At 69.8% G+C, this 56,906-nt stretch carries 50 protein-coding genes and 1 other RNA gene (1 of these 51 running past the window's edge); 27 read left to right on the top strand and 24 right to left on the bottom strand.

The features are described from left to right. The 3 genes from AX018_RS02410 to AX018_RS02400 form a co-directional block, all read left to right on the top strand. A protein-coding gene (locus AX018_RS02410; protein WP_111875724.1) for an rRNA pseudouridine synthase crosses the window boundary here: on the top strand, positions 1-313 show its end. The gene continues 491 nt to the left of window position 1, outside the view; 313 of the gene's 804 nt are visible here — the last part of the coding sequence; its start codon lies off the left edge, out of view; it ends in the stop codon at positions 311-313. A gap of 146 nt (positions 314-459) precedes the next feature. Next, positions 460-1,701 (top strand): YjgN family protein, encoded by a 1,242-nt coding sequence (locus AX018_RS02405; protein ID WP_111875723.1) that lies wholly within the window; start codon positions 460-462, stop codon positions 1,699-1,701. A 7-nt stretch (positions 1,702-1,708) separates the two neighbouring features. Continuing rightward, positions 1,709-2,938, top strand: a complete 1,230-nt coding sequence (locus AX018_RS02400) for a M48 family metallopeptidase (protein ID WP_111875722.1) — start codon at positions 1,709-1,711, stop codon at positions 2,936-2,938. Positions 2,939-2,976: 38 nt separating this feature from the next. Here AX018_RS02400 and rnpB read toward each other — a convergent pair. The 4 genes from rnpB to rtcR all read right to left on the bottom strand — a co-directional run bounded on the left by rnpB (position 2,977) and on the right by rtcR (position 8,040). Then, positions 2,977-3,314: RNase P RNA component class A (rnpB, locus tag AX018_RS02395), an RNA gene on the bottom strand. 156 nt (positions 3,315-3,470) lie between these two features. Then, positions 3,471-5,249, bottom strand: coding sequence for a methyl-accepting chemotaxis protein (locus tag AX018_RS25875; protein WP_111875721.1), 1,779 nt, complete (start codon positions 5,247-5,249; stop codon positions 3,471-3,473). A 388-nt stretch (positions 5,250-5,637) separates the two neighbouring features. After that, positions 5,638-6,291, bottom strand: coding sequence for a TetR/AcrR family transcriptional regulator (locus AX018_RS02385; RefSeq protein WP_111875720.1), 654 nt, complete (start codon positions 6,289-6,291; stop codon positions 5,638-5,640). 141 nt (positions 6,292-6,432) lie between these two features. Beyond that, positions 6,433-8,040 carry an RNA repair transcriptional activator RtcR gene (gene rtcR / locus AX018_RS02380; protein WP_111875719.1) on the bottom strand — a complete coding sequence of 536 codons (1,608 nt, stop codon included), beginning with the start codon at positions 8,038-8,040 and terminating at the stop codon, positions 6,433-6,435. Between the two features lie 731 nt (positions 8,041-8,771). Here rtcR and AX018_RS02370 point away from each other — a divergent pair. The 10 genes from AX018_RS02370 (at position 8,772) to AX018_RS02325 (ending at position 20,558) form a co-directional block, all read left to right on the top strand. Continuing rightward, positions 8,772-9,905 (top strand): slipin family protein, encoded by a 1,134-nt coding sequence (locus AX018_RS02370; protein ID WP_111875718.1) that lies wholly within the window; start codon positions 8,772-8,774, stop codon positions 9,903-9,905. A gap of 50 nt (positions 9,906-9,955) precedes the next feature. Then, positions 9,956-10,807 carry a hypothetical protein gene (locus AX018_RS02365; protein WP_111875717.1) on the top strand — a complete coding sequence of 284 codons (852 nt, stop codon included), beginning with the start codon at positions 9,956-9,958 and terminating at the stop codon, positions 10,805-10,807. Positions 10,808-10,863: 56 nt separating this feature from the next. Then, positions 10,864-12,111, top strand: coding sequence for an RtcB family protein (locus AX018_RS02360; RefSeq protein WP_111875716.1), 1,248 nt, complete (start codon positions 10,864-10,866; stop codon positions 12,109-12,111). An 80-nt stretch (positions 12,112-12,191) separates the two neighbouring features. Next, positions 12,192-13,028 (top strand): nucleotidyltransferase domain-containing protein, encoded by an 837-nt coding sequence (locus tag AX018_RS02355; RefSeq protein WP_111875715.1) that lies wholly within the window; start codon positions 12,192-12,194, stop codon positions 13,026-13,028. A gap of 85 nt (positions 13,029-13,113) precedes the next feature. After that, entirely contained in the window at positions 13,114-14,205 is a 1,092-nt protein-coding gene (gene rtcA / locus AX018_RS02350; protein WP_415842079.1) for an RNA 3'-terminal phosphate cyclase, read from the top strand. 127 nt (positions 14,206-14,332) lie between these two features. Continuing rightward, positions 14,333-15,250 (top strand): cysteine synthase A, encoded by a 918-nt coding sequence (gene cysK, locus AX018_RS02345; protein WP_111875713.1) that lies wholly within the window; start codon positions 14,333-14,335, stop codon positions 15,248-15,250. Positions 15,251-15,593: 343 nt separating this feature from the next. Beyond that, positions 15,594-16,373 (top strand): endonuclease/exonuclease/phosphatase family protein, encoded by a 780-nt coding sequence (locus AX018_RS02340; protein WP_111875712.1) that lies wholly within the window; start codon positions 15,594-15,596, stop codon positions 16,371-16,373. Beyond that, complete coding sequence (gene clsB, locus AX018_RS02335) at positions 16,370-17,647, top strand: cardiolipin synthase ClsB (protein WP_111875711.1); 1,278 nt, start codon at positions 16,370-16,372, stop codon at positions 17,645-17,647. Before AX018_RS02340 ends, clsB begins: the two co-directional genes overlap by 4 nt. A 6-nt stretch (positions 17,648-17,653) precedes the next feature. Further along, positions 17,654-18,694, top strand: coding sequence for a lysylphosphatidylglycerol synthase transmembrane domain-containing protein (locus tag AX018_RS02330; RefSeq protein WP_111875710.1), 1,041 nt, complete (start codon positions 17,654-17,656; stop codon positions 18,692-18,694). Between the two features lie 130 nt (positions 18,695-18,824). Then, the gene (locus AX018_RS02325; protein ID WP_111875709.1) at positions 18,825-20,558 is read left to right on the top strand and encodes an NAD(P)/FAD-dependent oxidoreductase; all 1,734 of its coding nucleotides are present in this window, start codon (positions 18,825-18,827) and stop codon (positions 20,556-20,558) included. A gap of 23 nt (positions 20,559-20,581) precedes the next feature. Here AX018_RS02325 and AX018_RS02320 read toward each other — a convergent pair whose 3' ends face one another. From AX018_RS02320 to AX018_RS02280, 9 genes are all read right to left on the bottom strand, one after another. After that, on the bottom strand, positions 20,582-20,944 hold the full coding sequence (locus AX018_RS02320; protein WP_111875708.1) for a YXWGXW repeat-containing protein: 363 nt from the start codon (positions 20,942-20,944) through the stop codon (positions 20,582-20,584). Positions 20,945-21,068: 124 nt separating this feature from the next. Next, the gene (locus tag AX018_RS02315; RefSeq protein ID WP_111875707.1) at positions 21,069-22,676 is read right to left on the bottom strand and encodes a methyl-accepting chemotaxis protein; all 1,608 of its coding nucleotides are present in this window, start codon (positions 22,674-22,676) and stop codon (positions 21,069-21,071) included. Between the two features lie 203 nt (positions 22,677-22,879). After that, a complete protein-coding gene (htpX, locus tag AX018_RS02310; protein ID WP_111875706.1) occupies positions 22,880-23,752 on the bottom strand; it encodes a protease HtpX in 873 nt (290 codons plus the stop codon). 126 nt (positions 23,753-23,878) lie between these two features. Continuing rightward, positions 23,879-24,667: a DUF3025 domain-containing protein gene (locus tag AX018_RS02305; RefSeq protein ID WP_111875705.1), complete on the bottom strand. Its 789-nt coding sequence runs from the start codon at positions 24,665-24,667 to the stop codon at positions 23,879-23,881. After that, on the bottom strand, positions 24,667-25,563 hold the full coding sequence (locus tag AX018_RS02300) for an NYN domain-containing protein (protein ID WP_111875704.1): 897 nt from the start codon (positions 25,561-25,563) through the stop codon (positions 24,667-24,669). Before AX018_RS02300 ends, AX018_RS02305 begins: the two co-directional genes overlap by 1 nt. A gap of 56 nt (positions 25,564-25,619) precedes the next feature. Beyond that, positions 25,620-26,699, bottom strand: coding sequence for a dihydroorotase (pyrC, locus tag AX018_RS02295; RefSeq protein ID WP_111875703.1), 1,080 nt, complete (start codon positions 26,697-26,699; stop codon positions 25,620-25,622). Positions 26,700-26,864: 165 nt separating this feature from the next. Further along, positions 26,865-27,365 carry a hypothetical protein gene (locus AX018_RS02290; protein WP_111875702.1) on the bottom strand — a complete coding sequence of 167 codons (501 nt, stop codon included), beginning with the start codon at positions 27,363-27,365 and terminating at the stop codon, positions 26,865-26,867. Between the two features lie 156 nt (positions 27,366-27,521). Then, a complete protein-coding gene (locus AX018_RS02285; protein ID WP_111875701.1) occupies positions 27,522-28,694 on the bottom strand; it encodes a sensor histidine kinase in 1,173 nt (390 codons plus the stop codon). A gap of 2 nt (positions 28,695-28,696) precedes the next feature. Then, positions 28,697-29,437 carry a response regulator gene (locus AX018_RS02280; RefSeq protein WP_111875700.1) on the bottom strand — a complete coding sequence of 247 codons (741 nt, stop codon included), beginning with the start codon at positions 29,435-29,437 and terminating at the stop codon, positions 28,697-28,699. A 154-nt stretch (positions 29,438-29,591) separates the two neighbouring features. Between AX018_RS02280 and AX018_RS02275 the strand changes: the two genes are divergently transcribed. From AX018_RS02275 to AX018_RS02240, 8 genes are all read left to right on the top strand, one after another. Beyond that, positions 29,592-31,046: an efflux transporter outer membrane subunit gene (locus AX018_RS02275; protein ID WP_245951397.1), complete on the top strand. Its 1,455-nt coding sequence runs from the start codon at positions 29,592-29,594 to the stop codon at positions 31,044-31,046. Then, positions 31,043-32,179, top strand: coding sequence for an FtsX-like permease family protein (locus AX018_RS02270; RefSeq protein ID WP_111875699.1), 1,137 nt, complete (start codon positions 31,043-31,045; stop codon positions 32,177-32,179). The genes AX018_RS02275 and AX018_RS02270 overlap by 4 nt, the downstream gene beginning before the upstream one ends. Further along, positions 32,176-32,946: an ABC transporter ATP-binding protein gene (locus tag AX018_RS02265; protein ID WP_111875698.1), complete on the top strand. Its 771-nt coding sequence runs from the start codon at positions 32,176-32,178 to the stop codon at positions 32,944-32,946. The genes AX018_RS02270 and AX018_RS02265 overlap by 4 nt, the downstream gene beginning before the upstream one ends. Further along, a complete protein-coding gene (locus AX018_RS02260) occupies positions 32,943-33,887 on the top strand; it encodes an efflux RND transporter periplasmic adaptor subunit (protein ID WP_111875697.1) in 945 nt (314 codons plus the stop codon). Before AX018_RS02265 ends, AX018_RS02260 begins: the two co-directional genes overlap by 4 nt. Positions 33,888-34,006: 119 nt before the next feature. After that, positions 34,007-34,675, top strand: a complete 669-nt coding sequence (locus AX018_RS02255; RefSeq protein WP_245951406.1) for an MtnX-like HAD-IB family phosphatase — start codon at positions 34,007-34,009, stop codon at positions 34,673-34,675. After that, positions 34,672-35,601: an alpha/beta hydrolase gene (locus AX018_RS02250; RefSeq protein ID WP_111875695.1), complete on the top strand. Its 930-nt coding sequence runs from the start codon at positions 34,672-34,674 to the stop codon at positions 35,599-35,601. Before AX018_RS02255 ends, AX018_RS02250 begins: the two co-directional genes overlap by 4 nt. Further along, the gene (locus AX018_RS02245; RefSeq protein ID WP_111875694.1) at positions 35,598-35,984 is read left to right on the top strand and encodes a DMT family transporter; all 387 of its coding nucleotides are present in this window, start codon (positions 35,598-35,600) and stop codon (positions 35,982-35,984) included. The genes AX018_RS02250 and AX018_RS02245 overlap by 4 nt, the downstream gene beginning before the upstream one ends. Positions 35,985-35,989: 5 nt before the next feature. Next, the gene (locus AX018_RS02240) at positions 35,990-36,400 is read left to right on the top strand and encodes a DMT family transporter (protein WP_111875693.1); all 411 of its coding nucleotides are present in this window, start codon (positions 35,990-35,992) and stop codon (positions 36,398-36,400) included. On the opposite strand, the gene AX018_RS02235 is transcribed toward AX018_RS02240, so the two are convergent. Genes AX018_RS02235 through AX018_RS02225 form a run of 3 tightly spaced genes read right to left on the bottom strand, consistent with a single transcriptional unit; the run spans position 36,383 to position 39,749 of the window. Then, complete coding sequence (locus AX018_RS02235; protein WP_111875864.1) at positions 36,383-37,291, bottom strand: arginase family protein; 909 nt, start codon at positions 37,289-37,291, stop codon at positions 36,383-36,385. The two genes, AX018_RS02240 and AX018_RS02235, sit on opposite strands and share 18 nt — an antisense overlap. Next, complete coding sequence (locus AX018_RS02230) at positions 37,288-38,376, bottom strand: GNAT family N-acetyltransferase (RefSeq protein WP_415842307.1); 1,089 nt, start codon at positions 38,374-38,376, stop codon at positions 37,288-37,290. The genes AX018_RS02235 and AX018_RS02230 overlap by 4 nt, the downstream gene beginning before the upstream one ends. Continuing rightward, positions 38,373-39,749 (bottom strand): aspartate aminotransferase family protein, encoded by a 1,377-nt coding sequence (locus AX018_RS02225; protein WP_111875692.1) that lies wholly within the window; start codon positions 39,747-39,749, stop codon positions 38,373-38,375. The genes AX018_RS02230 and AX018_RS02225 overlap by 4 nt, the downstream gene beginning before the upstream one ends. A gap of 223 nt (positions 39,750-39,972) precedes the next feature. On the opposite strand from AX018_RS02225, the gene AX018_RS02220 reads away from it, so the two are divergent. From AX018_RS02220 to AX018_RS02200, 5 genes are all read left to right on the top strand, one after another. Beyond that, positions 39,973-40,953 carry an FmdB family transcriptional regulator gene (locus AX018_RS02220; RefSeq protein ID WP_111875691.1) on the top strand — a complete coding sequence of 327 codons (981 nt, stop codon included), beginning with the start codon at positions 39,973-39,975 and terminating at the stop codon, positions 40,951-40,953. A gap of 291 nt (positions 40,954-41,244) precedes the next feature. Continuing rightward, complete coding sequence (locus tag AX018_RS02215; protein ID WP_111875690.1) at positions 41,245-41,895, top strand: peptidoglycan recognition protein family protein; 651 nt, start codon at positions 41,245-41,247, stop codon at positions 41,893-41,895. Between the two features lie 29 nt (positions 41,896-41,924). Then, positions 41,925-42,341, top strand: a complete 417-nt coding sequence (locus tag AX018_RS02210; RefSeq protein ID WP_245951396.1) for a hypothetical protein — start codon at positions 41,925-41,927, stop codon at positions 42,339-42,341. Continuing rightward, positions 42,338-42,841 carry a hypothetical protein gene (locus tag AX018_RS25585; protein ID WP_245951395.1) on the top strand — a complete coding sequence of 168 codons (504 nt, stop codon included), beginning with the start codon at positions 42,338-42,340 and terminating at the stop codon, positions 42,839-42,841. Before AX018_RS02210 ends, AX018_RS25585 begins: the two co-directional genes overlap by 4 nt. An 84-nt stretch (positions 42,842-42,925) precedes the next feature. Then, entirely contained in the window at positions 42,926-43,831 is a 906-nt protein-coding gene (locus AX018_RS02200; protein WP_111875688.1) for a hypothetical protein, read from the top strand. 45 nt (positions 43,832-43,876) lie between these two features. On the opposite strand, the gene AX018_RS02195 is transcribed toward AX018_RS02200, so the two are convergent. Further along, complete coding sequence (locus AX018_RS02195; protein ID WP_111875687.1) at positions 43,877-49,765, bottom strand: excinuclease ABC subunit UvrA; 5,889 nt, start codon at positions 49,763-49,765, stop codon at positions 43,877-43,879. Between the two features lie 350 nt (positions 49,766-50,115). On the opposite strand from AX018_RS02195, the gene AX018_RS02190 reads away from it, so the two are divergent. Continuing rightward, a complete protein-coding gene (locus tag AX018_RS02190; protein WP_111875686.1) occupies positions 50,116-51,240 on the top strand; it encodes an ABC transporter substrate-binding protein in 1,125 nt (374 codons plus the stop codon). Between the two features lie 129 nt (positions 51,241-51,369). Here the strand turns inward: AX018_RS02190 and AX018_RS02185 are convergent, their stop codons facing one another. From AX018_RS02185 to AX018_RS02155, 7 genes are all read right to left on the bottom strand, one after another. After that, on the bottom strand, positions 51,370-51,561 hold the full coding sequence (locus AX018_RS02185) for a hypothetical protein (protein WP_111875685.1): 192 nt from the start codon (positions 51,559-51,561) through the stop codon (positions 51,370-51,372). A gap of 284 nt (positions 51,562-51,845) precedes the next feature. Next, complete coding sequence (locus tag AX018_RS02180; RefSeq protein ID WP_111875684.1) at positions 51,846-52,856, bottom strand: porin; 1,011 nt, start codon at positions 52,854-52,856, stop codon at positions 51,846-51,848. 275 nt (positions 52,857-53,131) lie between these two features. Beyond that, positions 53,132-54,790: an MFS transporter gene (locus AX018_RS02175; protein WP_111875861.1), complete on the bottom strand. Its 1,659-nt coding sequence runs from the start codon at positions 54,788-54,790 to the stop codon at positions 53,132-53,134. 322 nt (positions 54,791-55,112) lie between these two features. Continuing rightward, positions 55,113-55,772 carry a 2-hydroxychromene-2-carboxylate isomerase gene (locus AX018_RS02170; protein ID WP_111875683.1) on the bottom strand — a complete coding sequence of 220 codons (660 nt, stop codon included), beginning with the start codon at positions 55,770-55,772 and terminating at the stop codon, positions 55,113-55,115. After that, positions 55,769-56,044: a DUF1289 domain-containing protein gene (locus AX018_RS02165; protein WP_111875682.1), complete on the bottom strand. Its 276-nt coding sequence runs from the start codon at positions 56,042-56,044 to the stop codon at positions 55,769-55,771. The genes AX018_RS02170 and AX018_RS02165 overlap by 4 nt, the downstream gene beginning before the upstream one ends. Next, the gene (locus AX018_RS02160) at positions 56,041-56,544 is read right to left on the bottom strand and encodes a YbaK/EbsC family protein (RefSeq protein ID WP_111875681.1); all 504 of its coding nucleotides are present in this window, start codon (positions 56,542-56,544) and stop codon (positions 56,041-56,043) included. The genes AX018_RS02165 and AX018_RS02160 overlap by 4 nt, the downstream gene beginning before the upstream one ends. A gap of 58 nt (positions 56,545-56,602) precedes the next feature. After that, positions 56,603-56,906 (bottom strand): transposase (locus tag AX018_RS02155; RefSeq protein WP_146749203.1); only part of this gene is annotated, 304 nt, incomplete at its 5' end.

Genomic DNA, 56,906 nt, shown 5'->3' with positions numbered 1-56,906 from the left:
CGAGGACATCGAGACCCTGGAGCAGGAATGCCTCGCCACCGTGGAAGGCACGATCGCCGAGGGCGGCCTCGCGCGCCTGTGCCACGGGCTGGAATTCAACGGCCGGCCGCTGCCGCCCGCCAAGGTCAGCTGGCAAAGCGAGACACGGCTGCGCTTCGCGCTCAAGGGCATCCGTCCGGGGCAGATCCCCGCCATGTGCGAGGCCGTGGGCCTGCGGGTCACGGCCCTCAGGCGCCTGCGCATCGGCCGCGTGGCGCTCGCGAAACTGCCCGAGGGCCAGTGGCGCTACCTGCTGCCCTGGGAGCGGTTCTGACGCCCGAGGCCTGACCGCCCCTCGTCCACTATTAAAACAATAGCGCCATCCGCCCGTTGGATGGGCGCTACACGCCTGCGCACCCCCGTGCCGTGCCACCCTGCTGCGCTACACTGCCGGCCTCTTCGAGAGGTAGAGGTAGATCCATGGACCAGCACGTTGAGCCCCCCACGGGCCGCATGTCGTCATCGTTCGCATCGCACGGCATCGAGCCGCATCCGCTCCGGTTCACGGGCAGCGGGGGCGAATACTTCCGGGTGTGGATCGTCAACGTGCTGCTGGGCATCGTCACCCTGGGCCTCTACACCCCCTGGGCGCGCCGGCGCACCGCGCAATACTTCTACGGCCACACCTTCGTGGCCGGCAGCCCGCTCGAATTCACCGGGCAGCAGCGCCGCATGGTCTTCGGCTTCGTCGTGCTGCTGGGCCTCACGGCTGCCTACCAGATCGCCGCGCGCTCGGGCCAGGACGCGGCCGTGGGCCTGTTCATCCTTGCGGGCGCGGCCCTCTCGCCGCTCATCTGGGGCAGCGCCATGCGCTTCCGGCTCGCCAACACCCGCTGGCGCGGGCTGCGCCTGCAGTTCACCGCCAACTGGCGCCAGGTCTACGCGGCCAGCTGGCCCGTGTTCGCCATCGCGGCCGTGTGGCTGGTGACCGTGTTCGGCCTGCAGGCCATCGCGCCGGAGCCCCAGCTCGGCGCCTCGGGCCGCAAACTCCCGCAGTTCACGGGCGCCATGGGGGGCCTGCTCGCGCTGGCCCTGCTGCTCACGGTGCTGTGCTTCATCCGCCTCGAATACAACTACCGCAGCATGCTGGTGCTGCACTCGCGCCTGGGCACCGAGCCGGGCCGCTGGAAACCCGTCTACATGGACTTCGTGAAGGTGTGGCTCGCCACGGTGGCGGTGTTCATCCTCTCCGTGGTGCTGATCGGCGCGCTCCTGGGCGTGGCCTTCGGCGGCTCGTGGATGCTCATCGCCGGCAAGGCGCAGCGCCTGGGCCTGTGGCTGTTCGTCTTCATCGTCGCGGGCGTCTTCCTTTTCGGCTTCCTGATGCTGCTGGCCTCGGCGCCGGCCCGGGCCTACCGCGAGGCCCGCATGTTCCAGCTCACCTGGAACCAGATCGGCGTGAGCCACGTGGCCCGCTTCAAGTGCAACCTGCGCGCGGGCCGCTTCGTAGGGCTGAGGATCAAGAACTTGGCCCTCACGCTGCTCACGCTCGGCTTCTACCGCCCCTTCGCCCGCGTGAGCGAATACCGCATGAAGCTCGAATCCGTCACGCTGCACGTCAAGGGCGGCGTGGACCAGGTGGCGGGCCAGCTCGTGCGGCAGCAGCAGGGCGGCGTGGGCGACGCCCTCGCCGACGCGGCGGGGCTGGACCTGATCGGCTGACCCTCCCTTGGCACCGGCCCGCACGCCCTCCCCGCACGCCGGCCCGGCGGACCCGGGCCTGCCCGTGCCGGCGCGCTGGTTCGACGGCCTCGGCAGCCAGGGCCGGGCCGTGCTGGCCACCATCGCGGCCGGCGCGCGCGGCCCCGTGCTGACGCTGCACCCCCTCGACCCAACCGGCGCCGCGCCCGTAACCTTCGCCCACGGCGAGGTGGACTGGCCCGAGGCCTGGAACCCGCGCAACCCGCCACCCCGGCTGGTGGTGGACCTGGGCGAGCGCGGCAGCCTGGAAGTGGCGGGCGACGCCATCGCGCGCTGGCATGGCGCGCTGCAGGCCGCGGGCCACCGCCCCGGCATCGCGCAGCGCATGCAGACCCGCTGGACCGCCTTCGCGGTGGTCCTCTTCGCCTCGGTGCTCACGCTGGCCCTCTTCTACCGCTACGGCACGCCCTGGCTGGCGACGCAGCTCACGCGGTACGTTCCACTCTCCTGGGAAACCACCCTCTCGCAGCAGACGCTGGAGAGGATGGACGACGGCACCCTGAAGCGCTCAGGCCTGACGGCGGAGCGCCAGGCCCAGCTGCGCGCGCGCTTCGACGCGCTCGTGCGGGAAATGCCGCCGGCCACGCAGCGCTATCCGGACTACCGGCCGGTGCTGCGGCTCGAATTCCGCAAGGGCCTGGGCGCCAACGCCTTCGCGCTGCCCGGCGGCACCGTGGTGATGACCGACGGCCTCGCGGAGACGGCGGCCCGCCGGGGGCTGGGCGACGACGCGCTGATCGGCGTACTCGCCCACGAGATCGGCCACGTCGTGTACCGGCACACCACACGCACGGTGGTCGAGCAGGGCGTGCTCAACATCGGCCTGGGGCTGGCGCTCGGCGACGTCTCCAGCCTGCTGTCCACGGGCGGCGCGCTGCTCACCGGCATGGCCTACAGCCGGGCGCACGAACGCGAGGCCGACTGCCACGCCATCGCCCTCATGGGCCATGCCCGCCTGCCCACCGCCCCGATGGCCGACCTGCTGCTGGCGATCGCGCGCGAGCAGCACGAGAAAGAAGCGCGGGAAGAGGCTGGAAAGCCCCGCGGGCCCGCCAGCGACGCGTCGTCTCCGGCCGCCCGGCCGCCGCAGGATTCGGGCAGCGGGCGCCTGCTGTCGCTGCTCGCGACGCACCCCGATACCGAGCAGCGGGCCGCCGAGCTGCGCGCCGGCCACGCGCCGCACTGCGAGCGCCCTTGACGCCCGAGCGGAGCCGCCCGCAGGATGTTCATTCAAAAGTGTGAAGCGCGCCGATAAGCCGGATTCTGTGCATGCGGTTGCCCGCATGTGACCGCCATTACTCTGGGCCAGGGGTCGCCCACCCGGCTCGATGCTACCTACCCGCCAGCTCCGCGGAACCACGTCAACGCTGGCCTACTTGGTATTGCTGCGCGTAGAGATTGCCCGTTTCACCCCGGCTGGTCTGCCTTGCGGCACTCCCGCCGGACTCGTCTCTGTTGCTCTGATCCTCACCTCGCGGTGGGCAGCCGTTAGCTGCTACGCCGTCCTGTGCAGTCCGGACGTTCCTCCAGTGCCTGGTTTCCCAGATCGCACCAGCGGCGGTCTGGCGCGCTTCACGGGCAGGATTATCCCTCACGTCCAGGGCCGGATGCCCCTGGCTTTGCGTCCACGCGGGTTCGGCCCGGCCGGGGCACTCGCCCCGCACGCGGCCCACCAGCGCATGAACACCGTCTTCGCGCGACCCGATCCCGCCCTGGCTGCTGCGGGGACCTCAGAAACTCTCCCACTCGCCGTTGCCGTTGCCGTTGCCGTTCGCCACGCTCTGGGCATTGGCGGAGACGAGGGCCTTCACGGGCTGCGGTGCGCGCGAGGAAGGCACGGCGGGCACGGCGCGTCTGCCGTTGTGCGCAGAGAGGTCGCGCGCGCTCGGGCGGGGGGCGCCTGCCACCGACACGGCGGACGGCGGCGGCGATACCCGCGGCGCCACCTCGTCAAGCTTGAACACGCCCACCGCCGCGACCAGCTGCTTGACCTGCAGGTTGAGGCTGTCGGCAGCGGCTGCGGACTCTTCCACCAGCGCGGCATTCTGCTGGGTGACCTGATCGATCTGCATCACCGCTTCATTGATCTGGCTGAGGCCGGAGGTCTGCTCGTGCGTGGCCGAGGTGATCTCCTGGATCAGGTTGCTGACTCTGCGGACCTGTCCGACGATGTCCTCCATGGACGTGCCTGCGGCGTTGACGAGCTGACCTCCGTTGGCCACTTTCTCCACGCTGTCGTGGATCAGTGTCTTGATCTCCTTGGCGGCTTCGGCGCTTTTCTGTGCGAGGCTGCGGACCTCGCTGGCGACCACCGCGAAGCCACGGCCCTGCTCTCCGGCCCGGGCGGCTTCGACCGCGGCATTCAGGGCCAGGATATTGGTCTGGAACGCAATACCGTCGATGACGCCGATGATGTCGGCGATCTTCCGCGACGACGTATTGATCTCCCCCATCATCGATACGACCTGTCCGACGACTTCTCCGCCTTTCTGTGCGGCATCGCTTGCCGACCGGGCCAGCTCTGCCGCCTGCTTCGCGGTGTCCGCACTGCTCATCACCGTGCTGGTCAGCTCTTCCATCGAGGCGGCCGTCTCCTCCAGGTTGCTGGCCTGTTCTTCGGTTCTTTGCGACAGGTCTGCATTTCCCGTGGCGATCTGGGTCGCGCCCACGGCGATGTTGCCGCTGCTGGCACGCACCGTCCCGACGACATCGCGCAGGGACGACTGCATCCTCTGCATGGCCAGCACGACACTGCCCGGCTTTGCGCGGGAGACATCGATGGGAACGGTGAGGTCTCCCCGGGCGATGGCGCCGGCCACCGAGGCGACATCCGCCGGCTCGCCACCCAGTTGACGCGTCAGCCCGCGCGTCAAAAGCACGCCGATGGCGATGCCGAGAGCAACACCACCGACCGTGAGGCTGATCAGGATCCAGCGCACCTGCTCGTAGATCTCGGTGGTCTGGTCGTTCAGCTCCCTGGCATTGGCCCTTTTGCGCTCGACCAGTTGCCCCAGCAGTTCGTCGGCCTTGTCCGCGATCTGCCGGACTTCATTCATTTTCGACACGGACACCCGCGTATTCGACAGCGCTTCGGTCTGCAGGAGCGCCAGGACCGCCTGAAGGCCCGCATCGTAGGCTTGCACGACCTGCTGGGTTTCCCGGACCCGGGCCTTGCCCTCTTCCGTCACGAAGAAACTCCCGGTCTTGTCCAGCTCCTCATGCATGGATTTCAGACTCGCCTGCACCGACGCCACATGCGCGCGCCGCTCATCCTCGGTGGTGGCGAGCACAGCGCTGCGAATGGCCCGGCTGGCACCGATCAATTGGATGTTTGCCTCGGATGCGTGGGACAACCCCACGATCTCGCGGAAATACATGAGGTCGGCCAGATCGTTGATCTCGCTGGAGCGAAGTATCCCGGCCGTTCCGATCAAGGCGCCGATCGCCGCCACCGCCAGAAACCCGGCGATGAGCTTGGTGCCTACCTTCAGTCGCTTGAACCATTCCATTTTTTTGGGCCTGTCTTGTTGGACAAAAGTTGTTGCATGCCGACGGCATGCGGGCCCACGCAATAGCTCATCCGTTGCACCACCTGCCCATCGAATCCAAAGGTGCGACAGAAAGAAATCGCCCCAGACCGCGATGGCCTTCGGCGCCCTGCCCCTCTTCTCCTACCAGAGATTTCAAATCTTAGCATTTAATGAAACTTATAGGTTTCATTAAAAATAGGAATGAGAAATCTGTGCAAAGAGACAACACTCCGGGGCAAATCCATGCCGCTCCGGGGTTCCGGGAATCCCGGTCCCCCCTCTCAATTCCGGATCGTGGCCGGAAGGAATGCCGCCTTCCCCGCATGGGCAGATAGGTGGTGCGAGGTCGCCGCCAGAAGAGGCACGATCATGCCCGGGTGCAGCCAGCGAGGAACAAGGCCACGGCTTTCCGTATGAAATGCGCCTGCTCTTCCAGAGACCCCGGAGGCAGGGAAAACGTCGCGAGGTTGTGCGCCCGCGACGAAATCAAGGTCGCGAAAACCTTCACCGCGGTAGCCAGGTCGTCGGCACGCAGCGCTCCGCTGGCGAGGACCGGCGCCAGAAGCCGCTCCAGCAGAGCCAGGTACTGCTCGATCAATGCGTGCACGAACGGGGCCAGTTCGGGGCGCTGCGCAATGCCGCCGATGGCGAACCGGAGCCAGCGCTGCATATCGGGATGCAGGAGGGCGGCATTCATTTCCATCCCGATCAGCACGAGTTTCTCCTCGATGCTGGCGCTGGATGGAAACTCGGGTTCGAGCCGCAATGCGGGCAGCGCTGCGGTCGTCAGCACTTCACGGAGCAGGTTTTCCTTCGATTCGAACCGTGTGTAGATGGTCCGCTTGGTGACACCGGCAGCGGCCGCGATCGCGTCGATGCTGGTGCCGTCGTAGCCGTCCTGCAGCATGAGCGCCGACGCGGCCCCGATGATGGTTTGCCTCAACTCTTGCGCCCGTTGCGCGGTAGGGCGACCCAGAGGAGAGCGCGCCCCGGATTTCGCACGACCTTCGGTGATGGGCATGGCTTCTGGTCAGCTGGCACTGTGGTGCAACGATGCTACCGCCCGCAGGATTCTCCGGCTGGGGAAAGGCCTCTTCTACGGTCCGGGCAAACGCCCCCTGAAGGTCGCTTGCGGGCCAGGCCTGCGGTGCCGCGGCGGCGATCACGTCAGCCGCTCCCACACCAGGCCGAACCGGCCCAGGTACTTGCGCAGCCGGTCCGCGTCGTTGACGGCGGTGCGCTGCATGCGCGAGGCCTGGAACAGCTGCCGCCCGGCATCCGAGAGGCTGCGCGACTGCCGGCACACACGCACCACGGCCGCGAGTTGCAGCCGGTCGAAGAGGTCCAGCGCCTCGAACTGCGCCGTCCCCAGCAGGGCCTCCAGCTCCGGCAGGCCGTCCGCCTCCTGCCGCCGCGGCGCCTGCGCGGGCTCCCACAGCCACCGCAGCCGGGCCATCTCGGCCTCCACCAGCGGCAGGCCGATGCGCCCGCCCTCGGCCAGGGTGGCCAGCCGCACCACGCTGGCCGACAGGTCGCGGAAGTTGCCGCTCCAGAGCGCCTGCGGCGACTGCGCATAGCCCAGGTACGCCGCCCGGGCCTCGGCCGACAATCGCACCGCGCGGCCCAGCTCCTGCCCGGCGCGCGCGAGCAGGTGGTCCACGTTGGGCTCGATGTCCTCGGGGCGCTGCGCCAGCCCGGGCAGCTGGTAGCTCCAGAGGTTGATGCGCGCGAACAGGTCCTCGCGGAAACGCCCGCCCGCCACCTCCACGCGCAGGTCGCGGTTGGTGCCCGCGATGAGCTGGAAATCGCTCTCCACCTCGCGGTCGCTGCCCAGGGGGTAGAAACGCTTTTCCTCCACGGCTTTCAGCAGCATGGCCTGCTCGTCCAGGCCCAGCTCGCCGATCTCGTCGAGGAACAGCACGCCGCCGTGCGCCGTGCGCAGCAGGCCGGCGCGCTCGGCCGCCGCGCCGGTGAATGCGCCCTTGCGGTGCCCGAACAGCGTGGAGGCGGCGCCGTCGCCGTGCAGCGTGGCGCAGTTGACCTCGACGAACGCGCCCTCCACCTGGTGGCGCGCCTTCTTCAGCTCGTACATGCGCCGCGCCAGATGCGACTTGCCCGCGCCCGTCGGGCCGGTGAAGAGGATGGGCGCGCGCGAGCGCACCGCCACGTGCTCCACCTCCTCGATGAGCGCGTTGAAGCGCGCGTTGCGCGTGGCGATGCCGCTCTTGAGGAAGTCCACCGCATCGCGCCGCTCCGCCTGGAAGCGTTGGGCCAGCGCGTCGTAGCGCGAGAGGTCCAGGTCGATGAGCGCATGGCTGCCGGGGTCGCCCGCGTGCTGGCGCTTCGGGGGCGCGGTCTGCACCAGCACGCCGGGAATGCGGCGCGACTCCACCAGCAGGAACAGGCAGATCTGCGCCACGTGCGTGCCCGTGGTGATGTGCACCCAGTACTCCTCGCGCTCCATGCGGAAGCGGTAGGACTGGATCCAGTCGAACAGCGCGCCGTACACCTCGCCGAAATCCCAGGGGTCTTGGATGCCGAGGCCCACGAGGCGCACCTCGGTTTCCGGGGAGACGGCCGCGATGTCGGCCTTCACCTGGTTCGCCAGCGCCAGATGGGCGGGGGTGTAGAGCAGCTCCATGCGGTGCACGGCGAAATCCTCGTGCTGCGCGAGCGAGACCGTGGGGCGCCACTTCTCCCAGCGCCCCGCACCCCTGCCGGCATCCAGCTGGGTGCCGATGAAACCGATGACCACCTTGTTTTTTGCCATATCCCATTTTCTATATTTTTAGATAGCTATCTAATTCCAGCAGCCAAAGCGAGTTGACAGATTCGTGCACCTAACGGGGAATTCTTTTCCAAATCAATGGTTTATGAAAATCCGGCAGCCTCCGCGACACGCTGGCACGCATCTCGCGAAGCTTTATCCGTCAGAGACCAGCGGCGACGCTCACAGGCTCGGGGTTGTGGCGGAACGCCAGCCCCTCCGGTGCCGGGTGTCCGGCCGGCCCCTCCCGGGGCCTGGCCGTCGATGCCCCGCATGCCGCCCGCCGCGGTGTCTCGGGCATGGCGATGCAAGGAGCCGCCCTCCGGGGCGTCCGGTTCGAGTCCGGAATCGCCACTTCTGTAGCTCAGAGGAAGAGCAGCCTTCTCATCCAAGGCCTGGCGCAGGTTCGATTCCTGCCGGAAACCCTCCCGGCCTCACCGCCGGGATTCGTCAACGGTCGAAAGACCACCCGCCGAACGCGGGAGAAGCAGCCGCAGCGGTACCCACCGCCCAGGCGCTTCGCCCGTCAGCCGGTGGCGGTTCGTGCCAGACCCGGGCACGGCCCGCGCGCGCAGCCAGCCACGCCGCCGCCCCGCCCGGGCGGACGGCACGGCGCACTGCGACGCCCGCGCCGTGCCCCCTGGCAGCCCGCCACCGCTGTAACGGCACCCTTTGGAATCCGGGGCCCGAAGGCCCCGTGGCGACACGCAAGAAAGAAGAAAAGGAAGAAAACCATGCTGACGATCCAACGCATCAAGAAGAACGAACGCGCCCTGCTGCTGCGCAACGGCGATTTCGAGCGCGTGCTGCACAGCGGCGCGCACTGGCTCTTCGCGGGCACCGACCAGCTGCGCGTGGAGACCTTCGCCCTGGAGCAGCCGGCGTTCACGCACGGCCTGGCCGACTACCTGATGGCCTGCGAGCCCGAGGTGGTGGCACGGGAGTTCGTGCGCGTGGAGCTGTCCGAGACCCAGGCCGGCCTGCGCAGCGAGAACGGCGTGCTGGTGGAGATCCTGCCCCCGGGCACCCGGCGCCTTTATTGGAAAAGACTGGTGGACGTGGACGTGCAGGTCGTGGACCTCGCGCAGGGCGTGGACGTGCTGGCCGCCCTCGCGGCGCGGCTGGTGCAGACGCAGCTGCGCAGCAAGCCCGTGGCGGGCCTGAACGGCGTGCTGCAGGTGCAGGTGCCGGACGCGATGTGCGCCCTGCTCACCATCGACGGCAAGGTCGAGCGGCTGCTGGGCGCGGGCACGCATGCGTTCTGGAAGTACGGCCGCCACGTCGCCGCGGAACTGGTGGACCTGCGCCTGCAGACGCTGGAAGTGTCGGGCCAGGACATCATGACGCGCGACAAGGTCGGCCTGCGCATCAACCTGAGCGCCACCTGGCGCTACGTGGACGTGCTGCTGGCCCACCGCCAGCTGCCCAAGCCCGCCGAGCACCTGTACCGCGAACTGCAGTTCGCCCTGCGCGCCGCCGTGGGCACCCGCACGCTCGACGAGTTGCTGGAAGACAAGACGGCGATCGACGAGGTGGTGAACACGCACCTGGCCACCAGGCTGCAGCCCTACGGCCTGCGGCTGGAGAGCGCGGGCGTGAAGGACATCGTGCTGCCGGGCGACATGAAGGCCATCCTGACCCAGGTGGTGCAGGCGGAAAAGCAGGCCCAGGCCAACGTGATCCGCCGCCGCGAGGAAACGGCGGCGACCCGCTCGCTGCTCAACACCGCGAAGGTCATGGAGGACAACTCCGTGGCCCTGCGCATGAAAGAGCTGGAAACCCTGGAGCGCGTGGCCGAACGCATCGACAAGATCTCGGTCTTCGGCGGCCTGGACCAGGTGCTGAACGGGCTCGTGAAAATGCGCTGACGGACCGCGCCAGGCCGCCCCGCGGCCTGGCGCCCAGGAGGAATACGACCATGAAGACAACAACGATAACGACCACGCCCGAAGCCGCGCGCGCACCATCGCTGCCGGTCCTCCAGGCCGCGCTGGACGCGTCCATCGAGGCCGCCTACCACGTGTTCGGTGCCTGCCGCGCGCCCGCGGGGCTGCTGGACGTGTGCACCGCCTGCTGCATGGATGCGGCCCTGGAGCGAGAGATGCGCCGGCTGCCCCTGCGCACGCTCACCGCGCGGCACTTCTACCAGTACAACGACAGCGTGAAGAGCACCGTGCAGCCCGCGGACGAGATCAAGTACCTGCTGCCCCGGCTGCTGGAACTGCTGGCGCAGGGCGCGCAGCTGCACCATTCGACCGAGCTATCCCTCGACCGCGTGGGCCGCTGTGAGCCCGGCGCCTTCAACGGCCGCGAGCGCCAGGCGCTACAGGACGTCGCGCTCGCGCATTTCGCGCTGGGGCTGGAGCAGTGGGCCGAGCCGGACCAGGGCGTCTTCCGGAAAGAAGACGCCTTCACGGTCCTGCTGATGTGGGACCACGCCGGCGTGGACCTCGCGCCGCTGCTGGAGCACTGGCTCGCGTGCGAGAGCAACTCGTCGGCCCTGCACTACGTGGACGCCTCGTACTGGGGCTTCGTGCTGAACGGCCACCAGGTGGGCGGCCCGTTCTCGAAGGACCGTCCCCGCTACCGCGAGGCGGTGGAACACTGGCTGACCGCGCCCACGCACCGGGACCGGTTCACCGCCAGGCTGCTGCAGATGATGGACCGCTGCCCCACCGGCGGCTGGCTGCCGCCCGGCACGCAGGAATGCGACTGCCGCTCCACGCTGAACGAGCGCATCGGCGCCGTATTCGACACGATGGCGCGATGAGCCGGTCCCGCACCGGCATGGCGCCCACCCCGCAACCCCTCAAGAATTCCTGAACCATGAACGACCACAAGACCCCCCCTTCCACCGCCTCCTACCAGCTCCACCCCGTCGAGGACGGCGTGCCCGTGAAGATGTGGACGCAAGGCGTGCCCGTCGAGGACGAGGCGCGCCAGCAACTGGAGAACGCCGCGCGCCTGCCCATCGTCTTCCGGCACGTCGCGGCCATGCCCGACGTGCACTACGGCATCGGCGCCACCGTGGGCTCGGTGATCCCGACCTTCAAGGCCATCATCCCGGCCGCGGTGGGCGTGGACATCGGCTGCGGCATGATGGCCTGCAAGACCACGCTGCACGCGAACGATCTGCCCGACAACCTGGGGCCGCTGCGCTCGGCCATCGAGAAGGCCGTGCCGCACGGCAGCAACCCGCGGCGCATGGGCCGCGACAAGGGCGCGTGGGAGACCCCGCCCGACGAAACCGACCGCGCCTGGGCCGGGCTGAAGGACGAGTTCGACCGGATCTGCGAGGACTACCCGCACCTGGCCCGGACCAACCACCACAAGCACCTGGGCACGCTGGGCACCGGCAACCACTTCATCGAGGTGTGCCTGGACGAGGCGGGCGCCGTGTGGTTCATGCTGCACTCCGGCTCGCGCGGCGTGGGCAACGCGATCGGCACGCACTTCATCGAGCTGGCCCGGAAGGACGCCGAGCTGCACCAGCGCAACCTGCCCGACAAGGACCTGGCCTACTTCGAGGAGGGCGCCCGCTATTTCGGCGACTACGTGCGCGCCGTGGGCTGGGCGCAGAAGTTCGCGCGCGCCAACCGCGAGGTGATGATGCAGCGCGTGGTGGCGGCCGCGCGCCAGGTGATCGGCAAGCCCTTCGAGGCGCACGTGGAGGCGGTGAACTGCCACCACAACTACGTGCAGCGCGAGACGCACTTCGGCGAGGACGTGCTCGTGACCCGCAAGGGCGCGGTGAGCGCCCGGGCCGGCGAGCTGGGCATCATCCCCGGCAGCATGGGCGCCAAGAGCTACATCGTGCGCGGCAAGGGCAACCCCGAGAGCTTCATGAGCTGCAGCCACGGCGCGGGCCGCAGGATGAGTCGCACCAAGGCCCGGAAGCTCTACACCGTGGCCGACCAGATCGCCGCCACCGAAGGCGTGGAATGCCGCAAGGACGCCGACGTGATCGACGAGATCCCGATGGCCTACAAGGACATCGATGCCGTGATGGAGGCGCAGACGGACCTGGTGGAAGTGGTGCACACGCTCAAGCAGGTGGTGTGCGTGAAGGGCTGATCCCCTCCGCATTCCACCGAATTGCTTCGATTTTCATAGCAAACACGATAGAAGGAACGCCGACATAAGGCGGTTTTCATATGCAACAACCCGAAGAACTCCTGCGGTCGGCCCATCCGGTCGAGCCGCACATGCGCGCGCAGGTGATGCAGCACCTGCGCGCCATCGAGGCCACGCACGGCGTGACCGTGCTCTTCGCCTGCGAATCGGGCAGCCGCGGCTGGGGCTTCGCCTCGCCCGACAGCGACTACGACGTGCGCTTCATCTACGTACACCGGCTGCCGTGGTATCTCACCGTGGTGCCCGGCCGGGACGTGATCGAGCTGCCCATCAGCGGCGACCTGGACATCAACGGCTGGGACCTGCGCAAGGCGCTGGGGCTGATGCGCGAGTCCAACCCCACGCTGCTGGAATGGCTGTGCTCGCCCATCGTGTACCGCGAGGAGGCCGGCACCATGGCGCGCTTTCGCGCGCTGGCCGCGCAGGTGTTCTCCAACGCCAAGGTCTGGCACCACTACGCCTCCATGGCGAAGAAGAACTTCCGCGAGCACCTGCAGGCCGAGGAGGTGCGCTACAAGAAGTACCTCTACGTGCTGCGCCCGCTGCTGGCGGCGCGCTGGGTCCGCAGCCTGCCGGGCGTGCCGCCCATGCGCTTCGCCGCGCTGGCGCAGCAGACGCTGGACGCCACGCGCGATGCGGCGCTGATCGCCGAGATCAACGCCCTGCTGGAGGTGAAGATGCGCGCCGGAGAAGCCGCCACCAGCCCGCGCTGGCCCGGCATCCATGCCTTCATCGAGGCCGAGCTGGCCCGCAACGCGGCCGAGCCCGTGCAGGCGCTGCCCGCACCCGGGCACGGCGCGCTGGATGCGCTGCTGCACGACACGGTGCTGCGGTTCGCGGACGGCGCGGGGGGCTGACGATGCCCATCCGCTGCCGCGCGGCCGGCGCCTGCCGTTCACGCCGCGCGGCGAACCGTTTTTCATGGATCGACCTTTACTGACCGTGCTTTCTCCGACCCCTCTCTCACCTCCCCTCGTCCTCGACGGCTCGCACGGCGAGGGCGGCGGCCAGATCCTGCGCACCGGCCTCGCGCTGGCCATGGTGACGGGCCGCCCCCTGCGGATCGACCGCATCCGCGCCGGGCGGCCCAAGCCCGGGCTCATGCGCCAGCACCTCGCGTGCGTGCACGCGGCCGTGGACGTCTGCGGCGGGCAGGCCGAGGGCGCCGAGCCGGGATCGCAGGCGCTGCGCTTCACGCCCGGCGCCGTGCGGCCGGGCGAATACCGCTTCCCGATCTCGGGCGCGGGCAGTTGCATGCTGGTGCTGCAGACCGTGCTGCCCGCGCTGATGCTGGCGCAGGCGCCCAGCCGCGTGCAGCTCACGGGCGGCACGCACAACCCGATGGCGCCGCCCTTCGACTTCCTCGCACTGGCCTTCGCGCCGCTGGTGCGGCGCCTGGGCGCGGGGCTGGAGCTGGCGCTGCGGCGGCGGGGCTTCCACCCCGCGGGCGGCGGCGAGGTGCAGGCCACCATCGGGCCCGCCGCCGCCGGGCTCGCGCCCTTCGACCTGCTGGAGCGCGGCCCCTGCCGGCAGGCCTGGGCCGAGGCCGTGGTCCCCGGGCTGGCGCGCAGCGTCGCACAGCGCGAGCTGGAGGCCCTGCGGCGCCACCTGGGCTGGGACGCCGGCCGGCAGGACGTGCTGCGCACCGCGCCCGCGCGGCAGAACGAGGGGCCGGGCAACGCCCTGCTGGCCATGCTGGACCACGGCGAGGTGACCGAGGTGTTCTGCGCGCTGGGCGCGCGCGGCATCCCCGCCGAGCAGGTGGCGCGCACCCTGGCCGAAGAGGTCCGGGCCTTCCAGCGCGGCAGCGGCGCGGTGGGGCCGCACCTGGCCGACCAGTGGATGCTGCCGCTCGCGCTGGCCGTGTGGCGCAGCGGGCGCCGCGCCGCCTACACCGCCACGGAGATCACGCCGCACACGCGCACGCACGCCGAGCTGATTCCGCGGGGCCTGCCGGTGCGCATCGCGATCACGCAGCAGGCGGGCGCGGCGCGCATCGACATCGATCCGGTGGATGCCGCCAGCGGCGCCTGAAGCCGGCGCCGGGCCACCGGGGGTTGCCCCGCCGATCGACATAACCATATGCCGACGGTGTCGTTGGAGTGGTCCAAAATGCCCCGCTTCCGTTCCTGAAGGAACCTTTTTCCACTGTGGAGACGCCATGAAGTTCGACAACATCCTGCAATCCATCGGCAACACGCCGCACGTGCGCATCAACCGCCTCTTCGGCGCGGGGGCGAATGTCTGGGTCAAGTCCGAGCGCAGCAACCCGGGCGGCTCCATCAAGGACCGCATCGCGCTCTCCATGGTCGAGGACGCCGAGCGCTCCGGCGCGCTGCAGCCCGGCGGCACCATCATCGAGCCCACCTCGGGCAACACCGGCATCGGCCTCGCCCTGGTGGCCGCCGTGAAGGGCTACAAGCTCATCCTCGTGATGCCCGACAGCATGAGCATCGAGCGCCGCCGCCTCATGCTGGCCTACGGCGCGCAGTTCGACCTCACCCCGCGCGAGAAGGGCATGAAGGGCGCCATCGCCCGCGCGCAGGAGCTGGCGGCGCAGACGCCCGGCGCCTGGATTCCGCAGCAGTTCGAGAACCCCGCCAACATCGAAGTGCACGTGCACACCACGGCGCAGGAGATCCTGGCCGATTTCCCCGAGGGCTTCGACGCGCTGATCACGGGCGTGGGCACGGGCGGCCACCTCACGGGCGTGTCGCGCGTGCTGAAGGCAAAGTTCCCGCAGCTCAAGGTGTTCGCCGTGGAGCCCGTGGCCTCGCCCGTGATCTCCGGCGGCCAGCCGGCGCCCCACCCCATCCAGGGCATCGGCGCGGGCTTCGTGCCCAAGAACCTCGACACCAGCCTGCTGGACGGCGTGATCCAGGTCGATGCCGAGCCGGCGCGCGAATACGCCCGCCGCGCTGCGCGCGAGGAAGGCCTGCTCGTGGGCATCTCCTCGGGCGCCACGCTCGCGGCCATCGCGCAGAAGCTGCCCGAGCTGCCGCAGGGCGCGAAGGTGCTGGGTTTCAACTACGACACGGGCGAGCGCTATCTGTCGGTGGAAGGCTTCCTGCCGGGGTGATGTGAAACAACCCCCTGTGGCGCTTCGCGCCTTCCCCCTTCTCTCGCGCTGCGCGCGGGAAGGGGGACAACGCCGGTGGCCGGGCGAAGCCCGCTCCACGGCGTTTGCTGGCATGGCCTGCTCCGCGGCCACCGGACGGATGATGCAGCGCCAGTAGCGTGCGCCGCGCAGCGCGCGTGGCACCGTGAATCACGGATACCGCCTCCCCGGGGCCGCCGCATGCGCTGCACACGCGGTCGGCCCGACGTCCTACAGCCCGGCCCCGCGCCCGCCGGAACAATCGGTCGGAACCCAGCGCCGCGGCCGCCGGCCCCCCGCCATGGCAGCGGTGCCTCTCACACCGATGGCATCCATGGATTCCCACGCAGCAACCCCCTCCCCCATCGCGTTCAAGGTGCTCACCGTGAACGTGCACAAGGGCTTCACGTCCTTCAACCGCCGTTTCATGCTGCACGAGTTGCGCGAGGCCGTGCGCGGTGTCTCGGCGGACCTGGTGTTCCTGCAGGAGGTGCTGGGCACGCACCAGCGCCACGCCAACCGTGTGGCCAATTTCCCGCAGGAGCCGCACTACGAGTTCCTCGCCGACACGATCTGGGGCCAGTACGCCTATGGCCGCAACGCCGTCTACGACAGCGGCCACCACGGCAACGCCCTGCTCTCCAAGTTCCCCATCGTCCACTACGAGAACCACGACATCTCGGTGAGCGGCCCCGAGCGGCGCGGCATGCTGCACTGCGTGCTGCAGCCCCCGGGGCACGAGCAGCAGGTGCATGCCGTCTGCGTGCACCTGGGCCTGCAGGAGAACCACCGGCAAAGCCAGTTGCGGCGCGTGTGCGACCTCGTCAACACCTTCCCGCAGGACGAGCCCGTGATCGTGGCGGGCGACTTCAACGACTGGCGCGGCCGCGCCCACGAGGTGCTGCGCCGGGGCGCCGGCCTGCACGAGGTGTTCGTGCACGCCGACGGGCGCGCCGTGCGCACCTTTCCCGCGTCGATGCCGCTGCTGGCGCTGGACCGCATCTATGTGCGCAACGCGGCGGTGCACGCGCCCATGGTGCTGCCGCGCAAGCCCTGGCACAAGCTGTCGGACCACGCGCCGCTGGCCGCGGAGATCGCGCTGTGAGGCCGCTGCGCCGCTCCTCCCGGTGGGTGCCGGGCAACCGCTTCGAGCTGCTGGAGAACGGCGAGGACTTCTTCCCGCGCGTGTTCGGCGCGATCGCGGCGGCCCGGCGCGAGGTGCTGCTGGAGACCTTCATCCTCTTCGACGACAAGATCGGCCGGGGCCTGCACGCCGCGCTGCTGCAGGCCGCGCGCAACGGCGCGCAGGTGCACGTGCTGGTGGACGGCTTCGGCTCGCCGGACCTGCCCCCGTCCTTCGTCGATCCGCTCGTGGAGGCGGGCGTGCATTTCCGCATCTTCGACCCGGGCCGGCGCATCCTCGGCCAGCGCCTGAACGTGCTGCGCCGCATGCACCGCAAGATCGTGGTGGTGGACGGCACGGTGGGCTTCATCGGCGGCATCAACTACTCGGCAGACCACGTGGCCGATTTCGGCCCCGAGGCCAAGCAGGACTACGCGGTGGAAGTGCGCGGCCCCATCGTGGCCCACCTGCACCGCTTTGCGCTCGGCGTGGTGGCCCAGTGCGAGCGGCGCCGCGCACAGCGGCCGCCGCGCTGGGGCGCGCGGGCGCGCGAGGCCGCCGGGGCGATCGCTCCCACCGGGTCGGCCGACGCGATCTTCGTGACGCGCGACAACCATGCCCACACCAACGACATCGAGCGCCACTACCGCGTGGCGCTGCGCGCCGCGCGCGAGCGCGTGGTGATCGCCAACGCCTACTTCTTCCCCGGCTACCGCTTCATCCGCGAGATGCGCCGCGCGGCGCGGCGCGGCGTGGACGTGCGCCTGATCCTGCAGGGCCAGCCCGACATGCCCATCGTGCGCACCGCCGCGAGCATGCTCTACGACCACCTGCTGCGCGCCGGCGTGCGCATCTACGAATACTGCGAACGCCCCCTGCACGGCAAGGTGGCGCTGGTGGACGGCGAATGGTCCACCGTGGGATCGAGCAACCTCGATCCGCTGAGCCTGTCGCTGAACCTGGAGGCCAACGTGGTCATCCGCGACCGCGATTTCAACGCCACGCTGCACGGGCGGCTCGCGCACCTGATGGAGCACTGCTGCCGCCAGGTGGAGCCCACGCCGCCGGGGCGCTGGGACGGGCTGCGGCTGCTGCGCAGCTACTGCGTCTTCCACCTCATGCGCTGGTTCCCGGCCTGGGCAGGCTGGCTGCCGCGCCATGAACCCGAGATCTCGCTGGTCGGCGCCGGTGCGGACCGGGACCGGGCGCGCGAGACGTCCGACGACCGGCAGGGCCGCTGGCCCTCGGCCACCTGACCCCCGATGCCCTGCGCCTCCCGCGCCCCCCCGATGCCGGCCGGCGGCGAGGCCGTGGCGCGCGGCCGCTGGCAGAGGCTGCGCGCCCGGCGCGGGTGGCGCTGGGCGATGGCGCTCGCCACCGGGGCCTTCGTGCTCTTCGTGGCGGCGCTGCTCGTGCGGCAGGCGCGCACCGTGGACTGGGCGGCCGTGTGGGCCGCCTTCCTCGCCCTGCCGCCGGCCACGCTGCTCGCGGGCGGCGCGCTGGCGCTCGCCAGCCACGGGCTCTACGGCACCTTCGATCTCTTCGGGCGGCACTTCACGCGGCACGGCCTCCCGGCAGGCCGCACGATGGGCATCACGCTCATCGCCTATCCGTTCACGCTGAACCTGGGCTCCATCATCGGCGGCGTCACCGTGCGCTACCGGCTCTACTCGCGGCAGGGGCTGTCCGTGGGCACCATCGGGCAGGTGGTGGGGCAGAGCATCGTGACCAACTGGCTGGGCTACCTCGCGCTGGCGGGCGCCATGTTCTGGGTCGGCCCGCCACGCCTGCCCGAGGGCTGGCACCTGGGGCCCGGCGCGCTGCGCTGGATCGGCGCCGCGCTGATGCTGGCGGCGGCGGGCTACGTCGTCGCCTGCGCGGCGCGGCGCGGCCGGCCGATCGCCTGGCGGGGCCATGCCTTCCCGCTGCCGGGCTGGCGAGTGGCCCTGCTGCAGGTGGCCGTCTCGGCCGCCAACTGGATGGTGATGGGCGCGTCCGTGTGGGTGCTCACGGGCGGCCAGCCGCCCTATGCGGCGGCGCTCGCCACGGTGCTGCTGGGCGCAGTGGCGGGGCTGGTGTCGCGCATCCCGGCGGGCCTGGGCGTGCTGGAGGCCGTGGGCACGGCCGTGCTGTCGGCCTACATGCCCGCCCCGCAGGCGCTGGCGGCGGTGCTGGCCTACCGGGCGCTCTACTTCTTCGCGCCGCTGGTGCTCGCGGCGCTGGCCTTCGGCGCGGTGGAACTGGCGGGGCGGGGCCGCGAGGCCTCCCGGGGGCCTTCCCGCGCCAGTCAAAGGCCGGATTAGCGCCACGTCGCCGTGTTTTCTACATTGTTTGCTATAAATTAAATAGCAAACCGATCTCCGGGGCGGCCCCTGGCTTATGATCTCGCCCGTTTTTCCCGCACCGCCCGATCGACACGGGCCGCACACCCCCATGATCCGCCTCTCCGAAATCAAGCTGCCGCTGGCCGCCTTGCCGCCCGATGGCGAGCAGCACCCCGACACCGCGCTGCGCGACGCCGCCGCACGCATCCTGGGCATCGCGCCCGGGGACATCACCCACCTCACGGTGTTCAAGCGCAGCTTCGACGCGCGCAAGCCCGAGCTGCTGGCCGTCTACATCGTCGATGTCGCCCTGGCCGAGCCCGCCCACGAGGCCGCGCTGCTCGCGCCCCACGAGGCGCACCCGCACATCCAGCCCACGCCCGACATGGCCTGGAAGCCCGTGGGCCGCGCACCCGCCGGCCTGCGCGAGCGCCCCGTGGTGGTGGGCTTCGGCCCCTGCGGCATCTTCGCCGCGCTGGTGCTGGCGCAGATGGGCTTTCGGCCCATCGTGCTGGAGCGCGGCCGGGCCGTGCGCGAGCGCACGCAGGACACCTGGGGCCTGTGGCGCCGGCGCGAGCTGCACCCCGAATCCAACGTGCAGTTCGGCGAGGGCGGCGCGGGCACGTTCAGCGACGGCAAGCTCTACAGCCAGATCAAGGACCCGCGCCACCTGGGCCGCAAGGTGATGGAGGAGTTCGTGCAGGCCGGCGCCCCGCCCGAGATCCTCTACGCCGCGCACCCGCACATCGGCACCTTCAAGCTCGTGAAAGTGGTGGAGACGCTGCGCGAGCAGATCATCGCCCTGGGCGGCGAGGTGCGCTTCCAGCAGCGCGTGACCGACGTGGCGGTGGAAGAAGACGCGGGCGGCCGCCGGCACCTGCGCGGCCTGCGCGTGCTGGACCAGGCCACCGGGCTCACCCACGACCTCGCGGCCTCGCACGTGGTGATGGCCCTGGGCCACAGCTCGCGCGACACCTTCGCGATGCTGTACGCGCGCGGCGTGCACATGGAATCCAAGCCCTTCTCGGTGGGCTTTCGCATCGAGCACCCGCAGGGGGTGATCGACCGCGCGCGCTGGGGCCGGCACACCGGCCACCCGCTGCTCGGCGCGGCCGACTACAAGCTCGTGCACCACGCCGCCAACGGCCGCGCGGTGTACAGCTTCTGCATGTGCCCCGGCGGCACGGTGGTGGCCGCCACCAGCGAGCCCGGCCGCGTGGTGACCAACGGCATGAGCCAGTACTCGCGCAACGAGCGCAACGCCAACGCAGGCATGGTGGTGGGCATCGACCCGCGCGACTATCCCTCCGACCCGGCCGCGTTCGAGGCGGCGCTGGGTGCCACGCACGGCGTGGAGGCACTGCCCGCCGGCGCGGCCCACCCGCTCGCGGGCATCGTGCTGCAGCGCCAGCTCGAATCCGGCGCCTACGTGCTGGGCGGCGGCAACTACAACGCCCCCGGCCAGCTCGTGGGCGACTTCATCGCGGGCCGCGCCTCGCGGGAGCTGGGCGACGTGCTGCCCTCGTACCGGCCCGGCGTCACCCTCACCGACCTGCGCGCCGCCCTGCCCGACTACGCCATCGCCGCGCTGCGCGAGGCGCTGCCGGCCTTCGGCCGCAAGATCAAGGGCTTCGACATGCACGACGCCGTGCTGACGGGCGTGGAGACGCGCACCTCCTCGCCGCTCAAGATCGGCCGGGGCGAAAACCTGCAGAGCCTCAACACCGCCGGCCTGTATCCGGCGGGCGAGGGCGCGAGCTATGCCGGCGGCATCCTGTCGGCCGGCGTGGACGGCATCAAGGTGGGCGAAGCCGTCGCGCGCGCTCTACTTCTACTGGCCTGAGCGGCATTCACCCGCCACGGGCATCAGCGCGGCCCCCAGTGGCCCGGCCGCATGCGCCACCCGCCCGGCCCCGGCTCCCAGTGGTGGGGCACCCAGACCGCACCCGGGCGCGGCGGCGCGGCCCAGTAGCCGGGGCGCCACGCGTAGCGGCTGCCCCCCCATTCCCAGAAGCCGCCCACCCACACGTGCACCGGCGAGGGGGCGACGGTCACCGTCTCCACGTACGGCGCCGGAGGCGCGACGGGCGCGACCACCATGGGGCCCTGCTCCACGACCACCTGCCGCGCGGGCGGCGCCACCACGCAGCCCGACAGGGTCACGGCCGCGGCCAGGGCCGCCAGGGCGCCGGCGGCGCGGGAACGCTCATGGGAAAGGAAGAAAGACATCGAACGGCTCCATCCAGACAAGGGATAGTGGTTGAACGCGCCCGCCCCCACCGCCTGCCGACGCCTGCCGTGTAAAGAAAAGGAAAGACAAACCGCCCCGCCGGGGGACGGGCACAGGCCGGCGTCAGCGCGGCAGCGCGGCCATCGGCGAGCCCGGCAGCGCCGGCGCCGAGGTGCCGTCCGGCAGGCGGAAAGCCGCCACCAGGTCGGCCAGTTGCTGCGCCTGCATGCGCAGGCCCTGCGCGGCGGCGGAGGACTCCTCCACCAGGGCGGCGTTCTGCTGCGTCATCTGGTCGAGCTGGCCCACGGCCTCGCCCACCTGGCCCAGGCCGGTGCTCTGCTCGCGGGCGGCGGTGCTGATCTCGCCGATGATGGTCGCCACCTGCTCCACCGAGCCCACGATCTCGCCCATCGTGCCGCCGGCGGCATGCACCTGCTGGGTGCCCTCGTCCACCTTGCGCACGCTGTCGCCGATGAGGGTGCCGATCTCCTTGGCCGCCGTGGCCGAGCGCTGCGCGAGGCTGCGCACCTCGGCCGCCACCACCGCGAAGCCCCGGCCCTGCTCGCCCGCACGGGCTGCTTCCACGGCAGCGTTGAGCGCCAGGATGTTGGTCTGGAACGCGATGCCGTCGATCACGCTCGTGATGTCGGCGATCTTGCGGGAGGCCTGGGCGATGCCGTCCATGGTGCCCACCACGCGCTCCACCGCATCGCGGCCCCGGCGGGCCACGTCGCTCGCGGTGCCCGCCAGGGTGCTGGCCTGCTGCGCCGCGTCGGCGCTGTGGCGCACGGTGGCGATCAGCTCCTCCATGCTGGCGGCGATCTCCTCCAGGTTGGAGGCCGTCTGCTCGGTGCGCGCCGACAGGTCGGAGTTGCCCGCCGCGATCTCGGCGCTGGCGCCGGCCACCGAGGCACTGGCCTGGCGCATGCCCACCACCAGCCCCGCGAGCCGCTGCTGCATGCCCCCCAGGCGCTCCAGCAGGGCGCGCACCTCGTCGCGGTTGCCTTCGCCGGCGGGCGGCACCACGGAGGTCAGGTCCCCCTCGGCGATCCGGTCGGACACCGACGACGCGCGCGACAGCGGCCTCAGGATGGAGCGCGACAGCACCAGCGCGCAGCCCAGCCCCAGCAGCAGGCCCAGCAGCGAGCCCCCCACGAGCAGGGCGATCCCCTGGCGCTCGCTGGCCTCCGCCGCGGCGCGCGCCTCGGCCACGCGCTTGCGCTGGTATTCGGCCATCTCGTCCACGGCGGCGGCATAGCGGTCGGCCGTGGGCCGCAGCAGCTTGCCCACGGCATCGGGCGGCAAGGTTTCGCCCGCCTTGCGGCGCTTGACGAGGTCGTCGCGCGCCGCCCGGAAGGCATTGCCCGCCGTGTCGATGGCCTCGAAGATGCGCCTGGACTCGGCGTCCTCTGCCAGCGCCTCCAGCCGCTTGCGGACTTCGGACGAGCGCGCCGAGGTGAGCTTGCGGTCGGCATCGATGCGGGCCGCGTACACGGGGTTGTCGATCTCCAGCAGCGTCTCGGCGCGCGCGGAGCTGAGCACCACGATGGCATGCAGCTCGCGCGCCAGCAAGGCCCGCTCGGAGGACGGCCCCCCCAGGTCGTCCGTGATGTCCTGCAGCTCCGTCAGGCGCCAGATCCCCACGGCGGCAGAGAGCGACATCACCACGCAGATGGCCCCGAAGGCGAGCGCGAGGCGGGCGGAGAGGCGGGCGTTGCGAAGGAAGTTCATGGCGTGAGGCGGCAGCCGTGGCAACCGAAGCAATTCGTTTCAACCCAGTGTATCGGCGGCCTCCGCAGAAAGCTTGAAGGCGAACCCGTATCCCGTGCGGCTTTGGCGCAACGCCGGGCATGAAAAAAGCCGCCCGGCGCAAGCCGGGCGGCCTTATTCCAGATGTTGGAATGTCGGAACGGGTGCCGCGGGGGCGGGCGGAATCAGCCCCGGGCCTGCAGCGCGGCGATGCGCTCCTCGATCGGCGGGTGGGTGCTGAACAGCTTGCCGATGCCGCCGGCGATGCCCATGGCCTGCATGCTCTTGGGCAGTTCGCCCGGATGCATGCCGCCCAGGCGGGCCAGCGCGTTGATCATGGGCTGCTTGCGGCCCATGAGCTGGGCGGCGCCCGCGTCGGCGCGGAACTCGCGCTGGCGGCTGAACCAGGCCACGATCATCGAGGCAAGGAAGCCCAGCACGATGTCGAGCACGATGGTGGTGACCATGTAGCCGATGCCGGGGCCGGAGCTGTTCTCGTCGTTCCTGCGCAGGAAGCTGTCCACCGCATAGCCGATCACGCGCGAGAGGAACACCACGAAGGTGTTCATCACGCCCTGGATCAGGGTCATGGTGACCATGTCGCCGTTGGCGATGTGGGCCACCTCGTGGCCGATCACGGCCTCGACCTCCTCGCGGGTCATGCCCTGCAGCAGGCCGGTGGACACCGCCACCAGGGCGTTGTTCTTGAACGCGCCGGTGGCGAAGGCGTTGGGATCGCCCTCGAAGATGCCGACCTCGGGCATGCCGATGCCGGCCTGGTCGGCGAACTTGCGCACCGTCTGCACGATCCAGGCCTCGTCGGGCGAGCCGGTGCCGTCGATGACCCGCACGCCGGAACTCCACTTGGCGATGGGCTTGCTCATGAGCAGCGAGATGATGGCGCCGCCGAAGCCCATGATGAAGGCGAAGCCGAGCAGCGCCCCCAGGTTCAGCCCGTTGGCCGTCAGGAAGCGGTTGACGCCCAGCAGGCTGGCGACGGCGCCCAGCACCACCATGACGGCGAGGTTGGTCAACAAAAATAGCGCGATTCGTTTCATCGAAGGTTTCTCCACGAAGGGGAAGCGTTGGGTGTGGGGCGGTGGCGGATGCCTTGCCCGCCGCACGCCCGGAAAATGGGGATGGTGCGCGGGCCTTCAAGCCACCGTGGCAGCGCGGAGGGACCCCTATTGTGTGCTTTGTGCGGGGCGGGCGCTGCGGAATACGGAGGAGTCATCATAGAAGCAAAAGTTCTCGTTCTCCGCCCACCAGCCCGGCACCCCCAGCACGGGCAGGGGCGCGAAGGGCTTGGCCCGCAGCAGCGCCGGGTCCAGCGCGCCGGCCAGCCAGGCATCCACGTTCGCTACGTTCTCAGGAGCATTGGAGCCCATGAGGACGTGGGCCGTGAGCGGTTTTCGTGGTGCGACAAGCTGTTCGAGCAAGGCGTGGCCGAACACCACCAGCCGCGCCTCGGCCCAGAGCGGGCGCAGGTCCACGAACAACCGGCGCCAGGCCCGGCCCGCGAGCGCCTCCCGCAGCGCGGCGGGCGCGAGCAGGACTGCCCCGTTCTCGTCGAACACCGTGATCGCATCCCGCAGCGGGCCGCGCACGGCCCCGATGCCCTGCACGGCGATGGCCTCGGCCTGCCAGCGGTTCAGCAGGCGCTTGGTGCGTGGGTAATGCAGCCAGATCAGGCCGTTGAAGAAGTCGTGCAGGTTGCCGCGGGTCGGCACGGTGCCGGTGGCGTGGATGAAGCGCTCATACGGCACGCCCGGCTCCAGGACCGACTGCGGAACGAAACGCACGCCGCACCGCCCTTGCGCACCGCCCTCACCGCCCACGCCGCCGGCGATCCGATTCAGCGCCTCCGGCAGCGGCAGGCCGCCACGCCACGCCGTCTCCACCGCCACCCCCAGGCCAGACAACGGCCGCAGCCAGGGGGACTCCGCGCCGAAGACGCTTGCCGCCGCCAGCATCAGTGCGGGGGCAGGAGATACCGCACCTTGTTCGGCTGGCGGGTGGGCAGCAGCTCGAAATGGTGCGGAAACTTCTTGAACAGCTTGGTGGAGGCCGCGTTCTTCCCCAGCAGCTTGGCGTCATGCAGCAACCTGGCGATCTCGCCCAGGGGCTGCGGCTGGCCGCTTTCCAGCGCGGGCGCATGGTCCAGGATGTGCCGCACCGTGACCTGCTCTGGCGCGGCAGATGCGCTCTTGGCCGTAGAGGACGAAGCCGGCGCCTTCTTGGCGGCAGGCGACGCCTTCTTTGCCGGCGCTTTCTTGGCGGGCACGGGCGCCGCGCCCGTCTTGGCGGTGGCAGCGCGCTGCTTGGCCGCGGCCTTCTTGGCTGGCGGCTTCCTGGCCGCAGGGCTCACCGGTGCCGGCGCCTTGGCCGCCGCCGGGTTCACGGCGAGGGCAGCGGCATCGTCCTGGGGCACTGCCGCCGGCTCCTGGGCCGCACTGTCGCTGCCCACGAAATGCACTTTGTCGTAGGCATAGACGACCTCGGCGGCCATCTTGCCTCTCTCGGTGACGCAGACCACGCGAAAGCCGCGCTCGCGCAGCCGCAGCACCAGGGGCACGAAGTCGGCGTCTCCGGAGCCGATGGCGATGGACGCGGGACGCGGCGTCGCATACGACAGCTCCATCACATCGACGGCCATGGCCACGTCCGTGGTGTTCTTCGGCAGCGACAGGTTCATGTAGGGCCGTATCAGCCGCGTGCGAAGAACCTCCCCCAGCCCCTTGAGCTTCTCGGCGCTGCCGTAGGCGCGCCGCACGGACATGCCGCCCTCGTGCGCCTCAAGGACGCGGCACGCCTCCTCCACCCAGGACGGTGCGCACAGGTTGTCTGCATCGATAAAGAACGCGGTCATCCACGGCCCTCCCTCTTTTTTCAACAGCCCATCGCTGGACGAACGCGGTTGCGCGGCTATGCCGCCACCATCCGCCACGGCAGCGCATCGCCCGAGCGCAGCGGCTTCAACTGCGCCTCGCCGAACGGGAAGCTCTCGGGCGGCGTCCACGACTCGCGGCGCAGCGTGATCGTGCCCGGGTTGCGCGGCAGGCCGTAGAAGGCCGGCCCGTGGAAGCTCGCGAAGCCTTCGAGCTTGTCGAGCGCGCCCGCGTTGTCGAACGCCTCGGCATACATCTCCATGGCCGCGTGCGCGCTGTAGCAGCCGGCGCAGCCCGTGGCATGCTCCTTGAGGTGGGCCGCGTGCGGCGCGCTGTCCGTTCCCAGGAAGAACTTCGGGCTGCCGCTGGTGGCGGCCTCCACCAGCGCGAGGCGGTGGGTCTCGCGCTTGAGCACGGGCAGGCAGTAGTAGTGCGGGCGGATGCCGCCCGTGAAGATCGCGTTGCGGTTGAACAGCAGGTGCTGCGGCGTGATCGTGGCGGCCGTGAAGGCATCGCTGGAAGCCACGTACTGCGCGGCCTCGCGCGTGGTGATGTGCTCGAAAACGATCTTCAGCCCGGGGAAATCGCGGCGCAGCGGAATGAACTGGCGCTCGATGAAGACGGCCTCGCGGTCGAAGAGGTCGATGTCGTTGCCGGTCACCTCGCCGTGCACCAGCAGCAGCAGGCCCGCCTTCTGCATGGCCTCCAGCACGGGGTAGATCCTGCGCAGGTCGGTCACGCCGGCATCGCTGTTCGTCGTGGCGCCGGCCGGGTAGAGCTTGCAGGCCACCACGCCGGCCTCCTTGGCGCGCGCGATCTCCTCGGGCGGGAGGTTGTCGGTGAGATAGAGGGTCATCAGCGGCTCGAAGGCCACGCCCTCGGGCACGGCGGCGAGGATGCGCTGCTTGTACGCGAGCGCCTGCGCGGCCGTGGTCACGGGCGGGCGCAGGTTGGGCATGATGACCGCGCGCCCGAACTGCGCGGCCGTGTGCGGCACCACGGTGCGCAAGGGCTCGCCGTCCCGCACGTGCAGGTGCCAGTCGTCGGGCCGGGTGATGGTGAGGTCGCCCGCGCGGGCGGATGCGGAAGAGGAGGAAGTGGGGGCGGCTGCGGTCATGGGGCGCCATTGTCCCATCGCCCGCGCCGGGGAGGCCACGCAGGCGGGCGCTGGAGCGGGTTATGCACTTTGGCATGCCTCCATGGAAAAAGCCCTGTCCACCCGCGGGGGAGGACAGGGCAAACCCCAAAGTTGGGGTGAGGGGGGAATCGCGAAAGCGTGGACTCAGCAGCCGGAGGGGCGGTTGGGCCGCATGGGCACGATGCCGGAAACCGTGACGCGCTCGCCCGAACCGTCGGTGGCGGTGAGCGTCTTGTTGGCGATGCGCACCTGGTTGGCATCGCGCACCACGGAGGTGTCGCTCCAGTCGGTGGCGCTGAATTCGCGCCCGCCGAAGGTCAGGAAGGCCACGTACAGGATGTTGGCGTCGGGCTGGTAGCGCACGTCGCCGAAGGCCTGGTCGCTCGCGCCGACCTTCTTCGCGCCGTCGAAGCGGAATGTGCACACTTCGGGCGCCGAGCCGATCGGATTGCGCTTCTCCACGTCGGTCAGATTCAGGTTGCCGTCGCCGTACACGCCGTTCAGGCCCGAGGTGGTGGCGCTGGTGACCGTGAACACGCTGGTCTGGTCGCTGGGGGTGGGGTCTTCATCGTTGCCGCCGCCGCAGGCCGTGAGCAGGGCGGCGGTGGCGAGGGCTGCGCAGATCTTCAGGAAATGAGGGGGCATGTCTCTTGGAAGGTGGCGAAAGGGATGGAAAAAGGGGACGCCTGCAACGGCATCGCCATGGGGTCCCATCGTAGGAATCGCACCCCGCCCCCCCTGTGGTCCATGGGCGGCAGCCCCTGTAGGACTGTGTGCCGCAGCGCAGAATGCGGCACCGCGTCAGGCGGCGAGCGGAAACTCCACCGTGAAGCAGGTCCCGCCCTCGGCGCGGTTTTCCACGCGCACGCCGCCGCCCTGGCGCTGCGCCAGCGCCTGCACGATGGACAGGCCGAGCCCCGAGCCATCGCCGCGCCGCCCCGGCGCGTGCGGGAAGCGCTCGAACGGGCGCTCCAGCACATGGGGCGGCAAGCCGACACCGGCATCGCTCACGCGCAGCGCGACGGCCACGCCGGTCAGGGCCACCTCCACGCCCAGCCAGCCCCCCCCGGCGGCATGGCGAAGGGCGTTCTCGACGAGGTTGAACAGGATCTGCCGCATGCGGTCCGGGTCCACCTCCACGAGGGCCGTCCCCGCAGGCACGTCCAGCCGCAGGTCCAGCACCACGCCATGGTCCGCGATGTGCTGGGCATGGCCCGCCAGCGCATCGCGCACCAGATCGGTCAGGTCCACCGTGCAGGTCTCCAGCGACAGCTGCCCCGCCTCCGCCATGGACAGCGTATGCAGATCGCCCACGAGGCGGCCCAGGTACTCGACCTGGTCCAGCAGCGCGCGCGACTCGGCCGCATCGGCCTCGATGACGCCGTCGCAGATCGCATGCAGCCGCACGCGCAGCACGGCGAGCGGCGTGCGCAACTCGTGCGAGATGGACGCCGCCGTGGCGCGGCGCTCCTTGGCCATGCGCTCCAGCGAATCGATCATCTGGTTGAAGTGGCGCACCATATCGGCCATCTCATCGTGGTATCGGCCGGGCTGGGCACGCAGCGTGAAGTCGCCCACGGCCACGTGCGAAGCCACCTCGGCCATGGACGCCAGGGGCAGCGTGACGATGCGCGACACCCAGAAGCCCACCACCAGCCCGACGGGCAGGCACACGACCAGGCCCACCACCAGCGACCATTTCTCCCCGAACAGCAGATCGCCATGCCAGTAGTGGCCGTAGATCTCCATGGCCCGGGGGCTGTCCTCCATGTCGCGGTCGCGCAGGTCGCTGAGTTCGCGCTGCACCTCCACGGGCAGGCTGCGGTAGAAGTCGCGGTACTGGATCTCGGAGAACAGCATGACGCTGGCCGTCAGCAAGGCCATCGTGGCCACCACCGTGGCCGCGATGCACAGGCCGAACCGGACCCAGACGCGGTTGAGCAGGGGGCCCTGCATCGCGGCGGCGCGCTCCATGGTCAGGGGGCGTCCCCGGGCCAGAGCCGGTAGCCGATGCCGCGCACGGTTTCGATCAGGTCGCCCTGCCCGGCCTGCTGCAGCTTGCGGCGCAGCTTGGAGAGGTGGGAATCGATCACCCGGTCGAGCGCATCGCTCTCGGGCAGGCAGTGCTCGATGAGGTGGCCGCGCGAGAAGCAGCGGCGGGGCTGGGCCGCGAGGCAGGCGAGCAGGCGGAACTCGGTGAGCGTGAGCGGCAGCGCCACGGCCTTGCCATCGTCGCCATGGGCGAACGCCGCATGCGCCTCCTGGTCGATCTCGATGCGGCCGACCCGGATGGGCGCCGCGCCGCGCGCCGGGGCCGCCGGCGGCGAGTACACGCGCCGCAGCACGGCGCGCACGCGCGCCACCACCTCGGGCGGGCTGAAGGGCTTGACCACGTAGTCGTCGGCGCCCAGGCGCAGGCCGAGCAGCTTGTCCACGTCGTCGGCCAGGGCCGTGACCATGATGACGGGCGTCTGCCCGTCCTCGCGGATCGCGCGCAGCAGGTCCAGCCCGTCCATGCCCGGCAGGTGGATGTCCAGCAGGACCATGTCGGGCTTGAGTTGGCGGAAGAGGCGCAGGGCATCCAGGCCGTCGGATGCCTGCCGCGCCCGCATGCCGCCGCGCTCCAGGTAGGCGGTGAGGACACTGGCGATCCCCGGCTCGTCCTCCACCACGAGGACGAGGGGGCCCGGGGCCTGGAAAGGTGCGGGGAGATTCATGGAGTGAAGGCGGTGCTGGCTGGATTATCTATAGCGCCGGCCTGCCGCGGGCAATGCCCCTGCGTCTCCACGAACCCTCCATATCCCATGCATGGCCGCGAAAGCTTCGGGCGATCCAATGCACCCCACTCCCGAAGACGATCCCAGCCTGCGCGTGCCTTCTCTTCTCCACCCCTTGCGCCCCCACCGCTTCGGCCCGCTGGCCGTGGCGCTCTCCCTGCTGGCCGGCTGCGCCGCAACGGACGGCGGCGCCGGGCGCCCGCAGGCCCCGGCCATGCCCCCGGCATGGACCGCCCCCGTGCCCCAGGGCGCGACCGCGCCGGAGCTGCGCGCATGGTGGAAAGCCTTCCGCGACCCCACCCTCGATGCGATGGTGGAGGAAGCGCTGGAAAAGAACCTCGACCTCGCGGCCGCCGCCCGCCGGCTGCGCGAGGCGCGCCTGCAGGCTGGCCGCGCGGCGGTGCAGTTCCGCCCGTCGTTCAGCGCGGGGGCCCGCACGCTGCAGGACATCTCGGCCACCGACACCTACTTCCACGCCAGCATCGACATGGCCTGGGAGCTGGGCCTGTTCGGCGCGGGCGAGAGCATCCGCGCGGCGGCCGATGCCGATGCCGACTCCGCTCAGGCCGACAGCCAGGGCGTGCGCGTGGCGGTGGTGGCCGATGTCGTGCGCAATTACCTCGACCTGCAGGCCGCCCGCCGGCAACTGCACCTGCTGGACCGCATGGGCGCGCTCGACGGCCGCGCCGCCACGCTCGCCGACGTGCGCCAGCGCACCCGGATCGGCTCGGCCGACGACAGCACCCAGGCCCGCGTGCGCACCGCCCAGACCCGCGCGGCACGCGCCGCACCCGAAGAAGCCCTCGCCCGGGCCGCGCAAGCCCTGTCGGTGCTGCTGGGCCGCGTCGCGCCGGACCCGGCCTGGACCGCGCCGGAGGCTGCCGAGGCTGCGGCGACCCTGCCGCCGTTCGCCTTCGCATCGCTGCCCGCGGACCTGCTGCGCACGCGGCCCGACGTGCACGCGGCGGAGGCCGGGGTACGCAAGGCCGCGGCCGGCTTGGGCCTGGCTCGCTCCGAGCTCTATCCCCGGATCGCGATCATGGGATCGCTGCTCTATTCATACAACATCACGCGCAACCGCCGCACGACCAGCGACAACGCCCCCGCCATCGGGCCGGTGATCGACATCCCGCTCTTCGACTGGGGCCGCCGGCGGATGCAGGTGGATGCGCAGACCCAGGCGCTCGAAGGCGCGGCCCTGGGCTACGAGCGCGCCGTGCGCACCGCCGTGGCGGAAGCCGAAGGCGCCCTGGCCGCGCTCTCCGCGCAGCAAGCGCGGGCCGACGCCCTGGGAACGGCCGTGGCGGCCTGGGGCGAGCGCACCGAGGTCGCCCGCACCCGCGTGCGGCTGGGTCTGGCGAGCGAATACGACGCGCTCGCCACCCAGCGCGCGCTGCTGCAGGCCGAGTCGGAGCAGGCCACCGCCCGGGACGCGCGCGCGCTGGCCTTCGTCGCCCTCTACAAGGCGCTGGGCGGCGCCCCGCTGCCCGCGGAGGCCCTGGACACGGCGGCGGCCCCCGCCAGCGGACAGGCCCGGGGGGCGCCATGATCGCGCTGGCCCGCAAGACGCTGGTACACGAGTGGCGCCGCTTCGTTCCCGCCGTGTTCGCGGTGGGGTTCTCCTGCGTGCTGCTGGCGGTGCAGGCCGCGCTGGTGCTGGGCATCTTCGGCAGCGCCGCCCTGTACGTGCGCGCCTCCGGAGCCAACCTGTGGGCCGGCTACCCGGGCACGCAGAGCGTGAATTTCGGGCGCCCGATCGGGCGCGACGTGGACCTGCGCCTGGGCATGGACCCCGACGTCGCCGCCACCGAGCCCTATCTGTGGGTGGACGGCGACTGGCGCAGCACCCAGGCCGGCGGCGGCGGGGTGTCGGTGTACGTGTCGGGCATCCGCACGGCGCCCGACGGAATGCTCTTCTCCCGGCTGCTGACGGAATGGCAGCGTGCCGCTTTGCGCGATCCGGGCGCCGTGATCGTGGACCGCGCGGACCTGGGCACGCTGGGCACCGACGTGGGCGGCACGGCCTGGATCAACGCCCACCCGGTCCACGTGGTGGCCGTGGTGGACGGACTGCGCGGCCTGGGCGGCGTGAACGTGCTGGCGTCCCTGGACTCCGCGCGCGAAATCGCCGGCTCCGAGGCCGCGGCGGGCCACACCTACGTGGTGGCGCGCACGCACACGCCGGCCCAGGCGCCCCAGGTGCAGGCGCGGCTGGCCGCCGGCGCGGCGGGCTTCGGCCCCTTCGAGGTCTGGACGTCGCGCCAGTTCGCGCGCCGCTCCCAGCTCTATTGGCTGCTGGACACCGGCGCGGGCGTGGCCGTGCTCTTCATGGTCGGCATCGTGTGCCTCGTGGGCACGGTGGTCACCAGCCAGTCGCTCATGGGCGTGGTGGCGGGATCGGCCCGCGAATACGCCGTGCTCAACGCGCTGGGGGTGAGCCGCCGGGCGCTGGGGCGCCTGGTGATCGAGCAGGCCTGCTGGATTGGCGGCCTGGGGCTGCTGCTGGGCGCCAGCGCCAGCGCCGTGCTGCTCACGCTCGCCTCCGCGCACGGCGTGCCCGTGGCGATGACGCCGTTCACCGCCCTCGCCTGCGCCTCCCTGGTGGGCGCGGTGTCCCTGCTCTCGGGCATTTTCGCCATGCGCGGCCTCATGGCCGCCGACCCCGCCCTGCTGCTGCGATGAACTCCATCGGCACACGCCCCCTTCCCGCGGCACCGGCCCGCGCACCGCGCGGTGCGCCGAGCCTGCAGGCCGTGGATCTGCACAAGTCCTTCGTCTCCGGCGTGGTGCGGGTGCAGGTGCTGCGCCAGCTCGGCCTGACCATCCACGCGGGAGAGCTCACGCTCATCTCGGGCCCCTCGGGGTGCGGCAAGAGCACCCTGCTGTCCCTGCTCTCGGGCCTGCAGAAGCCCGACGCGGGCCGGATCATGGCGCTCGGCGAAGACCTGGGCACGCTCGATGCGCAGGCGCTGGAACGCTTCCGGCTGCACCACACGGGCTTCGTGTTCCAGGGCTTCAACCTGTTTCCGGCCCTCACCGCGCTGGAGCAGGTGCAGCTGCCGCTGGGCTATCTGGGCATGAACCACCGCGAGAGCGCGCACCGCGCCCGGCAGGCGCTGGACGAGGTGGGACTCGTGCAGCGCGCGCACATGCGCCCGGCCCAGCTCTCGGGCGGCGAGAAGCAGCGCGTGGCCATCGCCCGCGCCATCGCCAAGTCGCCCCAGTTGCTGTTCGCCGACGAACCCACCAGCGCGCTGGATGCCGACAGCGGCCAGCGCGTGATCGACATCCTCCACCGCATCGCCCGCGCGCACGGCACGACGGTGCTGTGCGTGAGCCATGACCCGCGCCTCGTCCGCCATGCCGACCGCGTGCTCGGCATGGAAGACGGCGCCATCCGCAGCGACTGGCGCCAGCCGGACACCGAGCCCGAAGCGACGACCCCATGAAACGCCTCCCCCCCTCCCCCCGACAGCCCGCGCCGCGCCGCGCGACCGCCGCGATGGCGCTGGCGGCCATGGCCCTGGCGATGCTGGCCGCCTGCACCGAGCACGCCGCCCCCGCCGACCCGCAGGCAGCCCCGGCCGCCCCCGCCGGCGTGGCCATGGCCCGGGGACGCATCGAGGTGCAGGGCGGCCTGCTCGAACTCTCGCCCCTGCAGGATGGCGCGGTGGAGACCCTGGCCGTGCAGGAGGGCCAGAGCGTCACCCGCGGCCAGCTGCTGCTGCGCCTCTCGGCCGCCGGGGCCCAGGCCGAGGCCGGCGTGGCGCAGGCGGAACTGCAGCTCGCCGAGGCGCGCCAGCGTGCGCGTGCGCAGCAGCTTCCCGCGCTGCGCCGCACCGCTGCGCGGCTCGCGGAGGCCGCTGCTGCGGGCGCGGCGGAGCCGCAGCGCGCCGAAGAGGCCGAGCAGGCCCTGCGCGGTGCGGAATCCGACCTTGCGGTGGCCCGCGCGGAGACCGACGTGGCCCGCCAGCGGCTGGCGCAGCTGCATGCCCAGAGCGCCCGGCGGGAGCTGCACGCGCCCGAGGACGGCACCGTCGTGCGCGTGGCCACGCAGGTCGGGCAGCGGCTTCTGTCCGCGTCGGGCGGGCCGGCGGCGGTCACCCTGCTGCCGCGCCGCCCGCTCGTGGTGCGGGCCGAGATCAACGAAAGCTACGCGGCGGCGGTGCAGCCCGGCATGCGCGCCTCCATCACCACGGACGGCGATACCGCGCCCACGGCCCTGCCGCCCGCGCGCGTGGTGCGCATGAGCCCCGTGCTCGGCGCGGGACGGCTGCAGGAAGACGCCCAGCGCGGCCCGGTGCGGGTCGTGGAATGCGTCCTGGAGTTCGACCAGGCCCCCACCCAGGCGCGCCCCGGCCAGGCCGTGCGCGTGCGCTTCCATCCATGAGACCGACACGGGATGCACCGATGACGACCCACTTCCCCTCCTCCTCGTCCACCCCCGCGCGCAGGCACGCCATCGCGGCCACGCCGGTGGTGCTGCACCGTGAACCGTCCCCGGGCTGGATGGTGCAATGCGACTTCGACGGCACCATCAGCACGGAGGACGTGACCGACTCCCTGCTGCAGCGCTTCGGCCGCCCGGGCTGGGAGGCGCTCGAAGAGGCCTGGGAGCGCGGCGAGATCGGATCGCGCGAATGCATGAAAGGCCAGGTGGCGCTACTCGACATGGACCGCGCCGAACTCGACGCCCATCTCGCCACGATCGCCGTGGACCCGCATTTCGGCGCCTTCGTGCGGGCCGCCCAGGCCCTGGGGATGCCGGTGCAGGTGGTGAGCGACGGCATCGACTACGCCATCCGGGCCGTGCTGGCACGCCACGGCCTGGACGGCCTGCCCGTGATCGCCAACCGCCTGGTGCAGGCCGGCCCCCGCCAATGGCGCCTGGAATCGCCCTGGGCCAGCGCGGCCTGCGCCCGCGCCAGCGGCAACTGCAAGTGCGAGCGGCTCGCGGAGCAGCGCACGCTCCATGGGCGGGTGCTGTTCGTGGGCGACAGCACGTCGGACTTCTGCGTCTCCGGCCGCGCGGACTTCGTGCTGGCCAAGTACAAGCTCATCGGCCACTGCGTCAGCCACGGCATCGCCCACGCGCCCTTCACCGACTTCTCCCAGGCCCTGCAATGGCTGCCGACCCTCGGCACCCGGGACGCCCGCGCGATGGAGTTGGCCGCATGACCCCCCAGCTGACCGCGGACCGATCCGCGCCGGATACCGCGGCGCCCGCCCCCACGGCATGCCGGCACGGCGTGGAGCACGAATACCTGCTCGAAGGCCACGGCGCCAACGCGCGCACGGGCGTGCTGCTGGTCCACGGGCTGACCGGCACGCCCAACGAGATGCGCCTGATCGCCAAGGGCCTGCACCGCGCCGGCTTCACCGTGCTGGCCGTGCAGCTGGCGGGCCATTGCGGCACGCAGGACGATCTCGTGGCCACGCGCTGGCAGGACTGGGTGGCGAGCGTGCGGCGCGGCGCGGACCGCCTGATGCAGCGCACCGGGCAGCCGCTCGTCGCCTGCGGGCTCTCGATGGGCGCGGTGCTTGCGCTCGCGCTGGCCATCGAGCGCCCCCGGCAGGTCGCGGGCGTGGTGGCGCTCTCGCCCACCTTCCGCTACGACGGCTGGAGCATGCCCGCGTACACGCGCCTGTCGTTCCTGCTGCCCCTCTTCCGCGCCCTCGGCATCGGGCGGCGCAGCGTCTTCATGGAGCAGCCGCCCTACGGCATCAAGGACGCCGCGCTGCGCGAGCGCGTGGTCGCGCAGATGCATTCGGGCGACAGCGCGGCCGCCGGGCTGCCGGGCAACCCCTGGTGGTCGGTGATCGAGATGCGCGCCCTGGCCGCCCACGTGCGGCGGCGCCTGGACGCGGTGCGCGCGCCCTGCCTCGTGATGCACGCACGCAACGACGACATCGCCTCGGCGGACAACGCCCGCGAGATCGCGCGCGGCGTGCGCCATGCGCCCGTGGAACTGGTGCTGCTCGACGACAGCTACCACATGATCACCATCGACCGCGAGCGCCGCACGGTGCTGGCGCGCACGGTGGCCTTCGTGGAGGCACTCGCCCACGCACACGCCGCGAGCACCGCAGAGGCCGCGCCATGACGCCCGCCCCGGACGGCGGCATCACGCCGCTCGTGGCCGCGCTCTGGATGCTCAACATGCTCGTGGACACGGGCGGGCAGCTGGCCTTCAAGGCCGCCGCCACGGCCGACCCGCGCGCGGGCAGCGGCCTCGCGCGCTGGATCTGGATGGCCCGGCGCCCCTGGCTCTGGGTCGGCATCGGCTGCTACGTGGCCGAGTTCCTCGTGTGGCTCGCGTTCCTCTCGCTGGTGCCGTTGTCCGACGGCGTGCTGCTGGGCTCCATCAACATCGTGGCGGTGATGGTGGCGGGCCGCTTCCTGTTCCGCGAAACGCTCTCGCCGATGCGCGTGGCGGGCATCCTGCTGGTGTCGGCCGGCGTGGCCGTCGTGGGCCTGAAAGCCTGAAGGCCATGAAGCGCTTCTATGCCATCGGCTTTCTCGTCCTGATCGCGTTCGACACGCTCGCGCAGATCAGCTTCAAGCTCGCGGGCGAGCACGCGCTGCCGCTGGAGTTCTCCGGCGCCTGGCTGCTGCGGGTCTTCGGCCAGCCCTGGATCTACGGCGCCTTCGTAGGCTACGTGGGCGCGTTCTTCACGTGGATGACGCTGCTGGAGCACGCGCCCATCGGCCCGGCTTTCGCGGCCTCGCACATGGAGGTAATTCCTGTGATGCTGCTGTCGGCTTGGATGTTTCACGACCCGCTGGGATGGCCACAGTGGCTCGGGGCGCTACTGATCGGCGGTGGTGGCATCTGCCTGGGCTACGGGGAAGCGGCCCAGGCCCGGCAAGCGGTGGAACAGAGATCAAAGCGCCTGCTGTAGCAGACGCAGCAGCCAAAGGTTGATGCTTCCCTGCATCGCCTGCCATTCGGCCAACTCTGGATGGGCCTCGACGATATCCTGCCCATCTACTGCACTGAGCCAACGCTTCCAGATCCCCTGATAGCGGTGCACAGAGACATCTCCCGTCACATCGCAGCCGACCAGCGATCCAGCCAAGGTGTCCACGATGGACTCCGCATGTCGGGGCATGAACCGGCCCTGGTCCCAGTGCGTACGCAGAACTTCGGGGGAAAACACGTCCTTGTCGATGCTGAGGTAGGTTGGGCCAGGAGTCGCCTCCAGCATTCTGCAGAACGCCTCGGCAACGGCATCGGCATCGGGAAAATCGTGGAACCGCCGACCCAGGCCGGCCCAGCGCGACCAGCGCACATCGACGCCCGAGCTCCAGTAGGTCAGCCGGCCGGACCACAACGGGTCCAGCGAGTGTTCCCACACACGGCGAAGACCGATGTCAGCCGACGTGATTCCGACCACATGCACATGCGACACCTCGGGCATCATGGCCACATGCCGCACCCAGGAACCACAATGCACCCCGAACGGATACCACATATTGTCGGGGTGATTGTCCAGCACGACCACGCGCACCGGCTGTTTCGGCCCATAGCCCCGCGCGGCAAGGCTCCGGGCAATCAGCAGCCAGCTCAGGTGATGGAAATCACCGCTGCCCGTGAACACGGGACCGTATTCGGGAAACGTGGGCAGGCACTCGTCAAGCAGCGCGCCAAAGGCCCGCATGCGGCGCAGACTGCAGGCCATGCGCAACGGCTCCTGCCAGGCATCGGCCAGCACCAGACGACGCTCTCCCGGTAGTTCCGCCACCGAGCCATCCAGATCCAGGACCATGGGGTCCGCCAGCAACAGGCTCATGCACGGACTCTCGGCGGCGCCGCGCATTCCAGCGTGCGCCGATCGCTCTCGAAATGCCTGCTGAATCGCCGGGCCAGCAGGCGCAGCAGGGAGTTACGCACATACACGGCATGACATGTCATGGAGAAGTGGGCCCCCAGGCTCTTCTTGATCTCCGGCGCGGCGCAGCCAGCGACATAGCAATCCAGGCCACGCCGGATCGCGTATTCCAGGTTCACCATCCAGCTCACGAAATACAGATCGACCTCCCGCGCTGCGGGATAGGCAAAGCCGATGTACTTGTCCACCAGCCGGCCCGAGCACTCGTAGCAGAGATTCCAACCCAGGAGTTCGCCAGTGGCAGCCAACCGGTATTCGAACACGATGCCTCCGCTACCAGCGTCACGCAGCGCTGCTGCGAAGAATCCGCGCGTTAATCGCTCGAAGCGGGTATGGCTGCGGTCATAGACCCCCTCGTAGAGCGCGTAGAGGGCATCCACCAAATTGTCGCTGGCGAATGCGTCGCCTGTGGGCACATGCCGAACTTCCAGCCTCTGCCTGCTGCGCCACTTGCGGCGCAGGTTGGCACGGCGACCGGAAGACAGCCGTGCGAGATAGCCTTCAAGGGAATCAAAATCGATGGGCAGGTAGGCCAGAGCCTGACCTTCCACCAGAATGAACCCCAGTTGCGTACAGGCATCGAGCAATCCGCGAGCGTATGCATTGTCAGCCTCGGAGAGTAGGGGCGATTCCCGGGGGACATCCTTGAGGATGGTCAGAGGGAATTTGTCGCAGACTGATTGCCGCAAGGTTTCAGCCAGTATTCGCGGCCGCTCTTGCACATCGGGCAGCGGCGCGTATTCCATCACCGGACTGCCCACGAATGCCGTCCGCACGCGCAGCCATGCAGACCAGACCCTGTGCATCGGCCATGACAGCACTCGCGACCGCAATGCTTCGTCTGCCGTGGTCAGCAGATCGAAAGGCGCCATGAACGCAGGCACTGGAACCCCGTCCAGCGCCGTAAACCCCTCGGATGGATGGAGCTGAAAATGCTCCATCAGCGACGAAGGCTCCACCAGATTACGCCAGCGCATCATGCTCAGCCGCGCTTGGCGCGGGTGATGAGCTGGTCGAGCAGGGCCATGGCCTCGTCGATCTCGGCGCGCGAGATCATCAGCGAGGGCGCGAAGGTGATCACGTTCTTGTAGTAGCCACCCACGTCGAGCACCAGCCCGCGCTTGCGGCCCTGGTAGTCCAGCGTGCCTTCGAGGCCCATGTCCACCATCTTGTCGAGCAGCGCGCGATTGGGCGTGAAGCCGTCCTCGGTGCAGATCTCGGCGCGCAGCGCCAGGCCCAGGCCGTCGACGTCGCCGATCTCCTTGTGGCGCTTCTGCAGGTCGCGCAGGCCTTCGAGGAAATAGGCGCCGCGCTCGCGCACCTGGGCGCCGAAGTCGATCTCGTGCGTCATCTTCATGACCTCCAGCCCCAGCGCCGTGCCCAGCGGGTTGGACGCGAAGGTGGAATGCGTGGAGCCCGGCGGGAAGATGGTCGGATTGATCAGCTCCTCGCGCGCCCAGAGACCCGAGAGCGCGTTGAGGCCGTTGGTGAGCGCCTTGGCGAACACCAGCACGTCGGGCTGCACGCCGAAGTTCTCCACCGACCACAGCGTGCCGGTGCGCCAGAAACCCATCTGGATCTCATCGACCACCAGCAGCACGCCGTGCTCGTCGAGCACCTTCTTGATGCCCTTGAAGTAGTTGGCCGGCGGGATCACGTAGCCGCCCGTGCCCTGGATCGGCTCGATATAGAACGCGGCGTACTCGCACTGGCGGGTCTTGGGGTCCCACACGGCGTGGTATTCGTTCTCGAACTTGCGGGCGAATTCGCTCACCAGCGACTCCGCGTATTCCTCGGACGTCATGCCCTTGGGGCGGCGGAACGGATAGGGGAACGGCAGGAACTGCGCGCGATCGCCGAAGTGGCCGAAGCGGCGGCGGTAGCGGTAGCTCGACGTGATGCTGGACGCGCCCAGCGTGCGGCCGTGGTAGCCGCCCTCGAAGGCGAACATCAGGCTCTTGCCGTTGGTGGCATTGCGCACCACCTTCAGCGAATCCTCGATGGCCTGCGCACCGCCCACGTTGAAGTGCACGCGGCCCGGACGGCCCCACTTGCGCTCGGCATCCTGGGCGATGGTCTTGGCCAGCTCGATCTTCGTGGGATGGAGGTACTGGCTGGCGATCTGCGGCAGCGTGTCGAGCTGCTGGCGGAGCACGTTCTCCAGCCGCGCGTTCTTGTAGCCGAAGTTCACGGCCGAATACCACATCTGCAGATCGAGGTACTGCGTTCCCTCGGCGTCCAGCATGTAGCTGCCTTCGCAGCCCGTGAAGATCTTGGGCGGGTTCACATAGTGGACGGTATCGCCGAAGGAGCAGTACTTGGCTTCGTCCGCAAGAAGCTGGGCAGCATCGATGGTCATGAAAGAGAGACTCCGGAAAGTGAGTGCCGCGGAGTCTGCGCAGCCAACCTTGATCGACTATCGAGCGTTTGTGTGCGATTTGTGCAGATGGTGGAGAACGCGTGCGGCGCGGAAGTCCATGCGCAGCCGCTTCGCATGTCCGTGCAGCCGTTCGTCTGCCGCCGCGCCCTTCGCGCGCGGCATTGCAAGAGTGCCCATTCCACACTTTGCAAGGAACCCACCCATGCCTATCTCATCGATTTCCCAAGCGCAAGTCCAGCGCACCCAGCAGGCCGGGGGAAGCGGCCAGAACAATCCGCAGGCGCTGTTCCAGCAGGTGCTGCTGGCGCTGCTCGAAGGCCTGCTCCAGAGACTGGGCAAGGACCGCCAGAACAACCCGCAGACCGACGCAGGCAACCGGGACAAGGCCTCGGGCGGTGGCGGTGGCGGCGGCGGCGCACCCAGCACGGGCGGCCCGTCGGCTCCCGCACCTTCTTCGGCGTCCCCGCCCTCCGCCACGCCGTCCACACCTTCCACGTCTTCGACACCCTCGACCCCCTCCACACCCACCACCCCCTCCACCACGCCTTCCACGCCTTCTGCCACCCCGTCTTCGCCCAGCACCGCGCAGACGCCCTCGACCGGCGACTTCAGCTCGAAGAGCGTCGATGAGGCGCAGAGCAAGGTCAGCCCGAAATTCCTCCCCGTGCTGCGCGGCGACGAGCAGCAAAAGGATGCGAAGGTCCAGACGCAGGCCGATTTCGGCCGGGCCGTGGACGAGACCGCCAAGGAATACGGGCTCGACCCCAATGTCTTCCGCGCCCAGCTGCAGTCGGAGTCCGGTGCCTTCACGCAGGACTTCCGCAAGGCGATGAAGGCGGAAGGGGACCTCGACCGCGCCGGCGAGAACAACACGTCGATCGGCCTGGGACAGATCTCCCGCAAGTTCCTGGATGGCCGCGAATGGTCCGACGGCGGCCCCGGCAACAGCCGCGTCGGCAGCCAGAAGGTGTCCACCGAGCAGTACCAGAACAGCGTGACGGTGCAACTGCGGACCGCGGCGTCCAACATCGCGCAGCGCATCGAGGACCACGGCGGCCTGAAGGGCGGACTGGCCTACTACGTGTCGGGCAACGAGGACCCCAACAACTCGAGCGCACAGACCTATCTCCAGCACATCAACGAGGCCCTGCGCAATCCCGCGGTGATGAACCCGGGGCGCTGACCGCCCCCTGCGGGGCGCCTGCGCCCCGCGCGCCAGCCCTGGCGCACGCGATCACGCGGGCCCGTGTGCATGCCGGGCCGCGTGCTGCGCGCACGCCGGTGGCGCCGCACGGCACGCCATGCGAGGGCCTCTTGGGAAGAACGCCAGCCCCAAGGAATGAAGGCCCGCGCCGGCATCGGGCCCGCCCTTCAGGCATCTTGACCCACCGCCACCACAGGGCACCCCAGAACCTTTTCTTACAACATCCTTGTTAGAGCACGATTAGATTCCCGCCCCGGAGGGAGGACAAATATGCTGAACATCGATCAGCAGGGCATGGTGATCCAGAACGCCCGCATCGTCGCGCGCAGGGAAATGAAGATCGAGCGGGGCCGGATGGACAAGGTCAACGGCATCGTGGTCCATCAGACCAACACCGCGTCGGAAAGCGCTGTATTCAACAGCTACAGCAGTCCACAGGCCAATGGTGCGCATTTCCTGATCGCCAAGGATGGCTCCATCTACCAAACGGCATCAATGTTCTTCAAAACCAACCACGTGGGTCGGCTGCGCGCCCGATGCATCGCCGAGAAGACCTGTGCACCTGCGGAGATCGTGCTCAACAGCAGCACGCGCTACGCGGCCATCCATGCCTCGGAAATGGGCAAGGAAGTCCCCGCGCGCTATCCCTCCAACACTGACAGCATCGGCATAGAGATCGTGGGCGTCGCGATTCCGCCACCACCGCAGAACATCCCCCGCGGACTCAGCGAATACCGGAGAAAACTCTATATCACCGAGAACTCCGTCTATGAGCCCTTGACGGGCCCGCAGAAGCTGTCGCTGCAGTACCTCATCGACCAGATCACGCAGACGCTCTCCGTTCCCAAAACAGAGGTGCACCGCCATCCGGACGTCAGCCACAAGAACCGCACGGAAGCGTCCACCGCGACATGGCAATGATGCCCCGCCGCACGTTCCTTCCTGCCGCCATGCTGGGTGCCATCGCCCTGGCGTCGCTGTCCATCCATGCCGAGGCCCCGAGGGCCATGCCTCCCGCCAAAACCGTTGGCCCGCTGGGACGCATGACGCTGCCGAGCGCCATCCAGCCCATCCCGGGAAGCGATGCCGATTGCTCCGATCTCGTGATCGATGCGAAGCGCGTCCGGTATTTCTGGACCCATGCCTCTGAAGGCCCGGCCTCGGACTTTCAGCGCGATGTGGACCTTGCCGACTGTGCAGCCACCGCCACCCTGCACCTCCCGCAAGGCACACGCGGCACCCTGCACCTCCATGACGCCACGGGCTGGGGCGTACTGGAATGGAAAGGCAGCACGCGCTACTTCCGCTGCGCCACGTGCGAAAACATCCTCGGGCGGGAATTCTTCACCGGGAACCCGCCGAAATGACCAGGAAGCACGGCCACCGGCCGCTTGCGGGCCTGCTGGCCCTCCTCTCCACCGCGGCGCTGCCTGTGCAGGCTTCTTCACCGTCCGAAGCACAGGCTGCCGAGCGACTGCGGACCACTGGCAACGCAGGGCACACGCTCCCCATGGCGGGCTCGCCTCTTCAGAAAATCGTGATCCGCACGAACCAGGCCCAGAGCGCCCATGGCAGTGACGTCGACTGCGCGGGCATGGGCATCGACGCTGCGCGCGTGCGCCACTTCTGGGCCAACGCCATCGAAGGCACGGCGCAGGAATACCGGCATGGCATCGACCTGGCCGACTGCGAAGCCCATGCCCAGGTGCACTTCCGATCCGGCGGCAAGGGGCGGCTCTCGCTGGACGACGCCACGGGCTGGGGCGCGCTGGAGCAGCGGGGCAGAACGCGCTATTTCTATTGCCCGTCGTGCGAAGGCATCCTCGGGCAGAAATTCAAGCCCGGGGCCGGGCCGCAGCCCAGATAGGCGGCCCCGAATGGTTCGCACGCACACATGCAGTTTCGCCTGGCGCGATCCGGCGCCCCCGTACATCGCCTTCAATCCATTTCCATGAATCTGCGCACGACCCATCGGCTGGGGCTCGCCTTCGCCCTCCTCCTGCTCGCGGCAGGCGTGGGCATGCTGCAGGCCGGCACGCCGGACACCCGCGATCCCGGGGAAGCCATGGCCCCGGCCTCGTCTTCCACCGTGCTGTCGGTGGATCTCATCGAGGCCTACAACCAGGGCGGCGGCCTGCGCGATTTCATTCAGCGCGCCCTGGCGCGGCCCGAGGCCGGGGGCGTTTTCTACGCCACGCAGATCCTGCGCAAGTGCCGCACCGTGCTGGCCGCGATGCCGGCTCCAAAGGGGCCTGCCCCATCGCCCGGCGCTGCCGCACCCGATGCCGCCCCCCAGGCGGACACGGCCCTCGCGGCGGCGAACACGCTGCACAGCCGCTGCGCCGGCCTTTCGCCGGACGACATGGCGGACGACCGCATCGCGCGGCTGGTCGCCGACGGCCTCCATCGCAAAGACCCGCTGCTCACGATGGCGACGCATGCGGGCACCTCGACCTACCAGGCCCCGGAGCGCCGCAGCTCCCTGCTGTTCGACCTCATGGCGACCCGGGACCCGCTGCTCGTGCAGGACGTCGCCTCCCGCATCGCGGTCCGCACCGACCCCCAGACGGGCGCGCGCGGCTACCGGTTCGACGGAACCTTCTATCCGCAGGTGTCGGACGCGGGCGTGGACCTCGCCTTCTACCTCCTGCCCTGCGGCCTGGGGCTGGATTGCACGCCCCGCACCGACTGGGACCTGCTGATCCGCTGCGCCAACGGGTTCGAATGCGCCACGAGCCGGCAGGCGCACGTGGCGGCCGTGCTGCGCGGCGATCCGGCCGCGTACGAACGGGTGATGGAGATGTACCGGCGGATGCTGGCGGCGATCCAGGGCGGGCAGATCGCGTCCTTCATCTGACGCGCGCTGCCGCCCGCGGCGGCCCGCCGGGCGCGCGCCCCGACGTCAGCGCGCCAGCACCGGCGCCAGCGCCCGCCCCGTGTGCGTGCCCAGCCGCACCACGTCCTCCGGCGTGGCGGCCGCCACGGTCCGGCCGCCGTCCTTGCCGCCCTCGGGGCCCAGGTCGATGATCCAGTCGGCCTCGGCGATCACGTCGAGGTCGTGCTCGATCACCACCACGCTGTGGCCGCCATCCACCAGCCGGTGCAGCACGCGGATGAGCTTGTGCACGTCGGCCATGTGCAGGCCCACGGTGGGCTCGTCCAGCACGTAGAGCGTGTGCGGCGCCTTCTGCCCGCGCCGGCCCACGTCGTCCCGCACCTTGGTCAGTTCGGTGACCAGCTTGATGCGCTGCGCCTCGCCGCCCGAGAGCGTCGGGCTGGGCTGGCCCAGCGTGAGGTAGCCCAGGCCCACGTCCTTGAGCAGCTGCAGCGGGTGGGCGATGCTGGGCATGCTCGCGAAGAACTCCACCGCCTCGTCCACCTCCATCTGCAGCACGTCGCCGATGCTCTTGCCGCGCCACGTGACGGCCAGTGTCTCGGGGTTGAAGCGCGCGCCGCGGCAGGCTTCGCAGGGTACCTTCACGTCGGGCAGGAAGCTCATCTCGATGGTGCGCACGCCCTGGCCCTCGCAGACCGGGCAGCGGCCCTCGCTGGTGTTGAAGCTGAAGCGCCCGGCGGCGTAGCCGCGCGCCTTCGCCTCCAGCGTCTCGGCGAAGAGCTTGCGGATGGTGTCCCAGAAGCCGATGTAGGTGGCCGGGCAGCTGCGCGGCGTCTTGCCGATGGGGGTCTGGTCTACCTCCAGCACGCGGTCGATGGTCTCGAAGCCCGCCAGGCCCGTGCAGCCCGCCAGCGGCGGCGCCTTGCCGGCGTCCATCGCGTCGCGCCCGGCCTTGGTGGAGCGCTGCTGCACCCAGGCCTGCACGTTGGCCAGCAGCACGTCGCGCGCCAGCGTGGACTTGCCCGAGCCGCTCACGCCTGTGACGGCGACCAGGCGGCGCAGCGGCACGCGCGCGGTGACGTCCCGCAGGTTGTGCAGGCGCGCGCCGCGCACCGTGAGCCAGTGCTCGGGGATGGCCGCGGCAGGTTCAGCGTCTTTTCGCGCGAATGTCGCCGTATTTTCTGGAGAGTTCGCTATTGAATCAGTAGCAAACACCGGCCTGCGCGGCTGCAGCGGGTGGCGCATGGCGTGCAGCAGGTAGCGCCCGGTCTGCGAATCCTCCGCCGCCGCGATGTCGGCCGCCGTGCCCTGGGCCACGAGGCGCCCGCCGCGCTTGCCGGCGCTCGGGCCGATGTCGATGATGTGGTCGGCGCGGCGGATGGTGTCCTCGTCGTGCTCCACCACCACCAGCGTGTTGCCCTTGTCGCCGAGCTTGTGCAGGGCATTGAGCAGGATCTGGTTGTCGCGCGCGTGCAGGCCGATGGTGGGTTCGTCCAGCACGTAGCACACGCCCTGCAGGTTGCTGCCGAGCTGCGCGGCGAGGCGGATGCGCTGCGCCTCGCCGCCCGAGAGCGTGGGCGCGCCCCGGTCCAGCGTGAGGTACGAGAGCCCCACTTCCTCCAGGAATTCGAGCCGGCTGCGGATCTCGGGGATCAGGTCGCGCGCGATCTCGGCCTCGCGCGGCGAGAGCACGCCGGCCGCCAGCGTCTGCACCCAGCGTCGCACGTCGCTCACCGACATCGCCGCGATGTCGGCGATGCCCACGCCCGCGAAGCGCACGGCACGCGCCGTGGCATTGAGGCGCGTGCCCTGGCAAGTGGGGCACACCGCATCGGCCACGTCCTCCACCTCGGGCTCGGCAAAGGTCTGCTCGCGGCCCCGGTTGTCGTCGGACTGCACCGAGTCGTCGAAGACCTTGCGCTGCGCGGCGGTGAGCTTCACGCCCGTGCCCACGCAGTCGGGGCACCAGCCGTGCTTGCTGTTGTAGGAGAAGAGGCGCGGGTCCAACTCGGCATAGCTGGTGGCGCAGACGGGGCAGGCGCGCTTGGTCGAATAGACCTGCAGGCGGCCGATGCCGGCGGTGGCGACGCCGTCTTCCATCGCGCCGCGCAGGCCGCCCAGGTCGCTCAGCACGTGCACCACGCCCTTGCCCAGCTCCAGCGCGCGCGCGAGCGCCCCGCGCAGCCGGACTTCGTTCTCGGGCGCCACGTCCAGGCTTTCGACGGGCAGCTCGATGGTGTGCTCCTTGAAGCGGTCGATGCGCGGGAAACCCGTGGTGGGCAGGAAATTGCCGTCCACGCGCAGGTGCGTGTAGCCGCGCGGCCGGGCCCAGTCGGCCAGCTCGGTATAGACGCCCTTGCGGTTCACCACCAGCGGCGCGAGCAGGCCGATGTGCTGGCCCTTGAACTGCGTGAGCAGCTGGGCCGCGATGCTGTCGGGCGTCTGCGGCTGCACGGCCGCGCCGTCGTGGATGCAGTGCTGGATGCCCAGCTTCACGTAGAGCAGGCGCAGGAAGTGCCACACCTCGGTGGTGGTGCCCACCGTGCTCTTGCGGCCGCCGCGCGAGAGCCGCTGCTCAATCGCCACCGTGGGCGGAATGCCGTAGACCGCGTCCACCTCGGGCCGCCCGGCCGGCTGCACGATGCTGCGCGCATAGGCGTTGAGCGATTCGAGGTAGCGGCGCTGGCCCTCGTTGAACAGGATGTCGAACGCGAGCGTGGACTTGCCCGAGCCCGACACGCCGGTGATCACGTTGAACCGGCCGCGCGGGATGTCCACGCTCAGGTGCTTGAGGTTGTGCTCCTTCGCGTTGACGATCTCGATGGCGTTCTTGGGCTCATGTCGGCGTCCTGCCTGCGTTATTTGCTTCTCTTTTCGTAGCACCGCAGCCTTCTCGTGCACCGAGTGGCCGCCCTCGCCCAGTGCCAGCTCGTAGTCGCGCAGCGCCTCGCCGGTGTGCGACGAGGGGTGCTGGCGCAGGTCCTCGGGCGTGCCCTCGGCCACCACGAGGCCGCCGCCGTCGCCGCCCTCGGGCCCCAGGTCGATGAGCCAGTCGCTCGCGCGGATCACGTCGAGGTTGTGCTCGATGACGACCAGCGAGTGCCCCGCATCGAGCAGCTTGCGCAGCGCGCGCATGAGCTTGGCGATGTCGTCGAAGTGCAGGCCGGTGGTGGGCTCGTCGAAGAGGAACAGCGTGCCCTTCTTCGCGAGCGGCTGGCGGCTGCTGCTGGCGCTCTTCGCGGCCTCGGCCAGGAAGCCGGCCAGCTTGAGCCGCTGCGCCTCGCCGCCCGAGAGCGTGGGCACGGGCTGGCCGAGCTTCACGTATTCGAGCCCCACGTCCACGATGGGCTGCAGCGCGCGGATCACGTCGCGGTCCTGGGCGAAGGCGGCCGCCGCCTCGCTCACCGTGAGGTCGAGCACGTCGGCCACGTTGATGGTCCGCCCACCGCGCTCGATGGTCACTTCCAGAATCTCGGGGCGGTAGCGCTTGCCGTCGCAGTCGGGGCAGCGCAGGTACACGTCGGAGAGGAACTGCATCTCCACGTGCTCGAAGCCCGAGCCGCCGCAGGTCGGGCAGCGCCCGTCGCCGGAGTTGAAGCTGAACTTGGCGGCGGTGTAGCCGCGCTGGCGCGCGAGGGGCGCCACGGCGAACAGCTCGCGGATGGCGTCCCACGCGCCCACGTAGCTCACGGGGTTGGAGCGCGCGGTCTTGCCGATGGGCGACTGGTCCACGAACACCACGTCGCCCAGTTGCTCGGCGCCCAGCAGGCGGTCGTGCGCGCCCGGCGATTCGGTGGCCTTGCCGAAATGGCGCAGCAGCGCGGGCGCGAGCACGTCCTGGATCAGCGTGGACTTGCCCGAGCCCGACACGCCCGTCACCGTGACGAGGCGCTGCAGCGGGAACTCGACCGAGACATTCTTCAGGTTGTGCTCCCGCGCGCCCTCCAGGATGAGGCGCGGGGTGGAGTCCGCGACCAGGCGCTTCACGCCCGCGCCGATCTGCCGGCGCCCGCCCAGGTACACGCCCGTGAGCGTGTCGGCCCGGCGCAGCTCGGCCGTGGTGCCGTCGAACACGATCTGCCCGCCTCGCTCGCCCGGGCCGGGGCCCATGTCGATCATGCGGTCGGCCGCGAGCATCACGGCCGGGTCGTGCTCCACCACCACCAGCGTGTTGCCGGCATCGCGCAGGCGCAGCATGGCCTCGGTGATGCGGTGCATGTCGCGCGGGTGCAGGCCGATGCTGGGCTCGTCCAGCACGAAGAGCGTGTTCACGAGCGAGGTGCCCAGCGCCGTGGTCAGGTTGATGCGCTGCACCTCGCCGCCCGAGAGCGTGCGGCTCTGCCGGTCCAGCGTGAGGTAGCCGATGCCCACGTCGCACAGGTACTTGAGGCGCGTGGTGATCTCTTCGTGCAGCAGCTTCAGCGCCTGCGCGTCGCCGCCGGCCGCCGCGTCGCCCTGCGGCAGCGCCATGTGGCCGAAGAAGCGACGCAGGCGCTCGATGGGCAGCAGCATCAGGTCGTGCAGCGTGAGGCCCGGCAGCGCCTCCATCTGCGCGCGGCTCCACTGCACGCCCTGCGGCATGAAGCGCCGCGCGGGCTCCAGCACGGCATCGGCGTCCTCCTTGCTGCCCACGCGCCACAACAGGCTCTCGGTCTTGAGCCGCGCGCCCGCGCACACCGGGCAGGGCGTGTAGCTGCGGTACTTGGAGAGCAGCACGCGGATGTGCATCTTGTAGGCCTTGCTCTCCAGGTACTCGAAGAAGCGCCGGATGCCGTACCACTGCTTGTTCCAGTTGCCTTCCTTGTAGCCCGGCGCGCCGTCGATCACCCAGCGCTTCTGGTCCTCGGTGAGCTTGTACCAGGGCGTGTCGCGCGGGATGCCGGCCGCCTCGGCGTGGCGCATGAGGTCGTCCTGCGCCTCTTTCCAGGCCGGCGTCTGGATGGTCTTGATCGCGCCCGCGCGCAGCGTGAGCCGGTCGTTGGGGATCACGAGGCCGTAGTCCACGCCGATCACGCGCCCGAAGCCCCGGCAGGTCTCGCAGGCGCCCACGGCGGAGTTGAACGAGAACATCGAGGGGATCGGGTCGGCGTAGCGCAGGTCGCTGTCGGGGCAGTGCAGGCCCGTGGAGAAGCGCCACAGGTCGGGTGCGCCTTCTTCGTGCAGGCGATAGACGTTCAGCCGCCCGGCGCCGCGCTTGAGCGCCACCTCGATGGCCTCCACCACGCGCGCGCGCTCGGCGTTGCCGAGCCGGAAGCGGTCCGCCACCACGTCCAGGACCTTGACAGCCCCCACGCTCCCCACTTCGTGTGGTTCGCTGCCCCCCGAGGGGGCGCTCGCTTGCTTGGGGCGGCCCGGCGCGGCGCTCGTGCGCGGCCCCGTGGGCGTGCCGACCTCGCGCTCGGCCTGCACCTTCGTGAACCCGCTGGCGGACAGCCATTGCTCCACCTGCTCGGCCGAGGTATCGGCGGGCAGCTCCACCGGGAAAGTGAGCACGATGCGCGGATCGCCCGCCTCCGCGCAGCGCCGCTGCAGCTCGGCATAGAGGGTGTCCGGCGTGTCGTGGCGCACGGGCTGCGCGGTCTGCCGGTCGAAGAGCTGCGCGGCGCGCGCGAACAGCAGCTTCAGGTGGTCGTTGATCTCCGTCATCGTGCCCACGGTGGAGCGCGAGGACCGCACGGGATTGGTCTGGTCGATGGCGATGGCGGGCGGCACGCCTTCCACCCTGTCCACGGCCGGCTTGTCCATGCGGTCGAGGAACTGGCGCGCATAGGCACTGAAGGTCTCCACGTAGCGGCGCTGGCCCTCGGCGTAGAGCGTGTCGAACACCAGGCTGGACTTGCCGGAGCCGCTGGGCCCGGTCACCACGGTGAGTTCGCCCGTGCGGATGTCCACGTCCAGGTTCTTGAGGTTGTGCTGGCGCGCGCCAAGGATGCGGATCAGGCCCTGGGTGGTCATCGGGGGATCTTTCGGAGGAGGAGGCGGAGCATTCTAGGAAAAGGCGGGCCGCTGCCCGGGCCCGGCACCGGCTTATCCATGCGCGGCATTCAAGGACATTGACAATCGGGCCCTCTTTCTTTCCGGTCGCTGGAAACTCCGCGCAACGCCCGCATCCCGCGCACAGGAAGGGCTACAGAATCCAAGGGTTGTTACCGCTTGTCACTGCCATGCGGGTGCGCCATCGTCATGTCACCATGGCGGCGTAGCCACGGAACCGGCACGGCCCGCGCCCGACGATCCACCCCCGTCCGATTCCCCCCGCCATCCGACCCGGGCCCTCCATCCCTCTCATTTCCTGGAGAACAGACATGACCCTTTCCTGGCGCCAAGCCGGCGCGGCCCTGGCACTGTCGGCCGCCACCCTCCTCGCCGCGCCCCTCGCGCAGGCGCAGCTTCTCATCGGGCAGACCGCGGGCTTCACCGGCCCCGTCGCGGCGGGCGTGCAGGAGACCACCGAAGGCGCCCGGCTGTACCTGCAGGCGGTGAACGCGCGGGGCGGCATCCACGGGCAGAAGGTGGAACTGGTCTCGCTGGACGACAAGTTCGAGCCCGCGCAGACGCTCGCCAATGCCCGCAAGCTCGTCGAAGAGCAGAACGTGCTCGCGCTCTTCCTCACGCGCGGCACGCCCCACACGGAAGGCCTCATTCCGCTGCTCGACAAGTACGGCGTGCCCCTCGTGGGCCCGTCCACGGGCGCGATGGTGCTGCACCGCCCCGTGCGCAAGCACATCTTCAACGTGCGCGCCACCTACCAGCGCGAGGCCGAGAAAGCCATCTCCCACCTGGCATCGATGGGCATCACCCGCGTCGCCGTGGTGATCACCGACGACAGCTTCGGGGCCGACGGCCTGGCCGGCGCGCTCAAGGGCTTCGAGGCCGCGAAACTCAAGCCCGTGCTGCAGGAGCGCTTCGATCGCGCCAAGCCCGACTTCACCGCCATCGCCCCCAAGGTGGTGCAGTCCCAGGCGCAGGCCGTGCTCATGGTCGCCTCGGGCGCCGCCACGGCCGAAGGCTATGCGGCGTTCCGCGCCGCCGGCTCGGGCGCGCAGCTCATCACGCTCTCCAACAATGCCTCCTCGGGCTTCGCCAAGAGCCTGGGCACCAACGGCCGGGGCGTGATCGTCACCCAGGTGTTCCCCAACGAGCGGGCCACGAACTTCCCGCTGGTGCGCGAGGCGCATGAGCTGGCCAAGGCCCAGGGCAAGGAAGTCAGCCCCGCCATGCTGGAGGGCCTCGCGGCCGCCAAGGTGCTGGTCGAAGGCCTGCGCCGCGCGGGCCCCAAGCCCACGCGGGAACGCCTGCAGGCCGCGCTCGAAGGCATCCAGAAATTTGACATCGGCGGCCTGGAGGTCAACTTCAGCCCCGAGGACCACACGGGCCTCGACTTCGCCGACCTGTCCATCATCGGCACCGACGGCAAGTTCCGCCGCTGAGGCCCGCCACCGCCCCGGCGCGGAAGCCGGGGCGCCAGGGTGGCGATCCGCCGGAAACGACAAGGCCCGCGCCAGGCGGGCCTTCTTCATGGAACGTCAGGGCCGGCCCGCGTGGTGCGGGCCCCCATCTCACTGCGAAGCCGCGCTGGCCGGAGCCGCCGGGGCAGCAGGTGCGGAAGCCGGGGTCGCCGAGGGTTCAGGCGCATGGATCGCATCGGCGCCATGCTTCTCGCCACTCATGTCCACCTTGTCACCGGCTTTCATGATGACGAACAGCGAGAGCGCTGCGAACGCGATGAAACCAACGACGATCTTCCACATACCTGTCTCCTTGTGCGATGTTGAGGGAAATGGGGTTGAAAAATGGCCCCCACGCTCCCTCGCTGCGCGGGGTCGCTACCCCCCAAGGGGGTATTTTTCATCTTGGGGCGGCCCGGCGATGAAAAAGGCCCCCACGCTCCCTCGCTGCGCGTGGTCGCTGCACCCCGGGGGGCGTTTTTCATCTTGGGGCGGCCCGGCGATAAAAAAAGCCTCACAGCCCCTGCGGGTTGTGAGGCCCTGGCCGTGGCCGCTACGAGAGCCGCCCCGGCGTCACACTGCCATGATCAGAAGTTGTGACGGATACCGACTGCCACGGAGCTGAAGTCGTTGCCGGCTGCGCTCGTGAAGTAGTTGATGTTGCTGCCGTTGCTGACCTTGGTGTAGTAGCCGTACACCTTGGTGCGCTTGCTCAGGTTGTAGTTGTAGCCCAGGGTGTACTGGGTGGCTGCCGTGCCGGCCAGATCGCCGCCAGCGGCCTTGATCTTGAATGCGCGGCCGACGTTCACGTGGAACTCGGAAGCGCCCAGCGTGTAGGCACCGGCCAGACGCACGTTGTTGAACTTGGCGTCCACGTTCACGTTGTTGAAGCGGTCCAGCTTGGCGTGCTGGTAGTAGCCGCCGAAGGTGAAGGCACCCATCGTGTACAGGGCGCGCAGGCCGAGTTGCTGGGCTTCGCCACGCTTCGTGTAGCCAGCGCCCAGTGCCAGGGGACCGGCGTTGTAGTTGGCGGCCAGATCGTAGGCGTTCTTGCGGCTCAGGCCGTCCACGCTGGTGTTCTGGTTCTCGTGCAGGCTCACGGCACCTTCGGCCCAGAAGCCACCGAACTCGGGGGTGCGGTAGCCGACCTTGTTGCTGTCGTTCATCAGGTACTGATAGAACGCGTCGGAGGAGCTGCCCGTGTCGTGGTTGTGCAGGCTCACGTAGTCAGCCGTGGCGTAGTAGGACTCGGCGGTCCAGCGGCCCAGGCGGACCATACCGAAGTTGCCGGACAGGTTCACTTCGCTCTGGCGGGCGAAGGTCAGGCCAGCGTTGGTGCCCGTGCCGGAACCCGTGTCGGAGTTGAAACCGCTTTCCAGCTGGAAGCCGGCCTTCAGGCCGCCACCCAGGTCTTCCACGCCCTTGAAGCCGAAGCGGGAAGCGTTGTTGAACACGCCCGTGGTCTTCACGTTGCCGTCTTCCTGACGCTCGACGGTGGTGTTCACGCGGCCATACAGCGTGATGCTGCTTTGTGCGAAAGCAGCGGTGCTACCCAGGAGAGCCAGCACAGCCAGCGCCAAACGATTCGTCTTTTGCATTTGATTTCCTTGAATATTTATTTCCGACAGTGGGGTAGGGCACCGCGCTGGCCCATGGCGACAGGATGCTGGTGCAACTACTCGCCAAATTCTAGGTGTAACAAACTAGCTACCACGGTTGAAAGTCGTTTTCATAACAAAGCTGATGTTTAGCCACCACACTTTGGTGTTTTTTTCCCACACTTGCCGGCCTCCGGAACCCGCCCCCTTGCCCGGTTCCCTCTGCTCACCCACCAGGGCCGCGGCGACCCTGTTCCGGCCGCCGCGGCGCCCGGTCAGTCGTTGGCGTAGATGTCCACGTCCTTGGTTTCGCGGATGAACAGGGTGCCGATGATGGCCGTCGCCCCCGCGATGATGATGGGGTACCAGAGGCCGTTGTACATGTTGCCCGTCTGCGCCACGATCGCGAACGAGGTGGTGGGCAGCAGGCCGCCGAACCAGCCGTTGCCGATGTGGTAGGGCAGGCTCATGGAGGTGTAGCGGATGCGCGTGGGGAACATCTCCACCAGCATGGCCGCGATGGGGCCGTACACCATGGTCACGAGGATCACGAGGTAGGTCAGGATGACGATCATCAACACCTTGTTCATCTTCGCGGGGTCCGCCTTGGCGGGGTAGCCGTCGGCCTTGAGCGTGTCGGCCACTTCCTTCTTGAAGGCGGCGTCCTTGGCCTTGGCCTCGTCGGCGGAGATGCCGCGCGAGGTGTAGCTCGGGATGGCCTTCTCGCCGATCTTGATCACCGCGGGCGTGCCGGCCGGCGCGACCTCGTTGTCATAGCTCACCGAGCCGGCGGCCAGCACCTGCTTGGCGATGTCGCACGAACTCGTGAACTTGGCCGTGCCCGTGGGGTTGAACTGGAACGAGCATTCCGCCGGATCGGCCACGATGACGACCTTGTTCTTGGCCTGCGCGGCGGCGAGGTCGGGGTTGGCGGCCTCGGTCAGGGCCTTGAACACCGGGAAGTACGTCAGCACCGCCAGCACGCAGCCCAGCATGATGATGGGCTTGCGGCCGATCTTGTCGGAGAGCGAGCCGAACACGATGAAGAACGGCGTGCCGATCAGCAGCGCGGCGGCGATCATCAGGTTGGCCGTGACGGCATCCACCTTGAGCTGCTGCGTGAGGAAGAAGAGCGCGTAGAACTGGCCCGTGTACCAGACGACGGCCTGGCCGGCGGTGAGGCCGATGAGCGCCAGGATCACGATCTTGAGGTTCTTCCACTGGCCGAACGATTCGGCGAGCGGCGCCTTGGAGGTCTTGCCCTCGGCCTTCATCTTCTGGAAGGCGGGCGACTCGGAGAGCGACAGCCGGATCCACACCGAGATCCCCAGCAGCAGGATGGACACCAGGAACGGGATGCGCCAGCCCCAGTCGCCGAAGGCCTGCTCGCCCATGACCGTGCGGGTGCCCAGGATCACGAGCAGCGACAGGAACAGGCCCAGCGTTGCCGTGGTCTGGATCCAGGAGGTGTAGGCGCCGCGCTTGCCGTGCGGCGCGTGCTCGGCCACGTAGGTGGCCGCGCCCCCGTACTCGCCGCCCAGCGCCAGGCCCTGCAGCATGCGCAGCGCGATCAGGATCACCGGGGCCGCCACGCCGATGCTGGCGTAGGTCGGCAGGATGCCCACGATGAAGGTGGACAGGCCCATGATGAGGATGGTCACCAGGAAGGTGTACTTGCGGCCGATCATGTCGCCCAGGCGCCCGAACACCAGCGCGCCGAAGGGCCGCACGATGAAGCCCGCCGCGAAGGCCAGCAGCGCGAAGATGAAGGCCGAGCCCGCATCCAGGCCGCTGAAGAACTGCTTGGCGATGATGGCCGCCAGCGAACCGTACAGATAGAAGTCGTACCACTCGAACACGGTGCCGAGGGACGAGGCGAAGATGACTTTTCTCTCTTCCGGCGACATGGGCCGGGGGGCAACATTGGTAGCCATGGTGCTTGTCTCCATGAGGTGATCGTTGCGACTGCACCGTGCCTCCCGTGAGGAGCGCCGCGTGCAACCTGGGCCGCACTATCGAACCGCCGTCTGACCGAAGTCTGACAACCGCGCCCCCTCCTCCACGCACCCGCCGGCACGGGCTGACGCGGAACTGACAAACCCCGGAACAACCCTGTCCCGGCTTTTCTCGATGCGGGAAAACCGCCCCGGGAACCCCGTCCGGACGGACCCCGGCGGCGGGGGAAAACCCTTCCCGGGGACAAACCCTGAGAACGTGTTCACGATCTCCCAGGGGTCGCGCAGGCCCCCGGAACCCTCAGCTCGCGCCCGGCAGGCCGGAGGGAACGCCGGCCACCGCGTCCCAGCGGGGGCCGTCGAACCAGCTGTCGCCCTCCAGGCAGGCCCGCAGCATGGGCAGGCCGTCCAGCCCCCAGAAGAGCCGGCCGCCCGTCTCGAAGGACGGCACGCCGAACACGCCCCGGCGCGCGGCGGCGTCGGTGTTGGCCCGCAGCAGCGCCTTGGCACGCGCGCCGGGCTCGGCGCCCGCCACCTCGGCCCGGCGCTGCGGCGCCAGCGCTTCGGCCAGTTGCGCCAGCCGCGCGGGGTCGAGCGCATCGGCGCCCCCCCGCCACACGTGGCGCAGCACGGTGCCCGCCACGAAGCGGTTGATGGCGCCGTCCTCGCTGCAGGCGAGCGACTCCCGCAGGAGCGGCAGCGGGTTGAAGGGATGCCGCGCGGGCATGTCCAGCCCCGTGCCCAGCGCATGGCCCAGCCATTCGGCATGGCGGTAGGTCCAGTCGCGCTTGGGCGCGATACCGGCGGGGCCGGGGTTGCCGTGCTGCTGCAGCAGCGCGCCCAGCAGCACGGGGCGGTATTCCACCGAATGGCTCAGGCCTTCGAGCACCTGGGGCAGCCGCTCGAACGCCAGCCAGGCATAGGGCGAGACGAAATCCAGGTAGAAAACGATGTGCTTCATGGCGAACCCTCCATGCCCGGCGCCAGCAGGCCCTCCAGACCAGCGCGGCGCAGCAGTTGCGCCCAGATCGCGCGGCGGCGCGCCGGGCCGGCGGACGACCAGTCGCGGATGTCATCCAGCGTGCGGAAGCACCCCTCGCAGTGGCCGCCATCGGCGCTCATGCGGCACACGCCGATGCAGGGCGAAGGCACGGGGGCTTCGCTTTCTGCATCGAAATGCCCGCACGTCGCCATGTTTGCTGCCCGTTCAGCTATTAATTCAATAGCATTCATGGTGTCGTGGCCTGGACCACGTCCACCACCGGGGCCCCCGTGAGCGCCTCCAGGTCCTGCGGCCGCAGGGGGAAGACGCCGTGCGGGTGGCCCGCGGCGGCCCAGATCTCGTCGAAGCGGAACAGCTCGCGGTCGATCAGCGTCACCGGCGGATGGGCATGGGCCACGGGCGACACGCCGCCGATGGAAAAGCCCGTGCGCGCCTTCACGAAGTCCGCATCGGCGCGGCCCACCTTGCCGACGTGCGCCTCCACCTTCTTCTCGTCCACCCGGCGGTCGCCCGAGGTGACCACCAGCACCGCCACGTCGTCGCTCTTGCGGCGGAAGATGATGCTCTTGGCGATCTGGCCCACGGCGATGCCCAGGGCGTCGGCGGCCTCCTGCGCGGTGCGCGCGGAGTTGTCCAGCATGCGCGGGGCATGCGGATGGCCGCTGGACTGCAGGGCCGCGGCCACGCGCTGCACGCCATCGGGAAGGGAATGGAGTTCGGCACCACACATGGGGAGAAGCGTCCTTGTCGTCGGGAATGAAGGAAAAGGCGACCATCTTAGAACGTGTTTACGATCTTCTGAGTAGCAGAGCCAGAAACGCCAAGTGGACGAACTGTAAGCTGGTGTTGAGCCATCGCTCACAGTTCTTCCATAGCCGCCGATTCTTGTCCAGCCAAGCAAAGCTGCGCTCAACCACCCAGCGCTTGGGCATGACCTTGAAGGTGTGCAACTCGCTTCTCTTGGCGATCTGCACCGTCACATGCTCACCCAGGATGTCCTTGACGCCTTGCGCGAAGGGCTCGCCTGTGTAACCGCTGTCCGTCAGCACACTTTGCACCCGCCCCAGCGAGCGCTTGCAGCGCTTGAAGGCC

This window comes from Paracidovorax anthurii, assembly GCF_003269065.1.
GTDB classification, from domain to species: Bacteria; Pseudomonadota; Gammaproteobacteria; order Burkholderiales; family Burkholderiaceae_C; genus Paracidovorax; species Paracidovorax anthurii.
This window is presented reverse-complemented; position numbering and strand designations above follow the sequence as displayed.

Bases quoted from the DNA above. Each gene is read 5' to 3' on its own strand.
- AX018_RS02195 (WP_111875687.1), bottom strand. From the start codon at position 49,765: ATGACCACCCAGGGCCTGATCCGCATCCTTGGCGCGCGCCAGCACAAC.
- AX018_RS02210 (WP_245951396.1), top strand. From the start codon at position 41,925: ATGCTGGGTGCCATCGCCCTGGCGTCGCTGTCCATCCATGCCGAGGCC.
- AX018_RS02340 (WP_111875712.1), top strand. From the start codon at position 15,594: ATGGCATCCATGGATTCCCACGCAGCAACCCCCTCCCCCATCGCGTTC.
- AX018_RS02235 (WP_111875864.1), bottom strand. From the start codon at position 37,291: ATGAGCCTGTTGCTGGCGGACCCCATGGTCCTGGATCTGGATGGCTCG.
- AX018_RS02385 (WP_111875720.1), bottom strand. From the start codon at position 6,291: ATGCCCATCACCGAAGGTCGTGCGAAATCCGGGGCGCGCTCTCCTCTG.
- AX018_RS02370 (WP_111875718.1), top strand. From the start codon at position 8,772: ATGCTGACGATCCAACGCATCAAGAAGAACGAACGCGCCCTGCTGCTG.
- rtcR (WP_111875719.1), bottom strand. From the start codon at position 8,040: ATGGCAAAAAACAAGGTGGTCATCGGTTTCATCGGCACCCAGCTGGAT.
- AX018_RS02270 (WP_111875699.1), top strand. From the start codon at position 31,043: ATGATCGCGCTGGCCCGCAAGACGCTGGTACACGAGTGGCGCCGCTTC.
- AX018_RS02355 (WP_111875715.1), top strand. From the start codon at position 12,192: ATGCAACAACCCGAAGAACTCCTGCGGTCGGCCCATCCGGTCGAGCCG.
- AX018_RS02320 (WP_111875708.1), bottom strand. From the start codon at position 20,944: ATGTCTTTCTTCCTTTCCCATGAGCGTTCCCGCGCCGCCGGCGCCCTG.
- AX018_RS02305 (WP_111875705.1), bottom strand. From the start codon at position 24,667: ATGCTGGCGGCGGCAAGCGTCTTCGGCGCGGAGTCCCCCTGGCTGCGG.
- AX018_RS02190 (WP_111875686.1), top strand. From the start codon at position 50,116: ATGACCCTTTCCTGGCGCCAAGCCGGCGCGGCCCTGGCACTGTCGGCC.
- AX018_RS02220 (WP_111875691.1), top strand. From the start codon at position 39,973: ATGCCTATCTCATCGATTTCCCAAGCGCAAGTCCAGCGCACCCAGCAG.
- AX018_RS02215 (WP_111875690.1), top strand. From the start codon at position 41,245: ATGCTGAACATCGATCAGCAGGGCATGGTGATCCAGAACGCCCGCATC.
- AX018_RS02250 (WP_111875695.1), top strand. From the start codon at position 34,672: ATGACCCCCCAGCTGACCGCGGACCGATCCGCGCCGGATACCGCGGCG.
- AX018_RS02300 (WP_111875704.1), bottom strand. From the start codon at position 25,563: ATGACCGCGTTCTTTATCGATGCAGACAACCTGTGCGCACCGTCCTGG.
- AX018_RS02225 (WP_111875692.1), bottom strand. From the start codon at position 39,749: ATGACCATCGATGCTGCCCAGCTTCTTGCGGACGAAGCCAAGTACTGC.
- AX018_RS02255 (WP_245951406.1), top strand. From the start codon at position 34,007: ATGGTGCAATGCGACTTCGACGGCACCATCAGCACGGAGGACGTGACC.
- AX018_RS02180 (WP_111875684.1), bottom strand. From the start codon at position 52,856: ATGCAAAAGACGAATCGTTTGGCGCTGGCTGTGCTGGCTCTCCTGGGT.
- AX018_RS02360 (WP_111875716.1), top strand. From the start codon at position 10,864: ATGAACGACCACAAGACCCCCCCTTCCACCGCCTCCTACCAGCTCCAC.
- AX018_RS02325 (WP_111875709.1), top strand. From the start codon at position 18,825: ATGATCCGCCTCTCCGAAATCAAGCTGCCGCTGGCCGCCTTGCCGCCC.
- AX018_RS02405 (WP_111875723.1), top strand. From the start codon at position 460: ATGGACCAGCACGTTGAGCCCCCCACGGGCCGCATGTCGTCATCGTTC.
- pyrC (WP_111875703.1), bottom strand. From the start codon at position 26,699: ATGACCGCAGCCGCCCCCACTTCCTCCTCTTCCGCATCCGCCCGCGCG.
- AX018_RS25585 (WP_245951395.1), top strand. From the start codon at position 42,338: ATGACCAGGAAGCACGGCCACCGGCCGCTTGCGGGCCTGCTGGCCCTC.
- AX018_RS25875 (WP_111875721.1), bottom strand. From the start codon at position 5,249: ATGGAATGGTTCAAGCGACTGAAGGTAGGCACCAAGCTCATCGCCGGG.
- AX018_RS02170 (WP_111875683.1), bottom strand. From the start codon at position 55,772: ATGAAGCACATCGTTTTCTACCTGGATTTCGTCTCGCCCTATGCCTGG.
- htpX (WP_111875706.1), bottom strand. From the start codon at position 23,752: ATGAAACGAATCGCGCTATTTTTGTTGACCAACCTCGCCGTCATGGTG.
- cysK (WP_111875713.1), top strand. From the start codon at position 14,333: ATGAAGTTCGACAACATCCTGCAATCCATCGGCAACACGCCGCACGTG.
- AX018_RS02175 (WP_111875861.1), bottom strand. From the start codon at position 54,790: ATGGCTACCAATGTTGCCCCCCGGCCCATGTCGCCGGAAGAGAGAAAA.
- AX018_RS02280 (WP_111875700.1), bottom strand. From the start codon at position 29,437: ATGAATCTCCCCGCACCTTTCCAGGCCCCGGGCCCCCTCGTCCTCGTG.
- AX018_RS02285 (WP_111875701.1), bottom strand. From the start codon at position 28,694: ATGGAGCGCGCCGCCGCGATGCAGGGCCCCCTGCTCAACCGCGTCTGG.
- AX018_RS02315 (WP_111875707.1), bottom strand. From the start codon at position 22,676: ATGAACTTCCTTCGCAACGCCCGCCTCTCCGCCCGCCTCGCGCTCGCC.
- AX018_RS02200 (WP_111875688.1), top strand. From the start codon at position 42,926: ATGAATCTGCGCACGACCCATCGGCTGGGGCTCGCCTTCGCCCTCCTC.
- AX018_RS02240 (WP_111875693.1), top strand. From the start codon at position 35,990: ATGAAGCGCTTCTATGCCATCGGCTTTCTCGTCCTGATCGCGTTCGAC.
- AX018_RS02160 (WP_111875681.1), bottom strand. From the start codon at position 56,544: ATGTGTGGTGCCGAACTCCATTCCCTTCCCGATGGCGTGCAGCGCGTG.
- AX018_RS02245 (WP_111875694.1), top strand. From the start codon at position 35,598: ATGACGCCCGCCCCGGACGGCGGCATCACGCCGCTCGTGGCCGCGCTC.
- AX018_RS02265 (WP_111875698.1), top strand. From the start codon at position 32,176: ATGAACTCCATCGGCACACGCCCCCTTCCCGCGGCACCGGCCCGCGCA.
- AX018_RS02260 (WP_111875697.1), top strand. From the start codon at position 32,943: ATGAAACGCCTCCCCCCCTCCCCCCGACAGCCCGCGCCGCGCCGCGCG.
- AX018_RS02165 (WP_111875682.1), bottom strand. From the start codon at position 56,044: ATGAATGCTATTGAATTAATAGCTGAACGGGCAGCAAACATGGCGACG.
- AX018_RS02365 (WP_111875717.1), top strand. From the start codon at position 9,956: ATGAAGACAACAACGATAACGACCACGCCCGAAGCCGCGCGCGCACCA.
- AX018_RS02185 (WP_111875685.1), bottom strand. From the start codon at position 51,561: ATGTGGAAGATCGTCGTTGGTTTCATCGCGTTCGCAGCGCTCTCGCTG.
- AX018_RS02330 (WP_111875710.1), top strand. From the start codon at position 17,654: ATGCCCTGCGCCTCCCGCGCCCCCCCGATGCCGGCCGGCGGCGAGGCC.
- AX018_RS02290 (WP_111875702.1), bottom strand. From the start codon at position 27,365: ATGCCCCCTCATTTCCTGAAGATCTGCGCAGCCCTCGCCACCGCCGCC.